The following is a 57,671-nucleotide window of genomic DNA, read 5'->3' on the forward strand; positions in this document are numbered from 1 at the left end:
CGCTGATTTCCTGTGACACCACGTTTTGTTCTTTCGCTGCTTGAGCAATTTGTGAACTAACATCGTACGCTTTGTGTACAGCATCAGAAATGAGCTGCAAGGCTTTGGTTGAGGCTTCGGTTTTCTCAACACAAACGGTTGTTTGCTCTTTGCCTTGGTTCATTACCGCTACAGCTTTTTCAGCGCCCGCTTGAAGCACTTCAATCATCGAGTTAATTTCTTGAGTCGATTTTTGTGTGCGACTGGCAAGAGTACGTACTTCATCTGCTACAACGGCAAAGCCTCTACCATGTTCACCGGCGCGCGCCGCTTCTATGGCCGCGTTCAATGCAAGTAGGTTAGTTTGGTCAGCTACGCCGCGGATAACGTCCAAAATGCCGCCAATACTGGCACTGTCTTGATGAAGCTTGTTAATAACCTCAGCAGCTTCTTCAACGTCACGAGCTAATACTTCAATGGTGCGAATATTCTCTTCCGAGATAGCTTTAACCTTCTCGGCTTCTTCATCAGCATGTTGAATTTGGCGCAGCGTATCTTCAGCGCTTTGACTGACAACCAAGGACGTACTGTGCATTTCTGTTGTTGCGGTAGCAACTTGTGCAATCTGTGATTTTTGCTCTTGAATCGATGTAGTGGTTTGCATGGTCACCGCAGAGGTTTCTTCTGATGCGGCAGCTAACTGAGCAGAGCGAGAGCCTATACCTGAAATTAATGACTTTAAGCTGTTAACCAAGTTATTACAGTTTTTCGCTAAGGTGCCAAATTCATCATCGGAAGAGTCGTCTAAACGTTGAGTAAGATCCCCAGATGAAACAATATTCAGCATCTCATTGACTCTGTTAAGCGGCTTGATAATCGCTCGCACACCAAAGAAGGCAATAACGCTGGCAATTAAGACCGAGATAATAACAATAAATGTGGTTCGTAAGTTGCCAGAGCTAATTGAGCTTTTAACTGATTCATTAGCTATCGATGCTTTATCATCAGCAAGTTTAGACAGGGTATTAAGTTTGGCAATGGCCAGTTCGATATTGGCATCAGAAGCTCTGTAAGCGGCAGTGGCTTCGTTCTGTTTGTTGATCTTCTTCACTTGGTTTTGCAGCACACCCGTTGACGAGCTCACCAAATCTAGGACAGCACCCGTCATTTGATAGATTTCAGACAGAGTACCACTTGGGTCGTTGCCACCCGCAGCGTTTTGAATGCCATTCAAAGATTCACGAATTTGGTTTACAACCAGTTCTACTTCGTTGCCTAGGGTGTCAGCCCTGACCAAATTTTGGGTTTTTATATACTCTGAACTCACTGTGATAAGTGACATTAAATTGGTTTCAAGGCGATTGGCTAATTCTGAAGCCTTGGCAAGTTGGGCACTATTTTGAACTTCGTCAAGGTCAGAGAAATCTAGGATCAAGGAGGAAGTGTCATCGGCGTTATCTTCAATGTCGCTAATTTGACCACGCAATGTATCGCGCATAGCAAGGTCAGCTTTACGGCTATCGAACAGCTTTAATACATTGACTTTGTAGTCTTCGTAAATGCTGTCTACCTCAGCTAAAGAGGCTTTCAAATCGGACTCTTGGCTGACTACCTGCTTGAGGGTATTAAACTCGTTTTCAAAATTACTTTGGCTATTATTAAAAGCCTCGCTTTTTTCATCAAGGCTGTTTAAACCGTCACCGTAGTAGGCTTCTGCCGTCAGGCGCCCCATATTTAAGAACGACACTTTAAGTTGACTACTGCCACTGACCGTTGGAAAAGCGAGGTTACTCACTTCTTCGGTAGCGTCATCAATATCATCTAAGGTGGCGAGTGAAAATATTCCCATGACGATAAGCAGCGAAGTAATAATGGCGAACCCGCCTACAACGCGCATTGCTACAGTCAATTTCATGTGTGCTCTCCGAATAAATCTATTTATTATAGGTGTTAGGGCGATTATTTTACCGTTAACTGAATGCGCACTGTCATGTTGCCGCGCCGCATACGTTAATCTTTCGCTTGGCAGTGTTACACAGTACTGAAGGTGATTACACCTATGTTACTTATGTCTCTAGCACAATGCTTATCGAATTCGATAACCACCACAACCTGCCTAGACTTACCCTACTAAAGTAGTATCGACTTAAAAGTGGTTAACATTAGCTAACTTTTTAATTTTACTTAAGACAAAAACGAAATGCTTCGCATTCAGCATTAGTTAATATAATACAAAACCGAAGACGTTTTATGACAATATGCGCAAATTATGAATAGGGAAGTGATTGACTATGGTTTAGTTTTAGCTTTGCACTTGTAACCCGTCATCTGCACGAAGCAAGGTCATGTGGCCTCCCCAGACAAACCCTGTATCCAAGGCAATAAAATTACTGCTTTTGGTTTCACCGTTTAGAGCCGCCCAATGCCCAAAAACGACTTTTTGCTGGGGTGTTAACTCTAAGTTCTCGATGCAAAACCAGGGGGTGAGGGACTTAGGCGCATCTTGCGGTGGGGTTTTACATTCAAACTCAAGGCGTTGGTCTTTTTCCAAAAAACGCATTCTAGTAAACGCATTAATGATAAAACGCTGCCTTGCCTCGCCTGCCAAGTCATCGGCCCAGCGATTGGGTTTGTCACCGTACATGATTTGCACTAATTGTTGCCAGTGAGGACCTTGTAGGGCCGTGCTGATTTCACAGCTTAAAGCTAATGCTTTCTCGAAGCCCCACTTTGGGTATAAGCCCGCATGGGTCAACAACGTATTTTCTCCGAGGCATAGAGCAAGTGGCTTTTGGCGTAGCCAATGGCAATATTTTGCAAAGTTGGTAGAAGCAATGACGCTATCAAGCTTGTCACCTTTTTTTGCACGCCTGACACCGCAGAATATCGCTAACAAATTTAAGTCATGGTTGCCTAACACGGTGTGAAAACTATCACCTAATCCGTGCAAATAAGCGAGGGTATCTAAAGATTCAGGGCCACGACCAATAAGATCGCCTACCGCATAGAGCGTGTCTTTGCCTGGCGAAAAGTCCACTTTGTTTAAAACGACTTTAAGGCCACTCAAGCAGCCCTGTATATCACCCACGATATAATCAGCCATGTGTAAACTCTGAACTAGTTGATTTGATGAGGAACGGCTAGGCGGAAAATATCAATGGGTACGCGAAAGAGTGCGCCATCTTTATCCTGCATTTCGTAATAACCTTGCATTGAGCCTACGGGGGTATCAAGTACCGCGCCACTAGTATATTGAAAGCTATCGCCACTTTCGATGTGCGGTTGCTGACCAACAACACCAGCGCCTTCTACTTCAGATTGTTTACCATTGCCGTCAATGATGAGCCAATAACGGTTGATGAGCTGTACGCTTTCGTCACTGTTATTGGCTATGTTAATTTCATAAGCAAAAGCGTATTTGTCCGCCTCATTGGCGGTATGCTCTGGTAAATGTTGGGTATGCACATCAACCTTAATTTTATCACTTAATTCGTGACCAGTACTTAACGAACTTGTCATTTAATCCTCCTGAGTACTAAACGCAAGATCGGCAATCTGTCCAAATTGAGCCAGTGATAAGTTTTCCGCTCTTAATTCAGGATTAATGTCCAGCGAGATAAGTTGCGCTTCGCTAAGGCTTTCTTTCAAACTATTTCGAATGGTTTTACGGCGTTGATTAAACGCTTGAGCACATACTCGATTGAGCGACTCTTCGCTTTTAACTACCACGGGTCTCACTTTGTGCGGAATAAGACGGACTATCGCTGAATCTACTTTAGGTGGTGGGTTAAACGCTTCAGGTGGTACGTGAATGACCGGTGTAATATGGCAATGGTATTGAGCCATCACTGATAAACGGCCATAGTTTTTATTGCCAGGAGATGCGGCAAGCCTGTTTACCACTTCTTTTTGCAGCATAAAATGCATGTCTTGCACTTTGTGCGCGAATGAAAACAAATGGAACATCAGAGGTGTAGAAATATTGTACGGTAAGTTACCGAATACTCTTAACGGGTGTTCTTCACTAAACAATTCAGAAAAATCGAATTTTAGAGCGTCCTTTTCCACAATGTTTAGTTTGCTAGCAATAAACGGATGCGTGCGCAAACGCTGGGCAAGGTCGCGATCTAATTCAACCACGGTTAGTTTATCAATAAGTTCGCAAACCGGTTCGGTAAGTGCACCTAAACCCGGGCCTATTTCTACCACATTTTCTCCCACTTGGGGATTAATGGCAGATACGATCTGATCGATAATATAAGGGTCGTGAAGAAAGTTCTGACCGAAACGTTTTCTGGCTGTGTGGCCTAAATGTTGTTTGCTCATTGTGTACTTTTTGCCAATGAAATGGCTTCCTTGATAGCGATGCTAAAACTGCCAACATCGGCTTGGCCGGTAGCGGCTAAATCGAGCGCGGTTCCGTGGTCCACGGAGGTGCGAATAAAGGGTAATCCCAACGTGATGTTTACCGCTTGACCAAAGCCCTTGTATTTTAACACAGGTAACCCTTGATCGTGATACATAGCAAGCACGGTATCGGCTTGTTGCAAATACTTTGGGTTAAAAATGGTGTCAGCCGGTAATGGCCCAGTAAGCTTGATGCCGTCTTGGCGCAAAGCATTAAGGGCTGGAATGATCGTGTCTATCTCTTCACGGCCAATATGCCCGTCTTCACCTGCATGAGGGTTGAGCCCACATACAAAGATATGCGGCTGAGCAATTCCGAACTTGGTTCTTAGGTCATGATCTATGATTCGGACCACTTTATCCAGTTTAGGCTGCGTAATGGCAGCAGATACCGCTGTTACCGGAATGTGTGTCGTAGCGAGTGTTACGCGCAAGCCTTCGGTGGCCAGCATCATTACAACTTCAGGGGTGTGCGACTGCTGGGCAAAAAATTCAGTGTGGCCGCTAAAAGGAATGCCTGCCTCGTTGATCACGCCTTTATGTACCGGGCCTGTCACAAGTGCCTGAAATTCGCCATTTAGGTTCATTTGGCAAGCTTGGTGCAGTGTATCTAATACGTATTGGCTGTTCGTTGGATTTAGCTGCCCAGCAATGACTTCATCCTGCAACGGTATATCAACAATATACAGCGACCCAGCAGGTTGAATGTCCGTGCAGCTTGCATCGTATGGTAATAACGTCAGTGGGATATTCAGTGCATTTGCGCGGGTACGCATTAGCGCAGCATTGGCAAATACCACTAACATGGCCTGCCATTGCTGCTGCGCTAAGGTGATAATTAAATCTGGGCCAACCCCAGCAGGTTCACCCGGTGTTATGGCAAGCTTAATGGTCATGAATTAGCTATTATCTTTTTTATCAAGCAATTCAACATAAGCGCTATCACGCATTTCTTTCAACCATGCTTCGGTTTCTTCAGCAAACTTACGCTGGAACAACAACTGATACGCTTTGTCTTCTTTACGTTTTTCAGTAGCGTCTTGTACTCGTTTGTCCATCAACTGCATTAAATGCCAGCCGTGGGTAGAGCGCACAGGTTGGCTGATTTCGCCTACTTCTAATTTCTGCAACGTATCTCTAAAAGCAGGCACATAAACGTTAGGGTCAGCCCAACCTAAGTCACCACCGCGTAACGCTGAACCAGGATCGGCTGAGTGCTCTTTGGCTAATTCAGCAAAGTCTGCTTCACCTGCCAAAAGTTCTTTTCTAAATTCGGTTAGCATCTTTTCTGCTTTCTCATCGCTTAAAATAACCGATGGTTTGATCAAAATATGACGAGACTTGAGCTCTGCAACTTCGACTTTTTCAATGCCGCGAATATCAAGAATTTTCAATACGTGAAAACCAGCACCACTGCGAATAGGGCCGATTAAGTCGTCTTTACTGGTGCCTTGTACGGCCTCTGCAAAGAGTGTTGGCATAGAGTTAATGTTCATCCAACCTAAATCACCGCCTTCAAGGGCTTTTGAACCTGAAGAAGAAGCCGTGGCTATTTTGGCAAATTCAGAGCCGTTGTTCAGTAATTCTAGTACTTTCTCTGCCGTGTCTTTGGCTTTGCTGACGTCTTCGTCGGTTGGCTCAGGAGGGAAACCAATCAGAATATGTCCTAAATGATACTCAGCTTGTTGTCCGCCTTGTTCATCGATAAGCGTCACTAAGTTGCTTATTTCTTGAGGCGTAATGTATATACGGCGACGCACGTTCGCGCGGCGCACTTCACCAGTGACCAATTCTTTGCGCACTTGCTCACGATATACCTCAAAGCTAACCCCTTCAGAGGCAAGGTTTTTCCGCAGGTCTTCTACTGTCGTGCCGTCTTCTCTGGCGATGTTGTCTATGGTTTGGTCTAATTGAGGATCGCTGATTTGTATGCCCATACGCTCAGCCATCTGGTTTTGCAGACTATCCACAATCAAGCGTTCAATCGCTTGGGTGCGCAGCACGCGATCTGAGGGCAAGGTTTGATCGTTGGTTAATGCGTTACGTTTTACGGTATTTACTAATTCTTCAATTTGGCTTTCAAGAACCACGCCTTGATCGACAATGACTGCTACGTTGTCCAAGCGGACTTGCTTGGCGAACGTGTTAAACGAGATAAATGCCAAAAGGGCAAAAGTGACTACAGTTAATTTCATATTTTTGGTTACTTATTAATTAAAATTTACACCTGAGTGTATGGGTTATTTTTTATTGTACTTGGAGCTAATCTAACAGATAAGGCTGTCGATAGCCGAACAATCCATCTCTTAACATATCGCGCCCGGAGCTATCACCGCCAATCCCTTTAAATAGGAATTGAATCGCGATACCTGAATCAAATTCATCTGTACTTTGTAGCCCGTTATCATCAAAACGACTGGTTAACTGACGTTGGGCTACGATGCGCAATGCCCAGCAACATGATTCGTATTGTAATCCTGTGTAGCTTTCGATGGTACGGTGACGATCGATATCTCGATACCAACGCCCAACCCAATACCAGTCTTGGGCGATGGGCCAACTGGCGGTTAAGCCTAGTTGACTTATCTGTTCGCCAGATAAATCACGCACAAATCGATGGTTGATTTGCAGCATTTTGTCTCTAGCAAGTCGATACTCGAGGCCAATACTACTTCGTTCAACTTTGTCAGTTTGGGTTGATACTTGCACTTCACTATGGGCTAACCACTTGCTGCCGATGCGCCAGTCCAACTCTGCTGCTAAGGCTGAGCGGTCATCTTCTTTACTCGCTGCGGTGACCTTGTTGTCTTCAAGATAGAAAATCTGACCTAAGCTAAGTTTAAATTGTTCCCTATTATCTTCATCAATTATGCGAGAGGTTATTCCAAGGGTAACTTGATTCTTATCGCTGATGCGATCTAGGCCAGTAAATTCCTGGCCTCGGAACAATCCGGCGAAATCGTTAAATAATCGTGTTGTGTCATACAAACCAATATCAGATTGGTCTTCATAGCTGGTGTAAAGGTACTGGGCTCTGGGTTCTAGCGTCTGGGTGACGTTCCCCCCAAACCAATTTGCCTGACGCTCAAAGACTAAAGCACCGTATAGCTTTGCTTGGCCTAAGGTGCGTGACACGTCACGAGACAAGTCAGTGCCCTCGATATCCTCTTGGCGATACACCGTATGCATAACTGAGGTCTCCGCTAAGAATTCCCCCCAGCTATTTTCTAAAGGCAAGCTAAGAGTCGGGGCAATATGGGCTCGGGTGGCCTTAGGGCTAGTACCATTAGCATTGTCGAACCGGGCTAACTCCGAGTGGATATCAAATTTAAAGCCAGCGGGTAAATCGGTAACATAATCGAGTTTTAATTCGGGCAATGCGCGGTAGGTATCATCGTGATCACCTAAAATTTCAAAATCTCTAAGTTGCAAACTGACATTCAGTGCATCGGAGTAATAATGCAAACCTAGGGTTCTAAACAGGTGAGTATCCGCAGAGTTGTAATAATCAGAGCCCAAATCGACAATATAGTTGTCATCACTTAAACCATTAAAATCAACATTCACTTCCCAATCTTCTGATAACGCACCCTTATGGGTGAAGCGATAAAAGTAGCGATCCTCATTGGTTGTTGAATCAGAATCGTTAGGCAAGTATTCAATATCAATCTGGCCGCTGTTGTTCTCAGTCAAATATCGAAATTCCGTCTTTAACTGCAAACCACGCTTAGTCATGTATCTAGGGGTAATCGTCGCATCGTACTGGGGGTCTAAATTCAAATAATAAGGCTGTTCGTAAGCAAAACCCGTACTACTACTGCTGCCGATTTGGGGGAACAATAAACCAGTTTCACGAGCATCGGTCACAGGAAAGGAATAGTAAGGCAAGTAGAAAATCGGAATATCTTGCACATAAAAGAATGCATTGCGCGCGACACCGCGGGTTTCATCCGGTTTCACTGTGATACTATCCGCGTGTACCAACCAATCTTCTTGACCGGTGGGGCAAGTGGAAAACGTGACGCCGTTTAACTCCAAGCCTTGGGATTGGTCCACCACTAACAACTCTGCTTGACCACGAGCATTGAGGGTGGTCAATTCATATTGCGTATCGGCAATTTCCATGCGGTTGTTCTGGGTATTGAGAAGCACCTTTTGGCTGGTCACGCTCAATTGAGGGTTTTGATAACTCACATCCCCAGTGGCAATTAATTGCTGAGTAGTACGATTAATTTGCGCCTTATTGGCAATAATTTGCGAATCTTTGTTGGTTATTTCTACGTCTCCCTCAAATTCTGCGAAATTATCTTGCTGAATAGAGGTCATATTAGATATAACTTGAATTTGTCCGTTTGGCAGACGCTTCTCTACCACGAAAGTATTTGCAGGTGCTGGACAGGTTTCTTGGGCTACAGCGCTAAGCGAGCACACAGAGAAACAGAGCACGTGAAGAGGTTGCTTGATTTTCATACGGTAGGGTAAAAAGGCAGCCTGATAATGGTTAAAGTCACGGGGGTTAAGCTCCAATTTTAAGGGTTTCACGCAGATTTGCTAGTAAACTTGCAAAAAAAGCGATATTTCGCCATTCTTCGCTGTCAATTTTTACCCCAACAAGAGGTCCTAAGTGAGCCCATTGGCACAAAGACAAGCACAACTGATGGATTGGATTAATCATTCCACACCTTATTTGTGTCAACAATTACACATGGTTTACGGTGATGCCAGCTTTAGGCGTTATTTTCGCTTCACCTTTGATGGTCGCAGCATTATTGCTGTTGATGCCCCACCTAAATTTGAAGATAGTCGTAAATTTGCATTAGTCGCTGAGCTCTTTGCTGCTAACGGATTGTGCGTGCCCGATATATTGGCCGCCGACCATGACTTAGGTTTCTATTGTCTCAATGATTTTGGTGATGAGCAATTGGCGCATCAATTAAACGATCAAAGTTGCCATCAACTATATCCCAAGGCGTTAGCGCTGCTGCCAAAGGTACAGCAATGTATAACGACTACTCAAGCATCTTTACCTGCCTATGATCACAAACTTTTTTCTCGTGAGTTTGAAATATTCACCCAGTGGTTATTAGATGTGCATTTGGGTTACCAAACCACGACCGAGCAACAGACTATGTTGAACGATACGTTCAACGTGTTAGCGGATAGTTTTTTTGAGCAACCAAAAGTTGGCGTACATCGAGACTTCCATTCGCGCAACCTGATGATGCTTGAAAGCGGTGACATCGGCGTGATTGATTTTCAAGATGCAGTGATTGGCCCCATTACTTATGACGCGGTGTCGTTGCTGCGTGACTGTTACCGGCGCTGGCCGGATGAATGGGTCAGCAATTGGTTAGGTGCATTTCAGCAGCAGTTTTATCCGCAATACTCCCTTGCTAAATTTACCCGTTGGTTTGATTTAACGGGTATGCAACGTCACGTAAAAGCCAGCGGTATATTCGCACGCCTTCACCACAGAGATGGCAAAAGTGATTATTTAGGGGATATACCCCGTACCTTGGGCTACTTAGTTGATATCGGAAAAGGTTATCCAGAGCTTCACGGGTTTGCTAAGTTTGTGGAAGATGAAGTATTACCCAGTGTTTTGGCAATAAAAGACGCAGGGAAAGGTAAAGTGGTCTCACTCGCTCGCAGTAAAGGCTAAGTAAAGTCGAACGTTAAAAAGCTTGAATAAGATAACGCGTGGTTATGACGAACAGTGGTTGTCACTAATAAATGAATAAAAAGATAAATACCGCGATGATTTTGGCGGCAGGGCGCGGTGAACGCATGCGTCCATTAACAGATACCCTCCCAAAACCCTTGTTAGAAGTGCACGGCAAACCCTTGATTGAATACCATCTTGAACGTTTAGCCACAGCGGGTATCAAGCGTGTTGTGATCAATCACGCTTGGTTGGGTGACAAAATAGTACAACGGCTAGGTGACGGCTCGCGCTTTAATGTAGAAATAGTGTATTCAAAAGAAGAGACGGCACTTGAAACAGCAGGTGGCATAAAGCAAGCATTGCCATTGCTTAGTCAAGGTGATGCATCAGATGCTTTTTTAGTGGTAAATGGTGACGTTTTCACTGACTTTTCTTTTGTGAACATGCTTAATAAATTTTCGGAAAAATCTGCACTGGTTGACAATGAGTTGCCATTGGCGCACTTGATATTAGTACCAAACCCCCCACACAATCCAGATGGCGATTTTTACTTACAGGGTAGTCGCGTGAGCAAAGTGCTATCGCAAGGTTCGGTAGATGAAACACCAAACAGCGACGGCCATTGGGGTAAATACACTTTTAGCGGTATTGGAGTATACCGCAAGGCGTTGTTTGACAGCCTCACGCCAACGAGTTTGCGTTTAGCGCCGGTTTTGGTCGATGCGATGGCCAATGAGCTAGTCAGCGGGACCTTGTTTGATGGCCTGTGGATTGATATAGGCACGCCTGAGCGTTTGGCACAATTAAATGCACAAGATTGAACGACTGAGTTCAAGAAAATAATTTTATGACAGGGTAAATGATGATTGGCAAGATTTTAGGTACCATTTTTGGTTTTATGTTTGGGCGGATCCCCGGTGCCATATTGGGTTTTATTGTCGGGCATATGTTTGACAAAGGCTATAGCCAAGACTTCAATCAAATGGGCGGCTTCAGTGGCTTTTTTACTAGTCAAGATGACTTTAAAAAGCAGGCAATCTTCTTTCATGCCTTATTTTCAGTCATGGGACACATTGCTAAAGCGGACGGTAAAGTCAGCGATGTAGAGATTAAAATGGCTAGCGCCTTAATGGATCAAATGGGGCTAGAGGGAGATACCCGTAAAGAAGCTCAGCAGGCATTTCGTGAAGGTAAAGAAGCAGACTTTGCACTAAAAGACATCATTGTCGAATTAAAAGAGTCTTGCCATGGGCGCAGAGACATACTGCAGGTCTTTTTAGAGATTTTGATTCAAGCAGCCTATGTTGACGGTAAGTTAGACAAAGCAGAACAAAAAGTCCTTGAAACTGCAGCTCTGCATCTTGGGTTTAAACAAAACGAGCTACTGTATTTACTCTCTGTTTACGAAGCGGAAATACGTTTTCGTCAGCGCGGTGGTCAGCGAAATGGGCAATCGTCACACAGAACACACCAGGGCAGCCAGTCTACTTATTCAACCCAGCAATCATTGAATGATGCTTATCAAATACTGGGCGTGAGTGAGTCAGATGATGATAAAGCGGTCAAAAAAGCGTATCGCAAACTCATGAGTGAGCACCACCCCGATAAGTTGGTTTCCAAAGGCTTGCCGAAGCAGGCGCTAGAGCTGGCTAAAAACAAAGCGCAAGATATTCAAGCTGCTTATGAAATGATCAAAGAAAAGCGCGGCATGCGCTGATCATCAACTTTACCCTCAACTCCTTATGACTCATGGGCGGCTATTATCCTGTTGTCAAAGCCGCCGTTTTTGCCTATCGCATATTATTCTAAATGTATTGTTTTTAATATGTTCGAGAATTTCAATAAACCCCACGCTCTACGCTAAGCGGCATGAAGCGCCTCAAATGTAACAAATGTAAAAGTGCTAGGTTTTTGCAATAAACTTAATGAGAATGCTTCTTATTTGAAATAACAACAATCAATAGGGAGCTTTTCTTGAAAAAACGAGTATTTATCGGTGCATTATGCTCATTAACCAGTGCGAGTGCATTAACGAGTGCACAAGCATATGCAGACACAACCGAAACTGAAAGTGCGTCGGCTGTTGAGAAAATATCAGTTGTAGGGGCCGCCACTAATCTAAGCATTACCGCTGAAGATATAGAGCAATATCAAGCGAGTGATCTCGCGGATATCTTTCGTTATTCACCTTCTGTCAGTGTGGGTGGCTCAGTGGGGGTCGCACAAAAAATCTATGTTCGCGGCTTAGAAGATGCGTTTTTGAATGTCACGGTAGACGGGGCACAACAGACGTCTACCTTATTTCATCATATTGGTCGTGTGACAATTGACCCAGACCTTTTACAACAAATTGATGTGCAAGCCGGGGCAGGCGAAGCAACAAGTGGCCCTGGGGCGATTGGCGGCTCAATTCGCTTTAAAACAAAAGATGCACAAGACATGCTCAAACCCGATGAGCGGTTCGGCGGTCGCCTAAAAGCAAACTATTTTTCAAACGATGGGACTCGCTACAGCGGTAGCCTTTACGGCAAACTAAGCGATTCTTGGGGTGTGCTCGGCTATTACAGCTCGATCGACCGAGACAACATGGAAGATGGGAATGGCGATGAAATATACGGCACCGCAGCCGACCAAGACATGGCATTTTTAAAGATCAGTGGTGATATCTCAGAAAATCAATTCCTGTCATTCAGTGTTGAGCAACGTGACGAAGAAGGTGAGTTCTCAGCACGCCCGAATTGGGCGGTACAAGAAGGTGATGCGCTTTACTCAAGTGAGGCCGAACGTGATACCTATGTGGCGAACTATCGCTTTACTCATAGTGCCTTAGTTAATATTGAAGCAACAGCCTATCAAACCGACTCTTCTTTTCGCGGTGGTCGCTTTGATTGGCTAGCTGAAATCGATACCTATGGCTTTGATCTGCGCAATACCAGTGAAACAGGGCTGCATAAATTCGTTTACGGTGTTGACTATCGTAACGATGAAGTGACTAGTGGGCCTGCTCAAGGTGCTGTTGAAAACGCGGAAGAAGGGAGCGTGCTCGGTATTTATGTGCAAGGTTACAGTGACTTAACCCCTGAACTACTCCTCAGTTATGGTGTTCGCTATGATGACTATGACTTTCAGCAAAACATCTTGGTAGATGAATATTATGGCGAACCGGTAACGGACGTCGCGGCGTCAATTGATGACTCAGAGCTTAGTTTTAATGTAGGTCTAGCATATGAACTCAGCCGAAATTGGACACTCGGATTAGGCTTTGCACAGGCAGCTAGAGGTAAGCAAATTGGTGATGGGTTTACCATTGACGGTTATTTGTATGATGGCTCAGATATACCCGTTGTGGCAGAGGATCTAGTGTCTGAAACCGTAGAAAATATCGAAGCGTCTGTTGAATACAATACTAATAATCTGAACGCTAAGCTTAGTGTTTATCGCTCGTCTTTGGATGACGTTATTTTAGAAGGGTACGAAGGAAATGCGGTATTCAATAATATCGGCACACTCGATACAAGTGGTGTTGAGTTTGATGTGGCATATCATTTAAATGGAATCGATTTATTCCTTGGATTCTCCAGTGCTGATACTGAATTAAAGCCACGAGACGACTTATATAATGTCAGTTACTCATCAATTGATATTAACGGCTATGAATTTGTCGGTTTAGGGAACAGCCGAGGAAATACTTGGGTCGCCGGTGCAGATTACGACATCAACCCAGATATGAGCGTTGGAGTGAGTGTGGCTAAAGTTGATTCCATTGATATTGACACCCTGCATCAAGCCGTCGACCTAGGTTGGACGGACACATTATATCGACTCAACAAACCGAGTTACACCACTGTGGATATTTACGGTAAATGGTATGTCACGAATAATCTGATGCTCAATCTAGCGGTCAGCAATTTATTTGATAAGTTGTATATCGATCACTCAAGCGTTGGCGACTATAGCGAGGTGTTTGCCACGGTTATTGGCCCGTATGAAGCAGGACGTGATATTCGTTTGTCTGTGTCGTACGACTTTTAGCCTTAAGTAATTTATGGCGATGAACGTCAAGATAATAAAGAGGTGGGTCTTTTGGGCTCACCTAGTGACGGGGCTGGTGACAGGTCTGTTTGTCTTTTGTATGTCATTTACTGGTGTGTTATTGACCTACGAGCGGCAAATTATTGAACTCAGCGAAATGCAATATGCCGTAGAGCCTAATGCATCAGCTAGGCGTATTAGCACCGATGAGGTTGTTGATATCCTGCACCAACTCCATCCCAATGAGCACCATATATTTATACGCTGGGTGAACAAAGAGGGTGCCGCTATACCTGCCTGGTCGGGAAAAAATAATTATTTGCTTCACCCGTATTCGGGGGAGGTTAGGCGACAGGGTGAGGGCGCGGCGGCTGCGTTTTTCCATCAAGTGACTAATTTGCATCGCTATTTATTGCTTGCGGGCGATTCACGGGCCATCGGCAAAAACATCACCGCTTATGCAAACCTAGTCTTTTTATTTCTGCTGCTAAGCGGTCTGTACTTATGGCTACCAAAACGCTTCAATCGCACCGCACTCAAACACGCGTTTCGGTTACCTAAGCGCTATCAAAACCCCCAGCATCGTCATCGACAATGGCACCTAGTCTTTGGCATTTGGTGCTTACTGCCATTGTTTATTATTGCGCTAACAGCCACCCTTTTTCATTTCACATGGGCAAATGAAGCGCTCTATGGTGCGTTTGGTGAGAGTGTGCCGCAAAGGGAAACACACCAAGCACCCGCAGATTTGCAAGCAGATATTGTACCTTACGAGTCGCTATTTCAATCCGCAATAGATCATGCGAATAGCAATAATTACGCTGATTGGTATTCCATGTGGTTAGAGGTCAAAGAGGATGAAAACGAAGCACGTTTTTACATCGACAAAAGCATTGGTCACAGGCAAGAGCTGGCGTATTCGTTGTACTTTGATACCCGCAGCGGCGACATCAGCAAGATGCTGCGAAAATCAGATTGGTCCCGCGCGGGGCAAGCGTGGGGCACAGCTCGATTTTTACACACAGGAGAATACTTCGGGGTGATTGGGCAAACTATTGCTGGCGCGGTGTCTTTGGTGGCCTGCATTTTAGTTTACACAGGTGTTTTATTGGCTTGGCGACGATTGATTATTGTCCCTCGACAAAGAAATACACCCACATAGATCAAAATGACCCGTTAGAAGGGCATGAGCGAGGAAGCTCAACGTTTATTTCTAAACCCTGTGGCGAGCTCTGGTCGTTACCGTCCTTTTTACTGAAATAGTTTAAGGCTTTTATGCTACCGCCTACCGCTGCAATTTGCCTGTGGGCTAACGCCAGTCCTAGGCCAAAGCCACTAGGACTGGCGGTTCTATCCAAAGAGGTATCAGCTGCTCTCGCTTTGTCTACCCGGAAAAAGGGTTTAAATATATCTGACAACATGCTTTGGGGTACACCTGGGCCTTGATCCCTAACGACCAAGATATAGCCGCTACCCCGCTCGGTTAACGACACCTTTACCTCGCTGCCTTTTGGCGTGTAGCGCAAAGCATTGCGTATTATGTTTTCTAGCGCTTGGCCTAAGGCCGTTTGGCTACTTTGGGTTATTCCAGCATTTGCCGGTAAGACTGTTGTTAACAGGCGATCTGGATACTCAAAGCGAGCATCTTCGCAAATAACATCGAGTAACTCGACCAAGTCGAAGTCGTCGGTATTCAGCCGAGGTGATTCATTATTAAGCCAAGCTAATGTGAGTGTGTCTTCAACCAAATTGCGCATAGTGGCGGCTTCATATCTTAAGCGTTCTAGGGCTTGTTTGGGGTTTATGTTTTGCTCTACAAAATCTACAGCCATATCAATTCGAGTTAGCGGCGTGCGCAATTCATGGGATAAGTCAGCGAGCAGCTGCCTTTGATTATAAATAAGCTTACTTATTCGCTCAGCCATATGATCGAACGTGGCCGCTAGGCGCGCTAACTCGTCGTTTCTTTCAGGCAAATACGGCGCAACTCTCACATCTAATTTGCCTTCACTAAATGCCTTAGTAGCATTTTCTAATTTTCGTAGCGGCGACATGACATGTTGATAAAGCACAAAGCTTAAAATACTCAGCAGTATTAATGGTAAAGCTATTTGTAAAATAACTTTTGCGTACATCAGAAATTCCCCAGGGCGCATGCGCTGTGGGAGACGGATCAAAAAATGGCTCGTCGCATCTGAAAAGGGGATTTCCATGGTGGGGTTATCTTCAAAATACAGGTGGATTTTCCACTCAACGCTTCTCCCCATTTGAAATCGTTCTAGGTACTGGTTTTCTATGGTTGAACCTGCAAAAGGAGTTATATTTGTTCGCACTACCGCAGCCCAGGTATGCTCTTTTTGCTGCAGCGCTTGTAGCCAACTTGCAAGGGCTGCTTCACCTTCGCGGTGTAAAATATCTTCAGCCTGTTTACCATATTTAAGCAGCTGTTGTTGATGCTCAGGTGCGATGTAACTCATGCTCGTTTCAGTGTGATTTGTTAGCCAGCTCAATGCCCAAAAAAGTAACACTGTGCCCAAAGCGATAAATGCGCAAAGACGCCAAAAAAGGGTGTTCTTCATGTAAATCGATAACCCTTACCGTGCATCGTTAGTAAGCGTTCAGGCGACATGCCTGCTTCAACCAACTTTTTACGCACTCGGCTTAAGTGCATGTCCAAACTCCTGTCGTAACGACTAAAGGGCCTATCTAACACACTGTGATAGAGAAATGCCTTGCTCATGATTTCATTTCTGTTTTCGATTAGCACCCACAGTAATCGAAATTGGATCGGTGTCAGTTCAACCTCGCAATCTGCAAAGAAAACCTGCTGTTTTGCCCGATTAAGGAGAAGTTTATCGACTTTCAGTTCAGAGGTTTTTGTAACAGGCTCTATTCTTTGTTGGCTTCGGCGCAGCAGGGCTTCAATGCGCAGCATCATTTCGGTAAAATTAAATGGCTTGGGTAAGTAATCATCGGCACCTTTACGGTAGCCCTCAATCCGCTCTTGTTCTGCACCGCAGGCGGTGATCATCATGATGGGAGTCTGCTTAACGCGTCTTATTTGATTTAACACAGAGAAGCCATTGAGGGAAGGTAGCAGTACGTCCAACAAAATCAGGTCGAAGCTTTCTTGGAGGGCACAAAGCAACCCCTTTTGTCCGTCAAGACATTGCTGGATGCTAAATCCCTTTTCTTCAAGCAACCGTGCAACTTGGCTACTCAAGGTGGTGTCGTCTTCAATGATTAAAATACGTGGGCAGGACATAGCAGTTTACAAAGTAATGGCTGATTTAATAGATGTTATTGATAATCATTCTTGTTTTCAAGTTTAATCATGCTATAGCTTTGCCTGCTTAGGCAAAAATACCCTCCAAGTTGACCAATAACCAATCTTATGTACGACTTGTCGCCAGCGCTTTATAGCCAAATTTACGCGGCTTTTTCTGAGTAAAATTAAGTAATTCAGTGGGTTGACCCGTCACAATATCGTCATATTTTTGCACTCAAATTGTAACGAGAAGCGGTCACATTGTTGCGGTCTTTATAATCCTAAGAGAATACACACACATGAAAACGACCGCTAAAACACACTTAGCACTTTGCGTTGCTATGGCCATAGGTAGCCAATCTCTAATCAGTTCAGCCGTTGCTCAAGAGGCGCCAGACGATGCCGCAATTGAAGAAATCACAGTGGTGGGTAAAAGCGTTTCTTACGCAAACAACCAAACGTCTGATGAGATGGCGAAACAGCAAAGTTCATTAACCAGTGCATTGGCTGTTATCGATAATTTACCCGGCGTATTGATCAATGAAGGGGATACGTTTGGCTCTGATGATTGGTCAACAACTGTGTCTATTCGTGGCTTTCAATTAAGCCTAGATGAGCAGCAAATCGGTATCACTATTGATGGCATTGCCAACGGTAACTCAAATTATGGCGGCGGTGCGAAGGCTAACCGTTACATCGACACTGAAAATTTAGGCCGTGTTGAGGTATCTCAAGGAACGGGTGACATTGCATCGCGTTCAAACGAGGCCTTAGGCGGTACTCTTAACTTTACTACCATCGACCCAGGCATGGAAGAGTCCATGGTGGTGAGTATTTCTGGTGGTAGTTTTGATGCTCAGAAGTACTTCGTGCGCTACGAAACAGGTGAAATCGCACCTGATACCTATGCATGGTTTAGTGCGTCTACCAGTGAAAACACTGACTGGGTAACCCAGACTGCTGAAAACAAGCGCGATCATTTAGCGGCTAAGTTTATGACAGTGGTGAGCGACGTAGATATCAAAGGGTATTTCTCTTGGGATGACGTGCATGAAGATAACTACCAGCGCGTTAGTGTAGCCCAGTTTGAACAAAACCCAGAGTCAGATGGTTTGTCAGGCGAGTGGGTGGGTATCCCTTATGTGGATCAGGTTTTTCGTCAAGCATGGTCAAGCTTACGTGAAAACATGTTTGCCTATTTAAGTGCTGATTACAAAGCTGATAACTTTGAAGTATCAGGCAATGTTTATTATCACGACAACGAAGGCCGAGGTGATTGGGTTCCTCAGTACATTGTTGATGTAAAAGCGGACGGTGACGGTGTGGCGCATTCAGAGCTCTCATCGGGGAATACCGTCTACGGTGGTAGTGCACTTGGTCAACTTTTGTTTGTTAATGCCAGCGGTTTAGCCGTTAGCCCGATTGCCGGGTGTGAAAGCACGATCACGGCGCCGTATGGCGGTGCAGGCCCAGAGTATGACCCAGGATGTTATGCGCAAGGTGCAATTCCTGTTGGTTCATACCGCCACACCCATTACGAGAAAGAGCGTTTCGGTTTTGACGCAGATTTTGCGTGGTATACGCAAATAAATGACATGGATAACACCTTGCGTGGTGGTATTTGGTACGAAGATTACAATCGTAAAGAATCACGTGATTGGCACAAAATTCTAGATTCGCGCTCTGGCTTTGAATTTGACCACACGCCATACTGGGTACAGTACGAACGTGAATTCCCAGTAGAAACCTTAATGGTTTATGCTGAAGATGAGTTAGACATGGGCTGGGCCAGTATTCGCTTAGGCATGAAGCGTTTCTTCGTTGATCTTGAGCGCCAAGATAATTTTGATGCCGCTAACAAAGCTGAGTTAAATTCTGACTCAGATACGCTATTTTCTGGTGGTATTGTGGCGCAAACGCCGATTGATGGCTTAGAAGTCTTCGCCGGTTACGCTGAGAATTTTGCCGCGATTAAAGACACAGTACTTGAGCGCGATGCTTCTACCTTGACTCAAGTTGAACCTGAAACCGCTGAAAATGTGGATGTGGGGTTACGTTACGTATCGCAAAATATCAACGCGAGCTTAACCTACTACAGCATCAAGTTTGATAACCGCTTAACCTTTATCGCCCCTGATTCGCCAGATGGTATCGATTACTTAATAGGTACTAACGGTAGCTACGTTAACGTTGGGGGCATCGAGTCTTCAGGTTTTGAAGCGTCATTGTCATTCAACGTGACCGATGAATTGTCAGTTTATAGTTCATATACTTTCAACGATTCAGAGTACACAGATGGTTCAATCGACTTCCCTGAAGGTAACACTGTGTTTGGCTCGCCTGAAAACATGGCGGTTGTATCACTTGACTGGACACGGGGAAATTACTTCATTGGCTCGTCAACTAAATGGGTTGATGACCGTTTCATAGATGCCGCCAATACCCAAGTAGCAGAAGCGTATTTAGTCACTGACTTTTATGTTGGTGTGAGCCTTGATGCACCTGTTCAAGGTATCGACTCAATTGATTTACGTTTTACTGTGAACAACATGTTTGACGAAAGTTACTTGGGCGGTATTGCAGGTCAATCAGCTTGGATCGGCGCACCGCGCACCGCAGCATTTAACGCACAAGCGCGTTTCTAAGTGCACAAGTAGGTTGTATTGGTATAACCAATAGAAAATGGCGAGCTTCGGCTCGCCTTTTTCGTATTTTGAAATGAACTCGCAGAAACAAACAACGAGTATACAGTGCTTTAGCACTGCTTTAAGGAGCCCCTATGTTATCCATTACACCTGCTAAGTCCGTCATGAAAATAGCATTTTTATGCCAGGCTTTGTTTATGTTAACGATTAGCGCACCTGTTCGGGCTGCTGATAATCTGCTTATCATCAGCATTGACGGTTTGCGTTGGCAAGAAGTTTTTCGCGGTTATGATGCTAACGTGTTAGCCGAGCCTGAATTCGAAAAGCACCAGAAGTCTATTCTCCATGATTTAGGTGCAAAAACAGTAGAGGAGAAACGACACAAGTTAATGCCTTTTTTATGGCGAGTTATGGCAAAGCAAGGTGTGATGATAGGTAATAGGGATAATCAATCGGCTATGGAGGTGAGTAACACGTGGTGGTTTTCGTACCCAGGTTACAATGAAATACTGACCGGCAAAGCGGATGAGCGGGTTGATTCAAATAAACCTGTAGCGAACCCAAATGTCACTATTCTAGAGTGGCTTAATCAGCAAAAAAACTACCAAAACAATGTGGCTGCATTTGGCAGTTGGGATGTATTTCCAGCCATTATTAACCAAGAACGTAGCACACTGCCAATGAATGCCGGATTTATGCCAGCCGACTGGAGCGGGCTAACAGCCAAAGCGAAATGGTTGAATGCGCTACAAAAAGACATTCCCAGTCCTTGGCATAATGTGCGCCTTGATGCATTCACTGTGGGCTTTGCCCAAGAGTATATTCAGGCCAAACAGCCTAAGGTGATTTACATTGCTCTGGGTGAAACAGACGACTTCGCCCACGATGGAGATTACCCTGCGTATTTGCGCTCGGCACATCAAAGCGATGGGTTTATTGAACGATTATGGGATACGTTGCAAGCCATGCCTAATTACAGAGGTAACACCAATTTGCTGATCACCGTTGATCACGGCCGTGGGAATAGCATCGAAACGTGGCAGCACCATGCAAGCCCGAAAGCAACTCGGGGGTATTTGAGCGATTTAGCCAAGCATAAAAATGGCATAGAAGGTTCGAATCAAGTGTGGATGGCCGCTTTGGGGCCTGATATCCAGCCAGCGGGGGAGGTGAGCAACAGTGAAACCTACGGGCTAAATCAAATCGCGGCGACGGCGTTAATATTGTTAGGCCAAAACCCTGATGAATATGCCAAGATCAACGGCAAACCAATAGGTAAAGCCTTACCTATTTTGAAACCAAAGCAAGCTCACAATGAAACGATTAAAAATTGATGATAAATATATGAAAAGCCGAATTCAGATGATACCTCTTATGTCACTTATTGCTACGCTCGCCCTAGTCAGCCTAAGTGCGGCAGCTGAGCAACAAATGTCAACGCAAATGGACCTTAGTCCTCAGAGGTTTAAAGTGGTCGTTGGCTCATGCTTGCATCAAGACAAAGCTCAGCCAATTTGGCAACCCATGCTACAAGAACATGCTGACCTATTTATGCTCCTCGGTGACAATATTTACGGTGATACCGAAGATATGGGTGAGCTTGAGCAGAAATACCACAAACAGTGGTCAACTCCCGGCATGCAAAAAATGCTGGCGAGCACACCAACCATTGGTATATGGGATGATCATGATTTTGGTGAGAATGATGCTGGTAAGGCATATCCGCAAAAAGAAGCCTCTCGTCAGATTATGCTAGATTACTTTAATGAGCCAAAAGACAGTATTAGGCGCCGCCGAGATGATGGTATTTACACCAGTTATTTTTATGGTGAATCACCCCATCGTGTTCAAATCATCCTGCCGGATTTACGCTGGAATCGAGACGATTTAAAGCACGTGACTCGTTTGGAATATGCGCTGAAAAAGAAACCAAACAATCAAGGCCCATATGTGCCGCATACTGAACCTAGCCACAAAATGCTCGGTGATAAACAATGGGCATGGCTAGAGAAGGAATTACAAAAGCCAGCTGATGTACGCATTTTAGCTTCAAGCTTGCAGCTTTTACCCGAATTTAGTGGCTGGGAGTCCTGGGCTAACTTCCCCCAAGAGCGCCAGCGCTTACTCGATGTAATCGACTCACTTAACATTACCAACTTGGTCATTGTCAGTGGGGATACTCACTGGAGCGAACTGAGCCAAGTTAAGCGAAAAAATGGCGCATCGTTATGGGAGATGACCTCGTCAGGCTTAACTGAAGAGTGGAAACAAGTTAGTCCGAATAAACACCGCGTGGGTAACAGCTTTTCAAAAGCAAACTACGGCGTATTGGACATCCAATTTGAGGAAAAGGGAGTGCGCGTCACCATGATTGTAAAAGACGACACTGGCGAAGTGAAAATGCAGCAGGCGCTGTCACTGCATTAGCCAAAGGCCACATTTGATTTTGTTAGCTCGATGGCTCTTTGGGATAACTGAGCCAGTGGAAATTGCTGTGTTAATGGAATTGGTCAGCCTAATATGTTGGCTAAAATACTAAGCTAGAAACCAGTCATACATCATTCTGCCGGGGGTAAAGGTAAATCCCCCAGCAATCAAAATTGCACCCACATAAAGCAGGATCATACTGCGTTTATGCTTCGCAATATTCCCTTTTCGCACAGCGAAATAGGCACTGGGTACGACGTAAAGTACTAGCAGGCTAAACAGGTGTACGTATCCAAAGTGGCCAATCAGCACGGGGCCCACCACGGCGGCCATAAAAAGCGTGATAATGGCAGTAATGAGCATCAGGCTCATATATATTTTACCCAACAGGCGATGCGTTGGTGTCCCCTTGCGATTGGCCAATAAGTATGTGCCGATTAAAAAAGCCGGTACCACAGTGGCGAGGTGAAAGTAGGCAAGTTGTAAATATGTCATGTTGTTCCTATTCCTTGGATAATGAGTGTGCTTTCTAGGTGGGCTAATTAGAAGCAGGATCATAATGACATCTACTTGAAAACAAAAGCCTAAATACAAAAAGCCCACTGTTTTATGATTAAAAACAATGGGCTAGTGCTTAAATAGTTGGCGTTAAACCGCGTCGAACGCCTGCTTTAAGTCTGCTTGAATATCATCAATATGCTCAATGCCGATACACAGACGCAGCATTTCTGGGCTCACGCCGGCGCTTTTCAGCTCACCTTCATTTAATTGACGATGAGTGGTTGAGGCAGGGTGACAAGCCAGTGTTTTTGTGTCGCCGATATTCACTAAACGCTTAATTAATTTAAGGGCATCATAAAATTTAACGCCAGCTTCGAAGCCGCCTTTAATACCAAAGGTCATTAACGATGAAGGACGGCCGTTAAAATACTTTTGTGCCATCGGATAATACTTATCACCTTCAAGGCCTGCATAACTAACCCATTCTACTTTTGGGTGTGCTTTTAAGTACTCGGCAACTGCCATTGCGTTGTCGCAGTGTCGCTCCATACGAAGGGGCAGTGTTTCCATACCTTGCATTAACATAAATGCATTCATCGGAGATAGAGCCGCGCCTGTATTGCGAAGGGGCACAGTACGCGCGCGCGCCACAAATGCCGCAGCACCAAATTCGCGGGTATACACTACGCCATGATATGCAGGCTCAGGCTCATTAAGCATAGGAAAGCGCTCTTTGTGCTCAGCCCATGGAAATTTACCTGAGTCAACAATGATCCCGCCCAGCGAATTGCCGTGGCCGCCCATATATTTCGTCAAAGAATGCAACACAATATCAGCGCCATATTCAATGGGGTTAAGCAAAGCTGGGGTGGCGACGGTGTTATCCACCATCAAAGGAACGCCGTGCTCATGTGCCATCTTGGCAATAGGTTCGATATCGACAATATTGCCCGCTGGGTTACCTATGGTTTCGCAAAATACCGCTTTGGTTTTGTCGTCCATTAATTTAGCTAAATCTTCGGCTTTATCAGATTCAGCAAAACGCACTTCAATGCCTTGCTTGGGCAGTAAATGAGCGAATAACGTATATGTACCACCGTAAAGCTGCGGCGTGGCAACTATGTTGTCGCCTGCTTCGGCGATGGTTAAAATAGCGTAGTTAATGGCAGCGCTGCCTGCTGAAACGACCAGCGCTGCAACGCCACCTTCGAGCGCAGCAACGCGTTTTTCAAGCACGTCCCATGTGGGGTTCATAATGCGCGTATAGATATTGCCAGGCACGGCCAAATCGAATAAGTCTGCGCCGTGTTGGGCATTATCAAACTCATAGGCAACGGTTTGATAAATGGGTACCGCACAGGCTTTTGTGGTGGGATCGGTTTCGTACCCTTCGTGGATACAGATAGTTTCCTTTTTCATGCTCAATCTCCTCTTCTAAAGTCGCTTGCTGAATTACGTTATCAATTCATTCACATTACCAAATGTTTCTCCAAAAATGACACCTTTATCAGAATTTTCTGCGCTAAATTAGAACCGCGATAGTGATTGTTGTTCCTAACGTCATCGAATGATGTAAAACTGGGTTATTGTTCGGGATAAGAAGTACCCCATACGTCTATCCCTAAAGTCCTAACTCAAGAGCAACGCTAAATAACAAGCGTCAACACGAGGTGAAATTTGAAGTTTATTATTAGTTTAATCCTGTTTCTTAGTGTGAGCTGCACTCAAGCGCAGGCTTATACGCATGAGTTTACCGAGGCTGAGCTGCAAGAGATGGTCAGCTCTATTATGCCGATGACCAGAACTAAGTTTTTCGTCACTATGACCTTATCAGAGCCGCGCCTGAACTTGCTTGAGGAGACCAATGAAATTGGTCTTGGGGCGAATATTAAAGCCAGTGCCTTGGGCACGTATAGCGGCTCAGGCAGCTCATATATTACCGGTAGTCTGGCGTATAATCAGGAGCAAGGCGCACTGTATTTTACCAACGCCAAATTGGTGGAGCTAAACCTAAACAAAGTGTCAGACAAGCAGCAAAACGACATTAGAAAATTACTGCAATCTGTGGTCGGTACCATCTTAGAATCTCGGCCCATTTATGTGCTGGATGACGGCGATTTAAAACAGAAACTAGCCAAAGCGACGTTAGAGTCACTAGAGGTGAAGGACAAAAAGCTGATTATCACTCTAAGCGCTTTTTAATGCACAGCGGCAGTGTTGTCATCATTCGAACACATGCATAGTCAGTTTACCTATGCGCATAGCGTTGGCTGTTAAGCGTACAACGAATGTTAAAATCTACTGGAGAATCATCAATGTCATTGGCATTTTTACCTGTTTCTAGCTTATCTAAGCAAAGCTTGCGCTGCGTTTTTGTGTGCGCTCTTGCTTTGGGATTGTGCGCGCCTGTTTCTGCGCAAACTCCCCCAAGCGAGCGCACTGGTCTACAACCAGAATCCTCTGCGTCTGAATGGGGGATAGGGATCGGCGCGATAAGCCAACAATTGGGCATAAAAGACATCGACAGAAACACCAATGTTTTTCCATTTATCAGCTATGAAAATCGCTATATCCGTTGGTTTGGCCCGAACCTCGACGTAAAGCTACCTAGCCTGCAAATAAATAATGCGCAACGCATCGCTTTTACCTTATCAGTTGGGTATGACTTTAGCGGATATGATGATGACGATATTAAAGATACGCCAGTCTTGCTGGGCATGAACGAACGTGACGGTGGTTTTGTTATCGGTGCCAGAGCCCAGTGGCAAACCCCAGTTGTTAATGTTAGCGCCAAATGGACAGGTGACATTTCAGGTGATCGAGACGGTAGCACCTTTAGCTTGGGGCTGGATAAAAGATGGATGCTCGGCCAGCAAGTCATGTTATCACCGAGAATTGTTGCCACCTGGCTAGATGAAAGCTACGTGGATTACCAGTACGGTGTTCTTGCCAACGAAGCGACAGCAGACCGGCAAGCGTATAGTGGCGATTCAACGATAAACATTGAACTGGGCCTACGCACGGCATACTTGTTTAACAGACAAAGTTCGATTTTCATCGATGCCAGTATTATCAGTCTTGGTGATGAAATTAAAGACAGCCCGTTAGTGGACAGCTCCACTGAAAATAGAGTGATGTTCGCTTATCTATATAAGTTCTGAGCAGCCGTGTCTCAAAGGTTGAACACCGTAAACGTATAGCTTACCCCACTGTGTAGGGGGTACTATCGCAGGGATAGCTCCCGGCATGTCCCAACGAATAGCGCCAGCTCAAGTGACTTTGCAGTGGAAGCTTTGTTAAGTGCAGCCCTTAAATCTTGCCAAAAAAAGGTGGTCGTGTGTTTTTGAGCGGCGAGTCAAAGCTGTTAATCCGAGTACTCAGCACCTGAGGATTAATCGCCTTTGACTAAGCGACGATATGAAACTTAGCCAATGTCTCTTTACTGATGCCTCTCAACTGATTTCACTAACTTGTTTCTTTCTAACACTCGATTTCTGTCACAAACATCTACCTTTCCCATGACGATACACAGGCAATTATCACAAAAGTATGTGGCTTATCACTATTGATTAACAATGGCTGTCATGCCCTTTTGTTTGAAAAATAACCTGTTTAGACTGACTTTATCCATTACTAAACAGGCGACTAACTTCTATGAAAGCATTACTCATAATCCCTATTTCCGCGTTTGTATTGTCTGGTTGTGCTTCAGCAGTTAAGCGCCATGAATTGGCTGCAGAGCATTTAAATAAAGCAGTAGATTGCGAGGAAGCACACGGGCATATCGCCTCACTTGAATCCCATAAAACAACCGCTAGTGAAAAACTAGTCAATGGGGTGGCGTCTGTACTGCCAACCTCCATTTTACTAAACGTGATTTTGGGGGAGTTCACCAGTCGCGCAGCCATTGCTACCGGTGCGTTTGACTCAAAAGTCGAGGACAAAATCAGTGACATACGAGATGGCTGTAGGTTAAAAATTGAAAGTGACGAGAGCGCAGAAGTGATGTTGGTGAAGCAATAATAGGGGTTAGCCCGAGAATGATAGATGTTGAGAGCTATTCATGCTCTTGAACCGATACTCATGAGTTTAAGTGACTCAAATTTATATGTCTTATCCACATTTGTCTTTATATCGGTTTTATCTACTGGTTTTGTTATTGGATTTTACAGTAGGATAAAGCGAACAATAAAAATAAAAGGCAAACGGCATGAAAAAATCACTTAGTTGGGCAAATTCTTTAGATTGGTTTTTGGCGCTATTGGCTTTATTAGCGGGGTTGGCGGTACTGCAAACATTTGTGATTGGAAAGCATTACATCATCCCTAGCGTGTTATTGGTGGTCACTGTACTTCTAGGTAACTTGGCTTTTTATGGGTTAACGCAAACGAATTGGGCTAAAAGAGTAAACTTTTGGTGTGGCTTTTTGCTTACGTCTCACGGTTTATTCGCTTTGTTCTGGTCGAAAAAATATCGCGAAGTATTGGGTGATCAGTTTGAGTTAGTGTGTGGCGCAGTCACCTTAGTATTTCTCGTGTTAACTTGGATGTATGCCAAGCGCAATAGGTTGTTTATTAAAGACTAAGCAGCGTTTATTTTACTTTTCGCCGGGGTTAATCATTTCAGCTTTTGCTACCACAAATGCGTTAGCTTCTTCTGATAAGGCTCTGGCGGAAAGATAATTTTTGCCACCTTTGTGGTGCAGCAACCAACCGCTGCCGGTGGCTTCAATTTTGGTGATATCAGCCCACAGTAGCGTGCTTTTAATATGTATTGATTCGCTACTGATGCCTTCTTCGTTTACCGTTAGTGTAAGCTCGGTGTTGGCGGCTTTACTGATGAGTTGCCTTCCCAGCCACCAAGCTTTTTTATAGCGCACACTGAATGCTTCAAGGCCGCCTAAGGCGACAATAAACCAAGCGACGAATGGGTCTATCGGAGTAAGCATAAGCAGCATTAGCCCTGCTAAGCCTAATAAAACCGCGATGGTGTAGGCTTTTTTTGAGGAGACCGACGGGGCTGATGCATCGTAAGTTTCTATGTAGTGGCTTTTGTCTAATACGTAGCTTGTTGAGTAACTAAAGGGCGCAGTCATTGGCTTTTATAAATCAATCTAAAAAAGTAGTGTATCGGGATGTGACTTACCTTGATACTTGTTTTCATTGGCTTTCACACTGAAAGGCAAACGAATACATATATGCGCTCTATACAGGATCCAATATGCAACCCTTCAGTCTATTTACCGATGGTAGTGTGAATACCCAAACTGGGGTGGGTTATGGTGCATATCTTCTTATCTCACTTGATCATTCCCCCCTAAAAGAATTACAAAAGCAGATAAAGCTTCGGCGTTTCGAGCAGACCAGTTCGACTCAACTAGAGTTACAAACCTTATTATGGGCGCTCGGTGAAATCACTGAACTTGGTTGCACCAAAGACATAGAGTTAACTGTGTATACGGATTCACAGAACATCATAGGTTTACCTAAACGTCGCACGCGCCTTGAAAAGAACGATTATTATTCGAGTAAAAATAAACGTTTATCTCACTACCCACTCTACCAAGCGTTATATCGGCTCACGGACAACATTAAATGTGATTTCGTAAAAGTGGCTGGACATCAGCCTTCTCGTGATAAAGACGAAATCGCTCAGCGTTTTACCTTAGTCGATAAGGCCGCTAGGCGTTCACTGCGAGAAGCGCTTCGTTAGTGGTGGATTATTCATCCTCAGGGACGTCTACGACATCTTTGATTTCGGCCAATTTCTGTTTAAGTTGGTCAATGCTCTTTTCTATCGCTTGACGCTGGTCTTTCTCGGCATGAGTGAGTTGCTCTTCTAAACTCTTTATTTGCGCTAATGTCTCAATTTTATCATTGGCTTGTTGCTGAGCTTGCTCGGCTTTATCGAATGCGATGTCTTCTGCGGTGGACTCTGTATGAACTTGGTTAAATGCGGGTGAGTGGGCGATTTTTCGCTGAACATCTGGGCCCGCATGTTGGCTAACAAAGTTTGGCGACATAATTTCAATGTCATTATCGTGAAGGCAATCTAGTACATGGCGGTGTAAGTTTGAGCGAGCCGTCAGTAGGTTTTTCACTTCTACTAATAGGCCGCTGACACGATAACTGACCGAGAAATCACCCAATTGAGTGACATGCACAAATGGGTCTTCTAGTCCGGCTTGTTTTGCGGCTTGCAATAGTAGCTCATCAATTTTGCTGTGATGCAGATCGTAACCCAATGACAATTCAACACTTATGATGGTGCCTGAGCGACGGATCACGCTAACGGGTTTATTGATCAGCAAGCTGTTTGGAATCGATACCAACTCTCGGTTTTGCGTTTGAATCTCGCAATCAAACAAACCCAGCTCAGTCACTCGGCCAAAATTACTGTCAAAACTGATAAAATCCCCAGTGCGAAACGGTTGAGTGAAGCGCAATAACGCCCCCGCCATTAAATTGCTGAACAAGGTGGTAGAGGAAAAGGCGAGCAAACCAGAAAGCAATAAGCCGATTAAGCTTAAAATCTGTAGTTCTAAGCTTTCAGATATGGGAAGCATAATCACGACGGTGACTAGGCCAATCAACATCAGCATTAACATACCAAGCTGACGGGCGAAAATATTTTCGTCTCCAGTGTGTTTGAGTTTATTGAACAGGAATACTTGAGCGAGCCAGGTCAGCAAACCAAAGAAAATTAAGGTCAATACAACTGGAAGCCAATCGCTGATGAAAGTGTCACTTAAAGGCATGGCGAGTCCGAAATAATCTGAGTTATCTAAAGTTCGTATCTTGTTATACCTTGATTTTACAGCTGATTTCCAGTGGATTCACTTTTAACGTGCTATCAAGTTATCACCAACTTACGCAGACGCCCCGAATCACTTCAATATTGCCGTGGCTTTTTTTGGGTTAAATCAAAGAATAGCTGATTGACATTCGAAAAAACATATATATGATTTGTCGAATATTAAAAAGCGGAGCGTTTTTATGTCTACCCCTATTTTGTCACCTCTTTCGTTTTACAAATGTTTGTCAGATGACACGCGCCTAAAAGCATTGATGTTGATTTATCTTGAAAAAGAATTGTGTGTCTGTGACCTGATAACCGCGCTAGAGTTGAGCCAACCTAAAGTATCTCGGCATTTAGCTGATTTACGCAAGTGTCATATCTTGCTGGATGAACGTCGAGGGAAGTGGGTGTACTACTCGGTTAACCCTAAATTGCCAGAATGGGCGATGAAAGTACTCGAACTGACCGCGCACAACACAGAAGCCTATTTGAATGACAATATCACCAATTTGAATATGGCCAAGCAAAGCGAGTGCTGTCCATAACGAATGTTGTTCATAAAAAGAACGGCGGTGCTTAAAAAATAGCAGTGCCGACCACAGCATTTTATTTGTTTGCACTATGTGCATCACCTTAAAAGCAAAGCGAGGATCACCTTGAAAGTCTTATTTATATGTACCCACAACCGTTGTCGTAGCATTTTATCCGAAGCGATTACGAATCATGTTGGTCAAGGCAAGATTGAGGCGCAAAGCGCTGGCAGCCAACCTGTTGGCGAAGTACATCCACTGTCGATTAAATATTTGCAAGAAGCCGGTATTAGCACCGACGGTTTAATTAGCCAATCGTGGAACGAGTTTGAAGATTTCGCCCCCGATGTAGTGATCACAGTATGCGACAGTGCGGCCGGAGAGAGCTGCCCACTTTGGTTTGGTCAAAGTGTCAAAGTGCACTGGGGCTTAGCTGACCCTTCAAAATTAACCGGTAGTGAAGAGGAAATAGCGCAGGCATTTCGCACCACTATTGATGAAATTACCCAGCGCGTTAATGCCATGCTGAGCATAAATGTAAACACCCAAGACCAACAAGCATTGCGCGAGGCATTTCAAGCGTTAGGAGCTCAGTAATGACTGATATTAAAATAGTAAACTCAGATACCTTACCTGAAAACGTGCAAGCCGAGGCATTCAGTGCCCCGAATTTTGCACTATTTAATACAGAGGCGTCTGCCCACAAGCCACGCATTTTGTTGTTGTACGGTTCATTACGCGAGCGTTCATTTAGCCGATTAGTGGTGGAAGAAAGCGCAAGGATTTTGCAAGCAATGGGCGCAGAAACGCGCATTTTTAACCCACAAGGATTGCCTCTACCAGATGGGGATGACGCATCAAACCCTAAAGTGGCGGAATTGCGCGAGTTGATGATGTGGTCAGAAGGTCAGGTATGGTGCTCTCCTGAGCGTCACGGTTCGATGACAGGTATTTTAAAAAGCCAAATTGATTGGGTTCCACTGTCGGTGGGCGCAGTTCGGCCAACTCAAGGGAAAACCTTAGCGGTTATGCAAGTGAGCGGCGGCTCTCAATCATTTAATGCAGTGAATCAAATGCGGGTATTAGGTCGCTGGATGCGCATGCTGACCATACCGAATCAATCTTCTGTGGCAAAAGCGTTCATGGAATTTGATGATGACAACCGCATGAAGCCTTCTTCTTACTACAACCGTATTGTTGACGTGCTTGAAGAGCTAATGAAGTTCACTTTGCTGACGCGCGACAATAAAGATTACTTGGTTGATCGTTATTCTGAGCGTGTTGAATCTGCTGAGCAGTTAAGCCAACGCGTTAATCAACGCTCTATTTAAGGAGGTCAATCTAATGGGTTTATTTGAGCGTTATTTATCGGTTTGGGTAGCGGTGAGTATTGCTGCTGGTGTTATTTTAGGCAGCTTTTTCCCGGATGTATTTGCCTTAGTTGCTGGATTTGAGTATGCACACGTTAACTTAGTAGTGGCGGTCCTTATTTGGTTGATGATCTACCCCATGATGATTCAAATCGATTTTTCTTCGATTAAAGATGTAGGGCGCAAACCCAAAGGGCTAGCGTTAACTCTGGTGATCAATTGGTTGGTTAAGCCATTCACCATGGCCGCGTTAGGTTGGCTATTTTTTAAAGGTTTGTTTGCCGATTGGGTTGACCCTCAAACCGCAAATGAATACATAGCTGGCATGATTTTACTGGGCGTTGCGCCGTGCACTGCCATGGTATTTGTGTGGAGCCAATTGACTAAAGGGGATGCAAACTACACCTTGGTTCAGGTGTCGGTGAACGATATTATTATGATTTTCGCGTTTGCCCCAATCAGCGCATTGCTGTTAGGCATGAGCGATATTCAAGTGCCATGGGAAACCCTGATCATATCGGTCGTTTTGTATGTATTACTACCGCTAGTGGCTGGTGCGATGACGCGTTCTTGGCTGAATAAGCGCCATGACAATACAGCGAATAATCTAGACAGCAGCGCTGACAATGGGGAAGTGAGAATAGCGCGTTTTGTTGCTGCGCTTAAGCCTTGGTCTATCATTGGTTTGTTAGCGACTGTGGTATTGCTGTTTGGTTTTCAAGCGCAAACCATATTAGATAAGCCGCAAATGATCGTTTTGATTGCTATCCCGTTATTGCTACAAACCTATGGCATTTTTGCCATTACCTATTACGTAGCAAAGCGTATGCGTTTACCTCACAACGTGGCTGCACCAGCGAGTATGATTGGCTCGTCTAACTTTTTTGAATTGGCAGTGGCGGTGGCAATATCGCTATTTGGCTTACATTCAGGGGCGGCGTTAGCGACTGTGGTAGGGGTACTGGTAGAAGTGCCGGTCATGCTTTCGTTAGTATATTTTGCAAACCGCACAAAGGCGTGGTTTCCAGCTCAACAGGCATAACACGTAATAAGCATGGCCATAGAAATGCACCTTGGCCATGCGCTTTTTGAACGCTAGTAATTAGTCGTTGCTGTGCAAGCTGGCGTTTAAGCCGCCCCATTTAGACGAATCAGCAACAATGGCTTCAACAGCGCCACTTTGGCTGTTACGACGGAATAATAAACTGTTCATACCGGATAACTCACGAGCTGCCACGACTTCGCCATCAGGTGTAGTGACCTTCGTGCCAGCAGTAATATATAAGCCAGCTTCAACGATACAGTCATCACCTAGTGAAATACCGATACCAGCGTTCGCCCCAACCATGCTGTTTTTACCAATTGCATTGATAGTTTTACCGCCGCCTGAAAGTGTACCCATAGTCGATGCGCCGCCGCCGATGTCAGAGCCATCGCCGACCACCACGCCTTGTGAAATACGCCCTTCAACCATAGAGCTGCCCAAGGTACCAGCGTTGAAGTTAACAAACCCTTCATGCATGACCGTTGAGCCAGACGCTAAATGTGCTCCTAAACGAACACGATCAGCATCACCAATACGCACACCTTCAGGAATGACGTAGTCGGTCATACGTGGGAATTTATCAATAGAGCTGACGGTTAAATGATGATGTTCACTGGCAATAGCGGCACGTAACTCGTCTACCTTGGTTGGCAGAACAGGGCCTGCAGACGTCCAAGCGACATTGGTAAGTAAACCAAAAATGCCTTCAAGATTAATGTTGTTAGGCGTCACCGCACCTTCAGACAATAAGTGCAAACGCAGGTAAGCGTCTTCGATGTTCTGTGGTGCGCCGTCGATTTCAAGCTCAACTTCAACAAAATCGCTGTTGATCACGCCCACTTTCTGCGCAAGACAGCTACGCGCAATTTGGGTGTTCGCGCGGGGAAACCACACATCTAACGTTTTACCACTGGTGGCATCAATGTAGCGATGACCAATACGTTTTACAGTCATTTATCTTTCCTAGTGTCGATAGTTTAAAAAATTGAGGGCGAATTATGGCGTGAAACGACGTAATTGACAGCCCCCTTTTGCTTATAAATTATAATTTACAGGAAATTTTGCCCAGCGTAGACCAGTCATAGCTTACAAACTAAGTGATAGTTCGTTTTTGATTTTCTCTGTTGCGGCAATTTTTTTCTGCACGGCAAAATCGACCAATTGTAATTCAACCCCTCGGTTGGCCGAGTTGGCCGCATTAGGTGGGAAGAAACACAAAGTAAGTACTTCGTTGTAGCTGTCTTTTTGCCACACGTAACAACGATTAAAACCCGTGTGCAATAGTGCGCGGCCAGCGTCGTCAGCCACAAATTTGGCACTGCGTGATACCCGTAATTCTTCAAAGAATGCGATGACGTCGTTTTTTACGTCTTCCCTAGGGGAGAGAGTCTTAATAAAGCTGCTAAGCGGCACATCATCTTGGGTCAGGTTGGTTTGCTTGAGTGCATCGGCAATGCTAATAGGCTCACCATACTTAGCAACCGCTGAGACCAACACGTCTTTGAGTACGTCTTTAATACCCACATAAGCACTTTCAACGGTATACACGCTATTAATTTGAGTAACAAAGCCATTGAATTTATTAAAATGCAACGCCAGGCGCTGTTCTAAACGGGAGTTTTGATAGGGCTGGTAAAAACTTAAACGTACTTTGTCACTGCGGCTACTGCCGGCGATGTGATGTAATTTAGCGCCCTGGTCGTAAAGAGATATTGCGCTGGCAAGAGCGTTGTCACCTATATGCATCTGTTTTATATCAACAGTGCTGCGGCTATCCGCTCCAGATAGACGGTGCGACGCGTCGAAGCGCTTAAGACCTGTGGTGTGTTCTAATACATGAGGGGAGGGGACTTGTGCCAAACTAAAACAAGCAAATGACACACTACTGACAAACATAAAACGACGTAACCAGGGTAATTTCATTGGGTTCCTAATGGCGTAAACAACTGAGCCGAGTATGCAGCATAGCACTTAGTGCTTGCTGGCAACAATCACTGGCGTAGGTGCTAAAAGATTGTTCAATGCCAAACCCTAACCTTGTGTAATAAGTCTAATGTGTTAACAAAAACAGGTTGTTAATCAGCTGCCCCGCATTTTATCAAGCAGATTACTTAAGCACTTGAATTTGCAACATTAGCAGATTAATCTATCCGTCGTAAGTTGTGTTTTATGTTGCTTTCACGCGCAGATTGCGATGAAAAAAGCGCGGTAAAACTCAGTGTTGAGCGTCGTCGAACATCCGTTCGCAACCCATATCAAATTTCTTCTAAGGTGTTTCATTGAGTAAATGTATGTCAAATTTTTGCTGCTATTCCATGCAAGCCTTAACTGCTGTATAACGGCGCCATGAAAATACCTAAAAGAATACAACCTCTGGTTGATGACGGCCTCGTTGATGAGGTGCTTTATCAGCTAATGAGCGGCAAAGAAGCTACAGTCTATGCGGTGCGCTGTGGTAACGAAATCCGCTGCGCCAAAGTGTATAAAGAAGCTATGAAGCGCAGTTTTAAAAAAGCGGCGCAATATCAAGAAGGTCGTAAAGTTCGCAACACCCGCCGTGCGCGCGCCATGGAAAAGGGTTCGAAATTCGGTCGTAAGCAGCAAGAAGATGCATGGCAGAACACCGAGGTAGATGCCTTGTTTACGTTGGCAAAAGCCGGGGTTCGTGTGCCCGAGCCTTATGGCTGTTATGACGGTGTATTGCTGATGGAGTTGATCACCGATGATGAAGGTGACGTGGCACCGCGTTTAAACGATGTGACCATGCCTGCTGAACAAGCTATTGAAGATCACGCCATTGTGATGGTGTATGTGATGCGTATGTTATTAGCCGGTTTGGTGCACGGTGATTTGTCAGAATTCAACGTTTTGGTCGATGCATATGGTCCCGTGATCATCGATTTGCCCCAAGTGGTTGATGCAGCTGCCAATAACAATGCGTTTAGCATGCTGCAACGGGATGTGCGCAATATGACCGAGTACTACGCACAATTCGCCCCCGAGCTTAAAAATAGCCATTACGCTGAAGAAATGTGGGCCTTGTTCGAATCTGGTGAGCTTGAAGCGGATACCCAACTCACTGGGCATTTTGATTTCCCTGATGACGAAGCGGATGTAGATACTGTTTTAGAAGAAATCAAAGCGGCTTTTGAAGAAGAACAAGAACGAAAAGCACGTATTGCAGGCCCTAGTGACGAAGACTAGGGCTGAACATGACAAATGCTAGGTTGCTTTTACTGCAAGTTACTTAGCGTTTAAACTAAATCGAATCAGTCCAGCTAGACACAAACTACACGCCTACTGCAGATGTAATAAAGCATTTTGTTGATCAATTCTAAAATCAAACTCTCGTAAAAAATTCATCCCGAGTAAGCCATCGCTGTGCCCTAGCTCATCTAAGGGTAATACCATCACGTTGATGTTTTTTACTTTCGCCTTTGCAATTTCTAGGCTAGCAAACTGGTACATGGGGGAGCGCACGGTGCCATTGGCTGTTTGCACGTTAAATTGACCAACAAATTTAGTGTCGACTGATTTGAACAGTACTTTGAATTTCTGTCTTGAAATCGCGGTGGTGGACGCACCAGTATCAATTAAAAAATAGACTTGATTGCCGCTTAAGCTACTTTCAACCACGTACTGATCGCCATATTTTTGTAATCCGATGGACGTGACACCAGTGGAGACATTCTTGCGTAGATTGTCGTTAGTTGTTTTGGTGGCTCTATCGCTTTGCGCGTTCACCTCGTCATCGTATTGCTGAATAATCCCGCGTATTTTCATTGCTTGTGGATCGTCATAGCGAATTGAGGCCAAGGTGTTTTCCATTAATCCCGCTTGCTGCTGGCGAGCATATGCAGTGGCTAACGCTAAAATCAACTCGCGGCTGGTGGGGCTCACTTGTAATAGGGGTTCAACGAATTGCGCCAAAATGTCCCAAGAATTCGCTTGTTTTAGCTGGGTAATGGTTCTACTGGTTAAGCGCGCAATGGTATTTTGCACTTGGTCTTGCTGTGCATTGTTCAATGGTAAACTGAGCATGCTGTGATAATGAATAATGGCGTCACTGAGCAGATGCGTATGCGCAATATATTCGGCTTCTAGAAGCAAAAACTCAACATCTTGCGGGTATTGGCGTAGATATAGTGGGAAAAAGGCATCCAATTTGGCGTATTCCTGCGCTGCAAGCCAGCGCCGAGTTTGGGCCAAATAGGCTGCTCGCCTATCAGGTTTGAAGCGTGTCGTGTTTGGGACTCCTCGTTGCGTGTCTGTGCTCGCTTGTGTGTTTAATTTCTCTGCTACTTCTGAGTCTGTTTCAACGGCTGGTTCATGTACGTCGGGAGTCTGGGGAAAGTTAGGTTGGGTCTCTTGATTTAGCTGCTGAGTGTCTTTACTTTGCTGTTGAGCTAGCCCATCAGTTCGGCGTGATTCAATTTGACTCTGTTCTGACTGAGGCACGGATACTTGTTTATGGCCATTGAGATACTGATATACGTTAGCAAAAATTGAAGCCAATAAAGCCAAGATCAGTACGCTATTGAATTTAGTCATGACATTGATGCCTTTACTTTGTTAAAGGCGTCAGCAAGGCGTTAAAATAACTATCACAGAATACCTTGGGCATGCGCTTTGGCTTACCGGAGCTTAGCGCGATACACACAAATTCGGTGCGTGCTTTGAGCATAGTTAAACCGTCACTTAGGCGAATAAACTGAAATTGCCTAGCGAGTTTTAACTTGTTATCACAAGCAACAATCCATGTGGCGCAACCCAGCGTATCGCCCAACACGGCTGCCGCCAAATAATCAATTTCATGGCGGCTAATAGCCATGCCTCTGTCTAGTTCTTGGTATTGCTCAATGCTTAATCCTAAGGCATTTGAATGGGCCCATGCGGTGCGCTCTAATTGACCAACGTAGGCCACATTATTGACATGGTTGTAATGGTCAATTTGTTCAGGGGTTATCTGCCACTGGCAAACGAAAGGCTTTGGGTATTGCCATGGAAGCAGCTCTAGGGAGTCTGGCATTATTGATTAGCTCTCAAGTAAAATTTCAACACTGGGAATACAAGGTAATGGGTTAGTACCTTGTTGGGAAAACACCTGCTCGGTAAACAACGACGCAACAAGATGCGCTTCTCTGCTGACGATTTCGCTCATAAAGGACTGGCTGTTAGGGATCTTTTTAAACGCTTTGTAGCCGTCTTGCAAAAATAAATGCAAGGTTTGTAAGCCTTTCATACGAGCAGGGTGCTTTGACAGTGCCAGCATCATTGCGACGCCTTTGATCGCTACCGCGTCACTGAGGTTGTTGCCAAGCTCTTGGAGCAAACTGATTTGCTCTTGGCGTAAATGCCCATTGTGGCCGCTGACAAAAGCTGCCGCATACGTTTGCTGATTAATAATGACGCGCTTATTGGCGTCAGTTCGATGGGATATAGATAACTGCTGATTCGCGGTTGTTGCATGCTTTTTGAGTTCCAACGCTAAGACGTAATCCAGCTCATAAGATAACGCGTGTAAACGCAATGCGCTTTCCAATGAGAGCAACGCTTTGCTGGGCAAGTATCTGTGCATTTTCGGTACTACGCGTTTTATCTGAGCATCGCGCTGACTGAAATCTTTTGGGCCATATATTTGCTCAGTAAAAAAAACCATTGCAGGCGCCGTATACGAGTTGTTCATTTGCGCTTGATGAGTGCTTTGCATGCGCAGAGTTTGCCATGCCTGTACCCCTTGAATTAGGGGTAACAACTTCGCGTCTAACGCCATTTCCTGCAGTGTTTGCACTGCGCGCAAATGACGAGAAACCTGAGCCACTAAATCAGACATTCGATGACACCATCACTGAGGCAAAGTTGACGCGCCTCTTATCAAGATGCACTGTATTGCAAGAAGACATTATTTTTTCAATGTAATTTTACCGAAGACGTCAGCGGTGATAAAACCCAAGTTTTTGCTGCCGTTTTGTGCAGCAAAATCATGAGACCCCATGAAGTGTTCACGTACCTCGCTGCCATCATTGTCACAATAGGCCAACATAAAGCCCATGACATCACCGCTTTTCAGGGGGATCGCCGCCTTAGGGTTGGCGTCAGTGTAGTTGTTGGGATAACGTTTGATGGCGACTTCCCACAGTATCGTATTGGGCGCATCTAGTTGGCGCTTCCAGTTGCTGTTTACATGCTCGTTATACAAATGCGCTTTTTCATCATCGCCAATATCTGCTGCTTGGTTATCAAGACCGATGTGATACGCCAATGCGCTGTGATTAAACTGGTGAATACCGCCAGATGCGTCACCATCAACGAAAATTTCCAATGCGTCATCATCCCAATATCGCACCAGGGGATCAGCATGGGTATCAATCAGCAGGTCATCGGTAATTTCGGCTTGTAGGTACAAGTAATTTTCATCCCATAGCAAACGATAGCGGCCGGAAAAATCTGCTTTTTCTGGCAAGGTTCCGTCCATTAAATAAGGCATGTCGTGCCATTGTGCTTGTTGCCAAACATTCTCTGAATAACCATCAATAATAGGCGCTTGTGCGGTGTACTTTACGTCGAATGCGTGGGCTGAAAGCGATAGTCCACTGATTGTTGAGACCATCAGCAGCGATTTTGCTAGGCGTGAAAACATGGTAAGTCCTTGTTAGAGAGATGAAAAAAAAGAAAATAGAAAACATTAAACATATGCTTAGGTTAGCTTGACGCAAAGTCCGAGTTAACACAATAGGGCGTTTCGCAGCTTGAGTTTATAGGTCTGGGTTAGGTAGAATGCGCCCCCTATGAATATCGCTAACGCCTCTATACATTCGAACGACTTCAGTGAGCAGGGTCGTCGTCACACCAGCGCAGAAATACATCAATACCAAGATGTGATTGCGCTATTTGATGCTGCCTTCAATCAAAGCGAGAATACCCGCTTGATTAAAGGCGCTGGCGAGCCTGAATATATCCCAGCCAATGAGCTGTGTGATTTCCATCAAGTGATTTTCGCCCATGGGTATTTCGCCAGCGCACTGCACGAAATTGCCCATTGGTGTATTGCCGGAAAAAGGCGTCGTATGTTAAACGATTATGGTTACTGGTATTGCCCAGATGGGAGAACAGAAGCCGAGCAGAAAAAATTCGAGCAAGTAGAAATTAAACCTCAAGCAATCGAATGGGCGTTTTCTGTGGCAGCTAATAAAGCGTTTCGTGTTAGTACTGATAACCTAAATGGTACCGAGCCCGATACCAAAGCATTTACCTTAAATGTGCATCAACAAGTATTAAACTATTTACGAGATGGATTCCCCCCGCGGGCGGCCTTGTTTATTGATGCGCTTGCAGCATTCTATGCCACAGAGGCATTATCGCCAGCTAAGTTTAGTTTGCCCGAAGAATGGCGTGTCGCTATGACTAAGGCTGGGGTGTAATGACAATGACGCATTTTATACTTGGCTTAGTGATTAACCCCTTTGCTGGCATTGGCGGCAGCGTCGCATTAAAAGGTAGCGACGGTAGGCAAACTCGAGATAAAGCACTCGCCCTAGGTGCGACCAAATTGGCAAATAGCCGCACTCGATTGGCACTACAAGAATTGCTGGGGGTTAAAGATAGTGTGCATATCTATACCGCCGGCGGTGAAATGGGCGAAGCGCTCGTGGCCGAAATGGGGTTTGAGCACACAGTGGTGTATCAACAAGAAGCTGTTCAAAGCGAACCGGAAGATACTGAGCGCTGCGTACACATACTACAGCAACAGGGAGTAGACTTGCTCCTCTTTGCGGGAGGCGATGGCACAGCGCGCAATGTTTGCCGTATTGTCGGTGAATCATTACCTGTGTTGGGTGTGCCTGCAGGCTGCAAAATTCACTCAGGGGTATACGCTGTTACGCCGCAGGCGGCGGGGCGCGTGGTGGCTATGATGGTCAACGGCGAAATTGTCACCTTGCAAGAAGCTGATGTCATGGACATAGACGAAACCCTCTTTCGCCAAGGCAGAGTCAATGCCCGTCAGTATGGTGAAATGCGTGTGCCCAGTGAACTTCGCTATATCCAAGCGGTGAAAATGGGCGGCAAGGAATCTGAGGAGTTGGTACTGAGTGATATCGCCGCGCATGTGATTGAATTCATGGACGAGCACCCTGAGCGTCTATTTGTGATGGGCTCAGGCTCAACCGTAGGCTTCATTATGCAGGAGCTAGGTTTAGAGAACACCTTACTTGGCGTAGATATTGTGCAAAACCGGCAGGTTGTTGCCCATGATGTGATGGCCAGTTCCTTGCTCGAATACGTTTCAAATGTACCCGTTACTTTAGTTATCACCTTAATTGGTGGCCAAGGGCATATCTTCGGCCGAGGCAATCAGCAGATTAGCCCTGAGGTGCTCAAAAAAATTGGTCGTGACAACCTGTTGCTTGTGGCTACCAAAAGCAAATTACAAGGCTTAAAGGGTAAGCCTTTAATCGCAGACACTGGGGATATTGCGCTTGATGCTCATCTAGCGGGAATGATCTGCGTAACCACAGGGTACAAAGATCAGGTGTTGTACCCCATCGCTAAATTTTAATGACTAGCTAACGACAGGACTTGAACAGATTATATGAGTGGATCAGTAAACAGCGATGAAGCAAAACAAAGATTCGATGAATTTGTCGACTCAACGCAAATGTACCTTGATGGTGTGGTCGTTGATGGCAGCGACCAAGAATTGTTTATAGCCAGTTACTTAACGGGGCACTTTTCCCTAGTAACGAGTAATGCATTGGCATTAGATGATTATTCGCTAAAAGCGATTGATACCTATATGCAAACTAGTTTAGAAAAAGCCTATGCCAACAATGAAGTCGAAGGCCAAGACCAAACCCAAGTTTCGGCGCTATGGAACACACTTTTTGCTAAGGCAACGCCTTAGTCGTGGTGATTCAAGGGATGGTAAAGGCTAACTCGTGGCCACTACTACCTCCTGAAACGACGGGATTACACTTCCCGGCGGATCAACTGACGGATTAAAAAACGATTTGGGTTTAGGGTATTCAATAAATCATTTGCCATAGGCAGTGGTTGCCCGCTGATTTGACTGGCGAGTACTTCAGCCATTAACGGTGCCGTAGTCAACCCACGTGAGCCAAGCCCTGTGAGCATAAACACATTAGTAATATCACTTCCTTTTGGGTAATAGCCTAAGGGCAGGGCTTTGTACAAATCGCTTAATTCCTCCTTTTGCTTGTCAATATCTGCCAATGCACCCATCAAAGGCAAGTGGTCCGGAGAGCTGCAACGCACTGCTGCTCGGCCTTGTGCGTTACCCACTACTTCTTGTGCCCAATGACAGTCTGACAGCGATTGATAATGGGTGGCTAAATTTTTGACTTGCTCGCTTAGGCGGTAATCAGTGCTCAAATCATTTTTCACATAGGTTGAGCCTAGTGCATGCTGGCCGTTATACTCAGGGGTTAAATAACCTTTATGACATAGCACGGTTTTCAATTTACTTAGAGCCGCTTGAGCCGGAACCGCTTCAACTTGGCCACGAACCATGCGCAAAGGGAAATTAGCGAGCTCTGATATACCATGACTTTGTGCACCAGTGGCATAAATCACAATGTCAGCTAGCGCTAAGCTAGTATTTTCATTCTTTTTAGATGTGCCCATTGAATCGTCAAAATGTAATTGCCAACGTGTGTTCTCTTGCGCGGTATTGGAGACATTTTTTTGCTCTATGCGTTTGAGTGCATGATGGCTATATAACCTCACCTGACTCAATTTCGCTGCTGCAGCGAATAAGGCATCGACCAATTGTGCAGGATCTATCCAACCGCCCAGCGGCATAAACAAACCACCGTATGGCATGTCACAATTGGCTAACTGTGCTGCTTCGCTGGGCTCAACATAACGTACTAGCTCGAAAGGCCACAATTGGCTTTCAGTCAGTTTTGCATAACGTTCTGCCAGCGCAGGCTTGAAACCCAATTGCAACACGCCGCACCACTGGTGGGCGAATTGGAAACCTTGAGACTGGAGCTGTCGATACTGGTTGGCGGCATACACAAAGCTGTGGGCGTTAATCTGGCTGGCATGACTTGCATCCACATTGAGTTGCGGATAGAACCCGGCTTGGGGATTACCCGACGCACCTTGTGCAGGGGTCGCATCGTTAAAATAAATATCGCAGTCATAGCCTTTTTTCGCCATGGCATAGGCCATGCTGGCCCCTGCAATTCCAGCCCCGATAATCGCGACTTTGGGTTTACTCGCTAACGCCGTTTGCGCGTGACTTTCTGCATTACTAGTAATTACAGTAGCAAGATTCACATAAGCGGCGCGCTGATAATATCTGGCTTGTTGGCGATTAATTTGAATCTCAGACTCACTGGCTATGCATCCGGCAAGCATTTCACGCTTGCGGCCGTGCCCTTTGCGTTTCTCTACTACAAAGCCTGCATCACGTAATCCGCGCTTTACAAAACCAGCCGCGGTAAAGGTAGCGAACGTGCAGTCTTTACTGGCTAAGCGTGCCATTTGTTCAAATAACTGGGGTGACCACATTTGTGGGTTTTTACTGGGGGCAAACCCATCTAAATACCACGCGTTTACTAAGCCGTCTTCATTGGTATGCCATTGGGGTAATGAGTCATGGATATCACCTAGCCATAAATCGACAATAACGCGGTTATTTACAAAAGACATACGATGGCAACCATCGAGTGGCATAGGGTATTGGTCAATTAATGCCTTAGCGTCATCTTCAAATTGAACAAAAGCACCGAGAGCTTGGACTAGGTCTGTATGGGTAAGGGGGAATTTTTCCGTGCTGATAAAGTGCAAGCTAATTTTACTGGCAGGGTTTTGGGCTAAATGTTGTTTAAACGCAGCTAGTGTCACTAACAGGTTAAGCCCAGTTCCGAAGCCTGTTTCAGCAATAACAAAGCTAGGTTTTGACCATTGCTGCCAACGCTGAGGCAACAGATTATTGTGTAAAAAGACATATTCGGTTTCTGAGGCGCCGTCGCAGGATGAAAAATACACGTCATCAAAATTCGTGGCGATTGGAGTGCCATCAGCGTTAAACTGAATATCTGCTGTTTTAATGGTCAATCGTTTGGGTCTCCGAGTATGCTTGGGCTAGTCTTCAAAAGCACGATAGTTTAAGGTAACTGCTTGGACAATCCAAACGGTCTATACAAACCAAGCAGTGTTAAGTAAATAGGCCAAACAGTGTTAAGTAAATAGGGATGCTATTTATAACCGGTAATGATTTGTAGTACGCAGGCTGGGATGCGTGATTTATATACGCTAAAGAGCAGACCAGTTGCATCGCGAAAATCGTTACCATATGCGGCAATTTTAAAAGCAGCAATTTTTTGCTTGAAGGGTTTATCATGAGAAGAGCGGTTATCACCGGATTAGGCATTGTTTCTAGTATTGGTAACAACAAAACTGAAGTCACGAAATCTCTTAGAGAAGGGCGTTCTGGCATCACTTATTCTGAACAATTTGCCGAAAATGGCATGCGCAGTCATGTTTGGGGCAAAGTTGATATTAACTTAGCTGATCACATTGACCGTAAAACGTTGCGTTTTATGGGGGATGCCGCAGGTTACGCCTATATTGCGATGCAACAAGCTGTTGAAGATTCAGGTTTGACCCCAGAGATGGTATCAAACGTTCGCACAGGTATTATTGCGGGATCTGGCGGTGCGTCTTCTCAACATCAAGTGGAAGCGGTAGACATATTGCGCGAAAAAGGCTTACGCCGCGTAGGGCCATACATGGTAACGCGCTGCATGGGCAGTACCGTATCAGCCTGCTTGGCTACTCCCTTTAAAATTAAAGGTGTTAACTATTCGATTAGCTCAGCATGTTCAACCAGTGCGCACTGTATTGGTAACGCTTTAGAGCAAATTCAGTTAGGCAAGCAAGATATTATTTTTGCTGGTGGTGGTGAAGAGCTGCACTGGACGCTATCAATGGAATTTGACGCCATGGGCGCACTTTCTACTAAATATAACGATGAGCCAAGCAAGGCGTCACGTACCTATGACGCGAACCGTGATGGTTTTGTTGGTGCTGGTGGCGGCGGTATGGTTGTAGTTGAAGAGCTAGAGCACGCACTGGCGCGCGGCGCTAAAATCTATGGCGAAATCGTGGGTTACGGTGCCACATCAGACGGTGCAGACATGGTAGCGCCATCAGGCGAAGGTGCTATTCGCTGCATGCAGCAAGCGATGAACGGTATTGATGAGCCAATTGATTATATTAATACTCATGGTACCTCTACCCCAGTGGGCGATGTTAAAGAGCTATGGGCTATCGGTGAAGTGTTCGGCGATAACGTTCCACCGCTGAGCGCCACAAAAGCAATGACCGGTCATGCGCTTGGTGCGGCAGGTGTAAACGAAGCGATTTATAGTCTATTGATGATGGAAAATGACTTTATTGCGCCTTCTATCAACATTGAAACATTAGATGAAGCGGCGAAAGGGATGGATGTAGTCACTCAAACCCGTGACGCTAAGCTAAACACGGTGATGTCAAATAGCTTCGGTTTTGGCGGTACAAACTGTACTTTGGTGATGCAGCGCTACAAAGGCTAGTAGTCCAGCGCATCAATGATGAAAAAGCCCGCTATTTAGCGGGCTTTTTTATGTTTTAAAATTTAGTGTTTCAATAACAATTCCAATAAATTTTCGCTGAGTGGCTAATTATTTAATGACGTTGGTACAACGTTTTAAATGGTTACCACTTAAAAGTAGGTTTCTTCGAGTTTAACAAACACCTGATTTATGCCAAGCTGCACGTCGTCGATAAATTGATGCAGTTTGTCTTGAATCAAAGATTGAGGATTCGCGCTCATCAACAGTTTCTCTACTTGCTCTATTTCAGATTTAGTTGCATCGAAGTGTGGCAGTGTTTGCACACATTTATCGACTTCTTGCAGTGTGTGCAGCAATGAACGAGGGAAGCGCTCTTCAAGCAGTAAAAACTTTAATACATCAGGCCTGCGGATTCTAAGGCGCATTTCTCTTCGATACATTTGATAGGCAGTAAGAGATTTAAGCACACTCATCCATTGCAAGTTTTCAAACGCTGACTGTTCGGTTTCTGTTTCTTGTAACAAGGATGCAGAGCGAACATCAATGATCCGTGTGGTCATGTCAGCGCGCTCCAAATTGCGGCCAATTTTTAAAAAGTGATAGCCTTCATCGTGCGTCATGGTGCCAGCCAATATACCTGTGATCTTTTGTACTGACTCAATGACCTCAGTCAAAAATTCATAGCGAGATCGTCGGATAAGCGCTTTTGAATAATTTTCATGGCCATAAATATACAACTCATTGATTTGTTCCCATACTTCTCTCGGTATGATTTCACGGATTGTTCTGGCATTTTCTCGTGCAAATTCCAAAGAGCTAACAATAGAAGAGGGATCGTTAGGCCCGAATAGTAAAAAGCTTAATACACTTTGTTCATCTGCAACATCATAGGCGGTATAAAAAGCAGTTCTGTCGGAGACGATATCCACGAGTGGTTCCCAGCCAAGGACGATGCTCTTAGGCAAATCGAGCAATAAATTGGAATTGACGTTTATTAGCCTGGCGGTATTTTCTGCGCGCTCTAAATAGCGGCCTAACCAACACAGATTATTAGCAACTCTAGATAACATATTAATTACCCTCCATATCAACAATCCAGGTATCTTTACTACCACCACCTTGCGAAGAATTAACCACTGTTGAGCCTTTGGTCATCGCCACGCGAGTAAGGCCTCCCATTGTTACGCACACGTCTTGGCTACTGAGAATAAATGGCCGTAAATCAAGGTGCCGCCCCTCTACTGTATTGCCCACCATAGTGGGTGCTGTAGAGAGCAATAGCATGGGTTGAGCCACATAATTTCGTGGGTCATCTTTGATCAATTGGCGAAACTCATCGTGCTCTTTGGTACTTGCATGGGGACCAATTAGCATGCCGTAACCGCCAGATTCGTTAGCTGGTTTAACCACCATTTTCTCAATGTTTGCTAGGACATATTCTTTTTCATCTGGGTTGACGCAGCGATAAGTCGGCACGTTTGATAAAAGTGGCTCCTCCTTCAAATAATACTCAATAATTTGCGGTACGTAGCTGTATACCACTTTGTCGTCAGCCACTCCTGAGCCTGGTGCATTGGCGAGGGCGACATTACCCGCTTTCCAAGCGCGCATGAGACCAGGCACCCCTAAAGTTGATTCAGGGTTGAATACCTCCGGGTCGATAAAGTCGTCATCGATGCGCCGATAAATAACATCCACACGACTCAGTCCATTAATGGTTCGCATGTAAACGCAGTTATCGTCTTCGACCACTAAATCATCGCCCACTACCAACTCTGCACCCATTTGTTGGGCTAAATAAGCATGTTCAAAATACGCCGAATTATAGATTCCTGGCGTAAGCACAACGATTTCTGGTTCAGGAATTTCCCGAGGAGAAAGCGCCGCCAGCATGTCGTACAAATCTGAGGGGTAATTGTCGACAGGTAAAATGTCATACTGTCTAAACATCTCTGGGAATACTCGCTTCATCACTTGTCGGTTTTCAAGCATATAAGACACCCCTGAAGGAACACGCAAATTGTCCTCTAAAACATAAACAGTGCCATGCTGGTCGCGGACTAAATCAGAGCCACAGATATGCGCCCAAATTCCCATTGGAGGAGTAACGCCTTTGCACTGGGGTAGAAAGTTTTTCGAGTGGGTTAATAGCTCTTTGGGAAAGATGCCATCTTTAATAATGTTTTGCTCGTTATACAGATCGTTGATGAACAGGTTTAATGCTTTGACTCGCTGCTTCAACCCTTTTTCTATTTGTTGCCACTCTTTGAGTTCAATTAAACGCGGAACAATGTCAAACGGCCATGCTCTGTCTATGGAGCCTTCTTCATCATTGTAAACGCGAAACGTGATCCCCATGACTTTTATAGCGGAATCTGCACCAGCTTTGTATTCTTGTAGTTCTACATCAGATAGGTTTTGAATGAATTCACATAATCCTTTGGCGTAAGCCCTTGGTTTTCCGGGGCTTTTTACTAACTCGTCGTGAAACGGACCCGTGTCGTATTTATTCCAATTAATCGGCATACTGAGCTCTCCATCTTGTTAGCTGCTTGTTTAGTATACGACTTTAGGATGGATTTGATACAAAAACGTCTTGACGTTTATATTGGCTTCATTTCAAATCGAGAGCCATAATACGGTGGATTTTCTGTGGCTACGTTAGCGAATAGTTTAGGTAAATAAATATGACATATTGTTTAGCGATAAGTGTGGATGACGGCCTAGTTTTCGCGTCTGATTCTCGTACCAATGCAGGGGTAGATTACGTCGCGACGTACAGTAAAATGAGTCGCTTTGTATTTGATGATAATCGCGTGTTGGTTTTACTTACCTCCGGTAGCTTGGCCACTTCTCAAGCCGTTGTTAATGCAATTAAACGAGACTTGGACGATCCTGAGTCTGAGTTTGATATTAGCCAAGGAAAATATTTGCATGAGGTCGCTCAGTACATTGGAAAATTGAGCCAGCATGAACAGCAAATACATGGTGAGGCGTTTGAAAAATCAAATAGCAGTAACGAATCTAGCTTCATACTAGGCGGTCAAATAAAGGGACAGCCTTGCGAGATTTACCTTATTTACCCGCAAGGAAATTTTATTTCTGCGTCCGCTGAAACGCCGTATCTTCAAATTGGTGAGAGCAAATATGGTAAGCCGATTTTGGATAGGATCATCAGTGCAGATATCTCTTTATCAGATGCTGCGCGCTGTGCGGTCATATCCCTTGATTCGACCATGCGCAGCAACGTGTCAGTGGGGCCGCCAATAGAACTTACATTGCACAAGCGAGATATATTTCAACCACCTGAACATTTGGTTTTAAGTGCTACCAGCGATGATTATCAATCGATTCAAGCCCAGTGGAACAACGGTATAAAATCAGCCTTTAATCAGTTACCAAAGCTGGATTGGGACAAATATAATCGCTATTAAGCTTACTGGATATAACCTCATGCACGAAGCGAAGTTTGTCCAGCGCTGTAATAGAAATGACAAACGGGTAAGCATCATCTAAACCCATGCTGCGATTGAGCCCGTTTAACGCTTTCGTTAGCTGGCACCAGTTATCAAATAAATGGGTGAAGCTCGAAGCGATGAAAACCTGATCGTGAATTTCATTTGAAGGGATGGGATTAGCAATTTTAATTCCGGCAAGCGAAAAATCAAAATCGTTGGCGGTTTCTAGTGTGTCTATCATGTGTAAATAATGCGCCCAAGTCTCAGCCCAATCTTCCCATGGGTGCATACTCGCATAAGCGCTGACCCACACATTTTGCCAATTGCTGGATGGTCCGTGCTTGTAATATTTTTGCATCGAATCGACATAACTTGAACGTTCGTCACCGAACAGGCGGCGGAATTCAGTTATCTTGTCACTGTGCGCAATTAACCTGTCCCAATAGTAGTGACCTGATTCATGCCTGAAATGCCCGACGAGCGTGCGATATCGCTCACCCATTTTCTCACGCATATCAATACGTGTGCTATGGTCGGCCTCGTTGATATTGATGGTGATCAGTCCACTGGCGTGTCCAGTGGTGACAAAATTTTTGACCGTAAGCTCATTACCGTATTGGTCTTCAATTTCATCTTGTAAAAACGCAAACCCTAACCCAGTTGGGTTACTTGAGCTCTTACCTTCAATGGGTAAACCCAGCCTGATGACATTATATAATAGGCGTCGCTTAGCTTGCTCCAAGCGAAACCAAAGCGTCAAATTTTCAGGCTCAGCCAAATTCGGGATCACTTCATTCAATCGGCAAGAGATGCAATACTCGTTGTCATCGTCAAAGCTAACCATCCAGTTACACACATTATGGTCTGCGTAATTTTTGCACTTACGATAAAGCTTGCCGTTACATGAAGCTTGTAAGTTGCCATATTGATTGGTGGTAAAGGCGCTCAGTTTTGCTTCATCTGCTATAAAGCCGAGCATTAATCCACAGGAGACGCATTGAGAGTTGGCAAAATGCAAGGTATTGGTGCACTGGCAAGTAAAGGTTTTCAAGCAAACACTCCTGATAATTCACTGCAGATGTGCGGTGATATTCGATTGTAGCAAGCTAGTGTGTTTATCCGAATAACTTACGCACTGAATTTAGCCGTTTATTTTGCAACACGGTGTTAACCCGGTGATAACCGACATATAAAGTCATTGCAGCTTTGTGATGCTGTTAGCTAATTGGGGTATTTGTAGGTATGTCGTTAATGGTGTTTTATAAACTTTCGCAAATAGCGTAAATCCGCGAAATTATGAGAAATTAGCATTGCATGTAACGGCATAAGTTGGTTACCTTGCGCACAAATAGAGCACCTTGAACGCCGATTCGAGGGATAGTTCATCTTCATTTTTGTTATTCATCAGCTTTAAACTGGAGTATTTATGGATCGCCGCGCGGCTACATCAGTCATCTTTGCTGGATTTTTCTTTCTTGGCATGGTGTTCATTCTATGGGGCGTATTGCTACCGGACTTAGCTGAAAGCCTCGCTATGAGCGAAGTCATCAGTGGTGCGTTTTTTACATTGATATCAATTGGTATGATCCTCGGTGCCATTTTAGGCGGTAAGTATGCACAAAAGTTCGACTTTATGTCGTTATTTGCGGTGCTGCTAGTGTGTGTGTTGACGTTGTTGATTGCAATTTCGTTTGTTCAACATTGGATCTGGTTACTCGCGGGGGCCCTTGTGCTGGGTATGTTTGCCTCTAGTTTATTTACCATAGGTCACACTGTAATCGCCCGCCTACATGCTGAGCGCCGCTCGGCAATGATGGGTTTTATGGATTTTATGTTTAGTTTAGGCACGTTGGCAGCGCCATTTTATGTCTCAGGTCTGTACTTGATAGAACATGATTGGCGTTGGCCATTGCGTATTTTAGCCATCGGTTTACTCGTACTAGCGGTTTATACATGGCGCGTGGCACATCAGGGCAAAAAATTAATTGCGCCCGAAGAAGCGAAAAAGAATCGAAAAAGTCTATCTTATGGGGATATTATTCGTCGCCCAGTCTTTATTTTTCTGGCCCTCGCTGCATTTGGCTATGGCATGGTTGAGTTTGGTAACGCCAACTGGTTTGTGAGTTATGCCCAAAATGGTCACGGATTTAGCGGTGAGCAATCTCGGTTAGTATTCGCCTTTTTTACCGCGGGTATGGTGGTAAGTCGCCTTGTATTTGCGCTGTTACTGAAGTGGTTAACCTCACACAGATTGATGCTGATTTTGGCTACAATCATGGTTGCTGGTAGTTTTATGATTAAACTCGCAGTCGATCCTGTTGTGATGTCGTGGGGCAATTTCATGCTGGGACTAGGTTTAGGCGGTTTATTTCCGCTAATGCTCTCAGCGGCGATGGATGTGGACAGCGACAAAGGGCCGATTATCTCTGGGTTGTGCGTTATTGGTTCATCTATTGGCGTGCAGGTAGCGTCTTTCAGCACAGGCTTGTGGGCCCATTTCGCCCCGTTAACCACTGCTTTTTGGGTCATACCCATCGGAGGTGCTTGGCTTTGGTTCATGACGTGGGCTTATAGCCGCTTTGTTAAACAGCATATTGCCAGTCAGTAGCGTTGAAGCTACACCTATATATGCACCTGCAAAGACATAATCAAGCGCACCTATAAACTCGCTTGGAAGTGAGCACATAGGGTGCCTAAATGTGCATTTATGAGGCGATATTTTTTTGTTGCTTTAACGGTTACGACAGATTTAATTGGCCTGAGCCCCTTACTACAAAGCGGACGGTAATTAATTACCCCATCAATTTTGATAGTGGATGGAATTAGAACCATCAGTCGAGACTGAATTTGCATGATAAGCTAATAAATCCCCTGACCGACAGTTTGCTGCCGCTTTTTTATTGCCTCTCTATTGCTTCTCTATTGTTAGCTGGGTGAGCAGTTGTGATGTTGCGCTGCCCCGAATACCTCCCGACACTGGCATGGTATTTTCAGCGATGGCACTAGAGGCAACCGAAAAATGCGTGTTTCCTGTTAACATTCCATGACTCGGGTCAAAACCTAGCCATCCCGTGCCAGGAATAAACACTTCTACCCAGGCATGTAACTCATATATGGGTTTTTCCATATCAAAATAGAAGTAACCGCTGACAAAACGTGCGGCAATACCGTGATTTCGCAGAATATTGATTTGCATCCAAGTCAAATCGCGGCAAGAGCCTCTCTTCAGTTTAAAGGTTTGATTAGGTGACATTGGTGGACCACTTTCCCGATACTCAACGATAAAGTCTTGATGTATTTGGGTGGTAAGGTTGGTCACAAAGGCGACAGTATTACATTGCGCCGCGTCGAGTATCGTGTTGGCATAATCTAGCAGTTCTTGATTTAGCGCTTGCTTCTGTAATGAAGCAAATAGTATCTGATACTGATGTTCAGAATAGGTAAAAGGTAAGGTATTAAATGAATCTGGGTGGATAATGAAATTGAATGGATTATGGTCTTTTGTTTCAAGATAACTTTCCACATGGATTGTCAGGCGGTTTGTGAGTGTTTCAAACCAGCAGAAGTCTATCGTATTATGTTCTTCGTCTTCAATAATGCTGTGCCCTTGAGGTGCTGATTTTAGGGATATAGAAAAATGGGTAACGTCGATAAATGGGGTTTGTTTCGGGCGAAACCTCAGGTAATGGGGCTCTAAAAATACGTCGCCATCAAATAAATAGGTGGTCTCATGGATTATCTTATAATTCATGTTGCTCTCCCTCGTAATATTAACCACTGGGCGATTTGTTGCCAGATAATAGCATGTATACGAAGTGGTCACGCGTCAATACATTAAACGTCTATTCCTTATTCTTTGGTCAACTGACGATATTTATAAAACGTTGTAGGGTTAAAGCAAACCTAAACAAAACTCTGCTACACTGCGTTTTTTTCATTATCCGGGAATCGTCATGTGGACTTGCCCTGCCTGTCAGTCGCCTTTACTTTCATCTGAACGCACCTATAAGTGCGCTGCTGGGCACACTTATGATGTGGCAAAAGAAGGTTACGTTAATTTACTGCTCGCTCATCATAAGAACAGTAAAGAGCCTGGTGACAACAAACAGATGGTCAATGCTAGACGCTCCTTTTTGGAGCAAGGGTATTACCAACCACTGGCCACTAGAATGGCTGAATTGTTAAGTGAGTATGTTCGTTCACAGCAGCATAATGACGAAGCCGCGGCAAGCTCAAATGTATTCGATGCAGGCTGTGGTGAAGGTTACTATTTGCATCGTATTCTAACGTCAATCAATGAGCAGTCCCAGAGCTCTAAAGTCATTGGCGCTGGTTTAGACATTTCAAAAATTGCAGTGCAAAAGGCTGCTAAAAAGTACCCTGAGAGCGAATTTTGCGTTGCTAGCAGCTTTGCTATTCCTGTACCCAATGCAAGTCAGCAAGGCGTTATCCAAGTGTTTGCGCCGAGTAGCGAGCAAGAAATTTTGCGTATTTTGGATAAAGCCGGGATCTGGTTACAAGTGAACCCGGCCCCTGAACACTTAGCTGAGCTAAAAGCCTGTGTATATGCGGCACCTGCTGAACATAAACCGTCACCTCCCGTACCACTGGGATTCGAATTGGCGCATGAGGAAACATTGGCGTTTGATTTTGAGCTAGCAGAGCCTGAGATGCGAATGAACTTGCTAATGATGACACCCTATTATTGGTCTACATCGGTGGAAAACACGCAGCGAATCAAAGAGCTACTGACTCACGTCAGTGCGCATTTCTCATTACGATTGTTGCGTAAAGTTGATTAGCGGGCACAAAAAAGCCTGCAGAAGCAGGCTTTTCGATCCTTCGATATTCAAATTTAACGTGGCGCGGCAAAACTGCTGAGACGTTTAATTGCTTGGCTGAGTAAGCGTGTATCAGCATCATCCGGTAATTCTTTAGCAGTCAATAAGTTATACACCTTACTGTTACCGTTACTAGAGACTTCGATACGCTTATCATCTTGCATCACGATAACCATACGCTCTTGGGTGGTTACTAACCAGTCACGCCCTGGCTTGCTTAAGTCCCGCCCGGTGCTGTAATTTTGCGTTGGGGCGTTACAACCTAACAAATTCAGTATGGTAGGCGCTAAATCCTCACTGCTGGCAAAGTTGGCGAAAAGCGTGTTAGTGCTATACAGAGCATACTCACCAGCTTCGGTTTTGTTCACAACTAATACTTGGTAATCCTGCATAACTTGCGAGGTAGCGAGTATGTCACTGAGTTGCTCATTGCTTACAAAACCTATGGCAAGGTTCGTCTTGGCGGAGGTAACGCCTTGCTCAAAATCAGACCACTGCTGGCTGAATTTCTGTGCTTGTTTACCAGCTTCAAGTTTATTCGCAAAAATACCGACCTGTAATCCTAAAGCGGCAGGTAACTCCAGCAAAATAGGCGTTTTATTGCTAAGCGCTGAATGATATAGCTCAGGTAGGCCAAAGAGGTAACTGCGCTGGCTGTCGCTTGCTGATGATTGGTCAGCGTATAGTGGAATGCTATGGGCTATGGTTGTTTCAAGCGTGCGCGCCTGTGTTTCCGAATTGACTAATAATAACACTTTCTTCTGTGCAGACACGGAGCAATACAAAGGCGATAAAGGGTAACTAATCTGGCTGATCCGATCATCGAATTGTAGCTCAAGACGTTGCTCGTAATTGTCTCTGTCCAGCAGGTCATAACGAGACATCAAGGTTTTCGCTGTCGCAGGGTAAGACAACGGAAATAAATCATCTTGCTGCACAATAGGGTGATACAAGTTCGCGTCCGCCCAAATATGAAGAGCATGGCTAGATACAAAACAAACCACAAAAAAGCTGCTGATTGGCAAGGCCAGTTTACGTTTTTGCAGGCGCGCAACACGCTTCCAAAGCGCATTCGCGATGACTAATTGAGCAGACAACCAGAATATAAAGATGAGAAAGAAAAATGCCCACCTCTGCCAACCAAACAACGACATACTGGTGTTGGCCTCACTTCTTAGCATTTCAGCGGTTGAAAAACTCAGATGCACACCGTATTTGTTATACAGCAATGCATCGAACCCGAGCATGGCTAGGGCCACGGCGGCTAAAACAGCGCTAACGACTTTGACCGTTCGCGCGTTAGGTACTAGATAGCACAAGGGTAATATCAGAATGATGAAGCCGAAGAAAGTCAGAAAGCCTATGTGACTGACCCAGTTAGTCAGTAAATAGGTGATCCCCAATGGCGTTTCAGGGGCGGGTGAGCTAAAAATATAAACACTGGCAATCGCGATGGCCAGGATCATATTTGAAAGCGCAAACCAATGGCCCCAAGTAACTAACTGCGTGACTAATTTACGTCTAGGCGTTTCTGTTAAAATCATGAATTTATCTATTTAGCATTGATACTTTTTAAAAGTACTTGTGTAAACTTATCAGCCATTTCACTTCGCTGACTTTCGTTGACCTGTTGCATAAAAATATTAGTGATGACATTACCCAACGCCATCAATGATAAATCTCGACTGGCTTGATGCTTTTCCAGTGCGATGATGATGTCGTGCATAACGTTTTCGAATTGGGTATCCGAATATTTAGAATTTTGAGGCATGTTTTTTCTCTCAATAGTGATGGCGAGATAGTAACAATGGTCTGCTCAAAATGCGAGTAATGCGCACTGTAGGCAGATAAATAGTCGGCGAAAAGGGCGTTAGTTGTCTAGTTATTCGTCCAACAAGATCCATTTTAGGTTTGTGCTGTAACAGCGCAAACCGTTAACACAAGTAAAGGAGCCAACGTGAGCGCACTCATTCGTCACTTTGTAGTACATCAATTAGCGATAAATGATCAGCAACAACTGACACTTGTTCCACGCAACAGCTGTTTTTCAGTTACCCCCGAGATTAAAGATCTCGCCCAGCAGATTAACCATGCGTTTAATACAAAGCCGGGTAAAGGGGTGGGCGGGTTCGTTGAGCAAGGCGCAGAGTCAGCCCAAGATGAAGATGGTGAAGAGCTACCGGTGAGTCAGTTCCAAGACAAACTGACTGCCATGCTTAGCGATCCTGAACAGTTTGTTGATTTCAGTATTCAGAGCAGCGAGATGCTGAAAAAGACCATGGCAGACATGGCAAGCATTGAAACGGGATTTGTGGTGTTCAGCCATTATGAATTTTTGGCCACTGAATATTTGATGATCGCGATATTGAACACCAAGCAGCACGTGGAAATTAACCGTGAGTTAGAACTAAGCAGCAGCGATCACTTAGATTTAGCCAAAATGCAACTTGCGGTACGTATTGATATTACTCAGCTTTCAACTACGCCTGAGCAGAATCGCTATATCAGCTTTATTAAAGGCAGAATGGGTCGCAAGGTATCTGACTTCTTCATGCACTTTTTGGGCTGCGAAGAATTGGTCGATATCAAGCAGCAGAATAAGCAATTACTCAGCTCAGTTGATGATTATTTGGCGTCAGAACAAATGGATGCCAGTGAGAAACAAGCAACCCGTAAAACTGTTTCTGAGTATTACAAAGAAAAGCTCGATGCAGGCGAGGATATTCAGCTAAAAGAGTTGGCGGATAAACTACCTAAAGAGCCTGAAGGCGAAGACTTCTATCAATTCGTAGCGAATAGTGAAACGCCTATTGAAGAAAACTTTCAAGCAGACCGTAGCGCTTTGAAAACCTTGGCAAAATTTAGTGGTCAAGGTGGTGGGATAAGCTTGAGTTTTGAGCGTAATTTGTACGGTGAACGGGTGCATTATGACGCAGGGTCTGACACGCTGATGATCAAGGGCATTCCGCCGAATTTGAAAGATCAGTTGCTCAAGGCTCAAAAGTAACGGTGATATAGCGAAAAAAGCGCACCAGTCTGTTGATTCAGGCTGGTGTAAACACATGATAAAGTTTCATACCCGCGATATACTGCGCTCGTAATATACTAACCATTGCCCCAAAAATTATGCTCTCAACAAAGGTATTCAGTCTGTTTTATGCAATTATTCGTTAACGATTTAACCGTTATGGATTTCTCGTATTTGTGCCCCAAGCGCGGCATGGTGGGAGAAAGTTGGATAGTCGACGTCGTATTAGACGGCGATTTGAATGAAGAGAGCATGGTGCTCGACTTCTCTAAGGTTAAAAAGCAGCTCAAGCATTTGATCGATGAGTATGTCGACCATAAATTGCTGATCCCCGTTGAACATGAATACAGCCATATATGGCGGGATGAAAAGAACGACAGAGTAAGCGTGGACTTTATGCGCCCAGAAGGTCGCTCTATCCATCTTAATTGCCCCTCTGAGGCGTATGCTTTCGTGTACTCTAAGCATGTGACCATGTCATCGGTTAGCCAGTATTTAAAGCAGGTGATCGCAACGCATTTACCTGACAATGTGGCAGGACTAGAGCTAAACCTGCGCGCTGAAGTGATCAATACCCCCTACTACCACTACACCCATGGTTTAAAAAAGCACGACGGCAACTGTCAGCGTATCGCCCATGGGCATCGCTCGAAAATTACCATTGTTGAAAACCAACATGAAAGCCTAGAGTGGCAGCAGTATTGGGCCGAGCGCTGGTGCGATATTTATGTGGGCTCTAACGAAGATCTAGTGAGCGCTGATAAGGTGAACTTCGTAAAAAACCAAACGGATTTCACGGGACATTATTTGTTTGGCTACGAATCGTCACAGGGGTGGTTTGAATTGGCCATTCCCAAGGCTGAAACAGAAATGGTTGACACAGATACCACAGTAGAGTGCCTAGCGCAGTACATCGCTGACGAACAAAAGCGCTTAGTACCTGAGAGCGAATTTAAAATATTTGCTTTTGAAGGTGTCGGCAAAGGTGCTATCGCTTATGCATAAACTTATTTTTGGGGCGTTTATCAATTTACTGTTTATGGTTGGAGCCCACGCTGAGATGCTCGAGCTGCGAGGAGAGCTAACCCAAGGC

54 protein-coding genes (2 of these 54 cut by a window edge) are annotated in these 57,671 nt (G+C 44.9%); 28 read left to right on the forward strand and 26 right to left on the reverse strand.

Going from position 1 to position 57,671, the window contains the following annotated elements:
- From GMES_RS18805 to GMES_RS18835, 7 genes are all read right to left on the reverse strand, one after another.
- Window positions 1–1,894: the 5' portion of a methyl-accepting chemotaxis protein gene (locus GMES_RS18805; protein ID WP_006994382.1), read on the reverse strand. 131 nt of this gene lie to the left of the window's left edge; the window shows 1,894 of its 2,025 coding nt (coding positions 1–1,894); its start codon is at window positions 1,892–1,894; its stop codon lies beyond the left edge, outside the window.
- Window positions 1,895–2,281: 387 nt separating this feature from the next.
- Window positions 2,282–3,082, reverse strand: a complete 801-nt coding sequence (locus GMES_RS18810) for a symmetrical bis(5'-nucleosyl)-tetraphosphatase (RefSeq protein WP_006994383.1) — start codon at window positions 3,080–3,082, stop codon at window positions 2,282–2,284.
- Between the two features lie 14 nt (window positions 3,083–3,096).
- Window positions 3,097–3,498 carry a Co2+/Mg2+ efflux facilitator ApaG/CorD gene (gene apaG / locus GMES_RS18815; RefSeq protein ID WP_006994384.1) on the reverse strand — a complete coding sequence of 134 codons (402 nt, stop codon included), beginning with the start codon at window positions 3,496–3,498 and terminating at the stop codon, window positions 3,097–3,099.
- Complete coding sequence (gene rsmA, locus GMES_RS18820) at window positions 3,499–4,305, reverse strand: 16S rRNA (adenine(1518)-N(6)/adenine(1519)-N(6))-dimethyltransferase RsmA (protein WP_006994385.1); 807 nt, start codon at window positions 4,303–4,305, stop codon at window positions 3,499–3,501.
- Window positions 4,302–5,282, reverse strand: coding sequence for a 4-hydroxythreonine-4-phosphate dehydrogenase PdxA (gene pdxA, locus GMES_RS18825; RefSeq protein WP_006994386.1), 981 nt, complete (start codon window positions 5,280–5,282; stop codon window positions 4,302–4,304). Before pdxA ends, rsmA begins: the two co-directional genes overlap by 4 nt.
- A gap of 3 nt (window positions 5,283–5,285) precedes the next feature.
- Window positions 5,286–6,581 carry a peptidylprolyl isomerase SurA gene (gene surA / locus GMES_RS18830; RefSeq protein ID WP_006994387.1) on the reverse strand — a complete coding sequence of 432 codons (1,296 nt, stop codon included), beginning with the start codon at window positions 6,579–6,581 and terminating at the stop codon, window positions 5,286–5,288.
- A gap of 67 nt (window positions 6,582–6,648) precedes the next feature.
- Window positions 6,649–8,913: an LPS-assembly protein LptD gene (locus tag GMES_RS18835; protein ID WP_006994388.1), complete on the reverse strand. Its 2,265-nt coding sequence runs from the start codon at window positions 8,911–8,913 to the stop codon at window positions 6,649–6,651.
- Between the two features lie 97 nt (window positions 8,914–9,010).
- Here GMES_RS18835 and GMES_RS18840 point away from each other — a divergent pair, with 97 nt between their 5' ends.
- From GMES_RS18840 to GMES_RS18860, 5 genes are all read left to right on the forward strand, one after another.
- A complete protein-coding gene (locus GMES_RS18840; protein WP_033185848.1) occupies window positions 9,011–10,048 on the forward strand; it encodes an aminoglycoside phosphotransferase family protein in 1,038 nt (345 codons plus the stop codon).
- 71 nt (window positions 10,049–10,119) lie between these two features.
- A complete protein-coding gene (murU, locus tag GMES_RS18845) occupies window positions 10,120–10,872 on the forward strand; it encodes an N-acetylmuramate alpha-1-phosphate uridylyltransferase MurU (RefSeq protein ID WP_006994391.1) in 753 nt (250 codons plus the stop codon).
- A 41-nt stretch (window positions 10,873–10,913) separates the two neighbouring features.
- The gene (djlA, locus tag GMES_RS18850) at window positions 10,914–11,768 is read left to right on the forward strand and encodes a co-chaperone DjlA (protein WP_006994392.1); all 855 of its coding nucleotides are present in this window, start codon (window positions 10,914–10,916) and stop codon (window positions 11,766–11,768) included.
- A gap of 257 nt (window positions 11,769–12,025) precedes the next feature.
- Window positions 12,026–14,083, forward strand: coding sequence for a TonB-dependent receptor (locus tag GMES_RS18855; RefSeq protein WP_006994393.1), 2,058 nt, complete (start codon window positions 12,026–12,028; stop codon window positions 14,081–14,083).
- Between the two features lie 19 nt (window positions 14,084–14,102).
- Window positions 14,103–15,245 (forward strand): PepSY-associated TM helix domain-containing protein, encoded by a 1,143-nt coding sequence (locus GMES_RS18860; RefSeq protein ID WP_039987835.1) that lies wholly within the window; start codon window positions 14,103–14,105, stop codon window positions 15,243–15,245.
- A 1-nt stretch (window position 15,246) separates the two neighbouring features.
- On the opposite strand, the gene GMES_RS18865 is transcribed toward GMES_RS18860, so the two are convergent.
- On the reverse strand, window positions 15,247–16,662 hold the full coding sequence (locus GMES_RS18865; protein ID WP_006994395.1) for a sensor histidine kinase: 1,416 nt from the start codon (window positions 16,660–16,662) through the stop codon (window positions 15,247–15,249).
- A complete protein-coding gene (locus GMES_RS18870; protein WP_006994396.1) occupies window positions 16,659–17,348 on the reverse strand; it encodes a response regulator transcription factor in 690 nt (229 codons plus the stop codon). Before GMES_RS18870 ends, GMES_RS18865 begins: the two co-directional genes overlap by 4 nt.
- Window positions 17,349–17,650: 302 nt before the next feature.
- Here GMES_RS18870 and GMES_RS18875 point away from each other — a divergent pair, with 302 nt between their 5' ends.
- The 3 genes from GMES_RS18875 to GMES_RS18885 all read left to right on the forward strand — a co-directional run bounded on the left by GMES_RS18875 (window position 17,651) and on the right by GMES_RS18885 (window position 22,423).
- Complete coding sequence (locus tag GMES_RS18875) at window positions 17,651–19,996, forward strand: TonB-dependent receptor domain-containing protein (RefSeq protein ID WP_006994397.1); 2,346 nt, start codon at window positions 17,651–17,653, stop codon at window positions 19,994–19,996.
- Between the two features lie 134 nt (window positions 19,997–20,130).
- A complete protein-coding gene (locus GMES_RS18880; protein WP_006994398.1) occupies window positions 20,131–21,330 on the forward strand; it encodes an alkaline phosphatase family protein in 1,200 nt (399 codons plus the stop codon).
- A 10-nt stretch (window positions 21,331–21,340) separates the two neighbouring features.
- Window positions 21,341–22,423, forward strand: a complete 1,083-nt coding sequence (locus GMES_RS18885; RefSeq protein ID WP_006994399.1) for an alkaline phosphatase D family protein — start codon at window positions 21,341–21,343, stop codon at window positions 22,421–22,423.
- 108 nt (window positions 22,424–22,531) lie between these two features.
- Here GMES_RS18885 and GMES_RS18890 read toward each other — a convergent pair whose 3' ends face one another.
- Window positions 22,532–22,918 carry a DUF2306 domain-containing protein gene (locus GMES_RS18890; RefSeq protein WP_006994400.1) on the reverse strand — a complete coding sequence of 129 codons (387 nt, stop codon included), beginning with the start codon at window positions 22,916–22,918 and terminating at the stop codon, window positions 22,532–22,534.
- 153 nt (window positions 22,919–23,071) lie between these two features.
- A complete protein-coding gene (locus GMES_RS18895) occupies window positions 23,072–24,343 on the reverse strand; it encodes an O-acetylhomoserine aminocarboxypropyltransferase/cysteine synthase family protein (RefSeq protein WP_006994401.1) in 1,272 nt (423 codons plus the stop codon).
- Between the two features lie 258 nt (window positions 24,344–24,601).
- On the opposite strand from GMES_RS18895, the gene GMES_RS18900 reads away from it, so the two are divergent.
- The 4 genes from GMES_RS18900 to GMES_RS18915 all read left to right on the forward strand — a co-directional run bounded on the left by GMES_RS18900 (window position 24,602) and on the right by GMES_RS18915 (window position 27,509).
- Window positions 24,602–25,126, forward strand: a complete 525-nt coding sequence (locus tag GMES_RS18900) for a DUF1439 domain-containing protein (RefSeq protein ID WP_006994402.1) — start codon at window positions 24,602–24,604, stop codon at window positions 25,124–25,126.
- Between the two features lie 86 nt (window positions 25,127–25,212).
- The gene (locus GMES_RS18905) at window positions 25,213–26,085 is read left to right on the forward strand and encodes a MipA/OmpV family protein (protein ID WP_226990341.1); all 873 of its coding nucleotides are present in this window, start codon (window positions 25,213–25,215) and stop codon (window positions 26,083–26,085) included.
- A gap of 493 nt (window positions 26,086–26,578) precedes the next feature.
- Entirely contained in the window at window positions 26,579–26,947 is a 369-nt protein-coding gene (locus tag GMES_RS18910) for a hypothetical protein (protein ID WP_006994404.1), read from the forward strand.
- Between the two features lie 187 nt (window positions 26,948–27,134).
- The gene (locus GMES_RS18915) at window positions 27,135–27,509 is read left to right on the forward strand and encodes a hypothetical protein (protein WP_006994405.1); all 375 of its coding nucleotides are present in this window, start codon (window positions 27,135–27,137) and stop codon (window positions 27,507–27,509) included.
- A gap of 12 nt (window positions 27,510–27,521) precedes the next feature.
- Here GMES_RS18915 and GMES_RS18920 read toward each other — a convergent pair whose 3' ends face one another.
- Complete coding sequence (locus GMES_RS18920; protein ID WP_006994406.1) at window positions 27,522–28,019, reverse strand: YcxB family protein; 498 nt, start codon at window positions 28,017–28,019, stop codon at window positions 27,522–27,524.
- A gap of 125 nt (window positions 28,020–28,144) precedes the next feature.
- On the opposite strand from GMES_RS18920, the gene GMES_RS18925 reads away from it, so the two are divergent.
- Window positions 28,145–28,636, forward strand: coding sequence for a ribonuclease HI (locus GMES_RS18925; RefSeq protein WP_006994407.1), 492 nt, complete (start codon window positions 28,145–28,147; stop codon window positions 28,634–28,636).
- 7 nt (window positions 28,637–28,643) lie between these two features.
- On the opposite strand, the gene GMES_RS18930 is transcribed toward GMES_RS18925, so the two are convergent.
- Entirely contained in the window at window positions 28,644–29,681 is a 1,038-nt protein-coding gene (locus tag GMES_RS18930; protein ID WP_006994408.1) for a mechanosensitive ion channel family protein, read from the reverse strand.
- Between the two features lie 238 nt (window positions 29,682–29,919).
- On the opposite strand from GMES_RS18930, the gene GMES_RS18935 reads away from it, so the two are divergent.
- The 4 genes from GMES_RS18935 (at window position 29,920) to arsB (ending at window position 32,664) form a co-directional block, all read left to right on the forward strand.
- Window positions 29,920–30,267: a metalloregulator ArsR/SmtB family transcription factor gene (locus GMES_RS18935; protein ID WP_006994409.1), complete on the forward strand. Its 348-nt coding sequence runs from the start codon at window positions 29,920–29,922 to the stop codon at window positions 30,265–30,267.
- A gap of 111 nt (window positions 30,268–30,378) precedes the next feature.
- Window positions 30,379–30,849: an arsenate reductase ArsC gene (locus GMES_RS18940; protein ID WP_006994410.1), complete on the forward strand. Its 471-nt coding sequence runs from the start codon at window positions 30,379–30,381 to the stop codon at window positions 30,847–30,849.
- Entirely contained in the window at window positions 30,849–31,583 is a 735-nt protein-coding gene (gene arsH, locus GMES_RS18945) for an arsenical resistance protein ArsH (protein ID WP_006994411.1), read from the forward strand. Before GMES_RS18940 ends, arsH begins: the two co-directional genes overlap by 1 nt.
- 13 nt (window positions 31,584–31,596) lie before the next feature.
- A complete protein-coding gene (gene arsB / locus GMES_RS18950) occupies window positions 31,597–32,664 on the forward strand; it encodes an ACR3 family arsenite efflux transporter (protein ID WP_006994412.1) in 1,068 nt (355 codons plus the stop codon).
- A 60-nt stretch (window positions 32,665–32,724) separates the two neighbouring features.
- Here arsB and GMES_RS18955 read toward each other — a convergent pair whose 3' ends face one another.
- Both GMES_RS18955 and GMES_RS18960 read right to left on the reverse strand, forming a co-directional pair.
- A complete protein-coding gene (locus tag GMES_RS18955; RefSeq protein WP_006994413.1) occupies window positions 32,725–33,621 on the reverse strand; it encodes a DapH/DapD/GlmU-related protein in 897 nt (298 codons plus the stop codon).
- A 132-nt stretch (window positions 33,622–33,753) separates the two neighbouring features.
- Window positions 33,754–34,590 (reverse strand): hypothetical protein, encoded by an 837-nt coding sequence (locus GMES_RS18960; RefSeq protein WP_006994414.1) that lies wholly within the window; start codon window positions 34,588–34,590, stop codon window positions 33,754–33,756.
- Window positions 34,591–35,013: 423 nt separating this feature from the next.
- Here GMES_RS18960 and GMES_RS18965 point away from each other — a divergent pair, with 423 nt between their 5' ends.
- The gene (locus GMES_RS18965) at window positions 35,014–35,871 is read left to right on the forward strand and encodes a PA4780 family RIO1-like protein kinase (protein WP_006994416.1); all 858 of its coding nucleotides are present in this window, start codon (window positions 35,014–35,016) and stop codon (window positions 35,869–35,871) included.
- A gap of 93 nt (window positions 35,872–35,964) precedes the next feature.
- Here the strand turns inward: GMES_RS18965 and GMES_RS18970 are convergent, their stop codons facing one another.
- From GMES_RS18970 to GMES_RS18985, 4 genes are all read right to left on the reverse strand, one after another.
- A complete protein-coding gene (locus GMES_RS18970) occupies window positions 35,965–37,218 on the reverse strand; it encodes a retropepsin-like aspartic protease (protein WP_006994417.1) in 1,254 nt (417 codons plus the stop codon).
- A 13-nt stretch (window positions 37,219–37,231) separates the two neighbouring features.
- Window positions 37,232–37,696, reverse strand: a complete 465-nt coding sequence (locus GMES_RS18975) for an acyl-CoA thioesterase (RefSeq protein ID WP_006994418.1) — start codon at window positions 37,694–37,696, stop codon at window positions 37,232–37,234.
- A gap of 6 nt (window positions 37,697–37,702) precedes the next feature.
- Complete coding sequence (locus tag GMES_RS18980; RefSeq protein ID WP_006994419.1) at window positions 37,703–38,500, reverse strand: DUF8198 family protein; 798 nt, start codon at window positions 38,498–38,500, stop codon at window positions 37,703–37,705.
- 69 nt (window positions 38,501–38,569) lie between these two features.
- Complete coding sequence (locus tag GMES_RS18985; RefSeq protein WP_006994420.1) at window positions 38,570–39,307, reverse strand: CBM9 family sugar-binding protein; 738 nt, start codon at window positions 39,305–39,307, stop codon at window positions 38,570–38,572.
- Between the two features lie 148 nt (window positions 39,308–39,455).
- Between GMES_RS18985 and GMES_RS18990 the strand changes: the two genes are divergently transcribed.
- From GMES_RS18990 to GMES_RS19000, 3 genes are read left to right on the forward strand one after another with little or no spacing between them, the layout of a single operon-like run.
- Window positions 39,456–40,088: an elongation factor P hydroxylase gene (locus GMES_RS18990; protein WP_006994421.1), complete on the forward strand. Its 633-nt coding sequence runs from the start codon at window positions 39,456–39,458 to the stop codon at window positions 40,086–40,088.
- The gene (locus GMES_RS18995) at window positions 40,088–41,224 is read left to right on the forward strand and encodes an ATP-NAD kinase family protein (protein ID WP_006994422.1); all 1,137 of its coding nucleotides are present in this window, start codon (window positions 40,088–40,090) and stop codon (window positions 41,222–41,224) included. Before GMES_RS18990 ends, GMES_RS18995 begins: the two co-directional genes overlap by 1 nt.
- A gap of 33 nt (window positions 41,225–41,257) precedes the next feature.
- Window positions 41,258–41,569 (forward strand): YfcL family protein, encoded by a 312-nt coding sequence (locus GMES_RS19000; protein ID WP_006994423.1) that lies wholly within the window; start codon window positions 41,258–41,260, stop codon window positions 41,567–41,569.
- 65 nt (window positions 41,570–41,634) lie between these two features.
- Here the strand turns inward: GMES_RS19000 and mnmC are convergent, their stop codons facing one another.
- Entirely contained in the window at window positions 41,635–43,752 is a 2,118-nt protein-coding gene (gene mnmC, locus GMES_RS19005; RefSeq protein WP_006994424.1) for a bifunctional tRNA (5-methylaminomethyl-2-thiouridine)(34)-methyltransferase MnmC2/FAD-dependent 5-carboxymethylaminomethyl-2-thiouridine(34) oxidoreductase MnmC1, read from the reverse strand.
- A 284-nt stretch (window positions 43,753–44,036) separates the two neighbouring features.
- On the opposite strand from mnmC, the gene fabB reads away from it, so the two are divergent.
- On the forward strand, window positions 44,037–45,251 hold the full coding sequence (fabB, locus tag GMES_RS19010; protein WP_006994425.1) for a beta-ketoacyl-ACP synthase I: 1,215 nt from the start codon (window positions 44,037–44,039) through the stop codon (window positions 45,249–45,251).
- A 149-nt stretch (window positions 45,252–45,400) separates the two neighbouring features.
- Here fabB and GMES_RS19015 read toward each other — a convergent pair whose 3' ends face one another.
- Together GMES_RS19015 and GMES_RS19020 are read right to left on the reverse strand one after the other, a co-directional pair.
- Window positions 45,401–46,321 (reverse strand): alpha-E domain-containing protein, encoded by a 921-nt coding sequence (locus GMES_RS19015; protein ID WP_006994426.1) that lies wholly within the window; start codon window positions 46,319–46,321, stop codon window positions 45,401–45,403.
- 1 nt (window position 46,322) lies between these two features.
- A complete protein-coding gene (locus GMES_RS19020) occupies window positions 46,323–47,777 on the reverse strand; it encodes a circularly permuted type 2 ATP-grasp protein (RefSeq protein ID WP_006994427.1) in 1,455 nt (484 codons plus the stop codon).
- A 161-nt stretch (window positions 47,778–47,938) separates the two neighbouring features.
- Here GMES_RS19020 and GMES_RS19025 point away from each other — a divergent pair, with 161 nt between their 5' ends.
- A complete protein-coding gene (locus GMES_RS19025; RefSeq protein WP_006994428.1) occupies window positions 47,939–48,685 on the forward strand; it encodes a proteasome-type protease in 747 nt (248 codons plus the stop codon).
- Here the strand turns inward: GMES_RS19025 and GMES_RS19030 are convergent.
- Complete coding sequence (locus tag GMES_RS19030; RefSeq protein WP_006994429.1) at window positions 48,639–49,760, reverse strand: zinc-binding metallopeptidase family protein; 1,122 nt, start codon at window positions 49,758–49,760, stop codon at window positions 48,639–48,641. The genes GMES_RS19025 and GMES_RS19030 overlap by 47 nt on opposite strands.
- A gap of 375 nt (window positions 49,761–50,135) precedes the next feature.
- On the opposite strand from GMES_RS19030, the gene GMES_RS19035 reads away from it, so the two are divergent.
- Window positions 50,136–51,317 (forward strand): MFS transporter, encoded by a 1,182-nt coding sequence (locus GMES_RS19035; protein WP_006994430.1) that lies wholly within the window; start codon window positions 50,136–50,138, stop codon window positions 51,315–51,317.
- Window positions 51,318–51,617: 300 nt separating this feature from the next.
- On the opposite strand, the gene GMES_RS19040 is transcribed toward GMES_RS19035, so the two are convergent.
- Entirely contained in the window at window positions 51,618–52,460 is an 843-nt protein-coding gene (locus tag GMES_RS19040; RefSeq protein WP_006994431.1) for a transglutaminase family protein, read from the reverse strand.
- A 202-nt stretch (window positions 52,461–52,662) separates the two neighbouring features.
- Here GMES_RS19040 and GMES_RS19045 point away from each other — a divergent pair, with 202 nt between their 5' ends.
- Window positions 52,663–53,511, forward strand: coding sequence for a putative RNA methyltransferase (locus tag GMES_RS19045; protein ID WP_006994432.1), 849 nt, complete (start codon window positions 52,663–52,665; stop codon window positions 53,509–53,511).
- A 53-nt stretch (window positions 53,512–53,564) separates the two neighbouring features.
- Here GMES_RS19045 and GMES_RS19050 read toward each other — a convergent pair whose 3' ends face one another.
- Both GMES_RS19050 and GMES_RS19055 read right to left on the reverse strand, forming a co-directional pair.
- The gene (locus GMES_RS19050; RefSeq protein ID WP_006994433.1) at window positions 53,565–55,094 is read right to left on the reverse strand and encodes a DUF3413 domain-containing protein; all 1,530 of its coding nucleotides are present in this window, start codon (window positions 55,092–55,094) and stop codon (window positions 53,565–53,567) included.
- 8 nt (window positions 55,095–55,102) lie between these two features.
- Window positions 55,103–55,321 carry a YejL family protein gene (locus GMES_RS19055; protein WP_006994434.1) on the reverse strand — a complete coding sequence of 73 codons (219 nt, stop codon included), beginning with the start codon at window positions 55,319–55,321 and terminating at the stop codon, window positions 55,103–55,105.
- Window positions 55,322–55,507: 186 nt separating this feature from the next.
- Between GMES_RS19055 and yejK the strand changes: the two genes are divergently transcribed.
- The 3 genes from yejK to GMES_RS19070 all read left to right on the forward strand — a co-directional run.
- Window positions 55,508–56,557, forward strand: coding sequence for a nucleoid-associated protein YejK (gene yejK / locus GMES_RS19060; RefSeq protein ID WP_006994435.1), 1,050 nt, complete (start codon window positions 55,508–55,510; stop codon window positions 56,555–56,557).
- 150 nt (window positions 56,558–56,707) lie between these two features.
- Window positions 56,708–57,583: a 6-carboxytetrahydropterin synthase gene (locus GMES_RS19065; protein ID WP_006994436.1), complete on the forward strand. Its 876-nt coding sequence runs from the start codon at window positions 56,708–56,710 to the stop codon at window positions 57,581–57,583.
- On the forward strand, window positions 57,576–57,671 hold the beginning of the coding sequence (locus GMES_RS19070) for a M23 family metallopeptidase (RefSeq protein WP_006994437.1). The gene runs 714 nt beyond the window's last position; the window shows 96 of its 810 coding nt (coding positions 1–96); the start codon lies at window positions 57,576–57,578; its stop codon lies off the right edge, out of view. Before GMES_RS19065 ends, GMES_RS19070 begins: the two co-directional genes overlap by 8 nt.

The sequence above is a fragment of the Paraglaciecola mesophila KMM 241 genome (genome assembly GCF_000315015.1).
Classification (GTDB): Bacteria; Pseudomonadota; Gammaproteobacteria; order Enterobacterales; family Alteromonadaceae; genus Paraglaciecola; species Paraglaciecola mesophila.

Excerpts from the sequence above, each read along its gene's own strand:
- GMES_RS18865 (WP_006994395.1), bottom strand. The coding sequence starts at position 16,662 with ATGAAGAACACCCTTTTTTGGCGTCTTTGCGCATTTATCGCTTTGGGC.
- surA (WP_006994387.1), bottom strand. The coding sequence starts at position 6,581 with ATGAAATTAACTGTAGTCACTTTTGCCCTTTTGGCATTTATCTCGTTT.
- GMES_RS18860 (WP_039987835.1), top strand. The coding sequence starts at position 14,103 with ATGAACGTCAAGATAATAAAGAGGTGGGTCTTTTGGGCTCACCTAGTG.
- GMES_RS18905 (WP_226990341.1), top strand. The coding sequence starts at position 25,213 with ATGTTAAAATCTACTGGAGAATCATCAATGTCATTGGCATTTTTACCT.
- GMES_RS18915 (WP_006994405.1), top strand. The coding sequence starts at position 27,135 with ATGAAAAAATCACTTAGTTGGGCAAATTCTTTAGATTGGTTTTTGGCG.
- GMES_RS18980 (WP_006994419.1), bottom strand. The coding sequence starts at position 38,500 with ATGTCTGATTTAGTGGCTCAGGTTTCTCGTCATTTGCGCGCAGTGCAA.
- djlA (WP_006994392.1), top strand. The coding sequence starts at position 10,914 with ATGATTGGCAAGATTTTAGGTACCATTTTTGGTTTTATGTTTGGGCGG.
- GMES_RS19020 (WP_006994427.1), bottom strand. The coding sequence starts at position 47,777 with ATGCCGATTAATTGGAATAAATACGACACGGGTCCGTTTCACGACGAG.
- GMES_RS18990 (WP_006994421.1), top strand. The coding sequence starts at position 39,456 with ATGAATATCGCTAACGCCTCTATACATTCGAACGACTTCAGTGAGCAG.
- GMES_RS18870 (WP_006994396.1), bottom strand. The coding sequence starts at position 17,348 with ATGTCCTGCCCACGTATTTTAATCATTGAAGACGACACCACCTTGAGT.
- GMES_RS18930 (WP_006994408.1), bottom strand. The coding sequence starts at position 29,681 with ATGCCTTTAAGTGACACTTTCATCAGCGATTGGCTTCCAGTTGTATTG.
- arsH (WP_006994411.1), top strand. The coding sequence starts at position 30,849 with ATGACTGATATTAAAATAGTAAACTCAGATACCTTACCTGAAAACGTG.
- GMES_RS18875 (WP_006994397.1), top strand. The coding sequence starts at position 17,651 with ATGAAAACGACCGCTAAAACACACTTAGCACTTTGCGTTGCTATGGCC.
- GMES_RS19035 (WP_006994430.1), top strand. The coding sequence starts at position 50,136 with ATGGATCGCCGCGCGGCTACATCAGTCATCTTTGCTGGATTTTTCTTT.
- GMES_RS19050 (WP_006994433.1), bottom strand. The coding sequence starts at position 55,094 with ATGATTTTAACAGAAACGCCTAGACGTAAATTAGTCACGCAGTTAGTT.
- GMES_RS18895 (WP_006994401.1), bottom strand. The coding sequence starts at position 24,343 with ATGAAAAAGGAAACTATCTGTATCCACGAAGGGTACGAAACCGATCCC.
- GMES_RS18995 (WP_006994422.1), top strand. The coding sequence starts at position 40,088 with ATGACAATGACGCATTTTATACTTGGCTTAGTGATTAACCCCTTTGCT.
- GMES_RS18925 (WP_006994407.1), top strand. The coding sequence starts at position 28,145 with ATGCAACCCTTCAGTCTATTTACCGATGGTAGTGTGAATACCCAAACT.
- GMES_RS18920 (WP_006994406.1), bottom strand. The coding sequence starts at position 28,019 with ATGACTGCGCCCTTTAGTTACTCAACAAGCTACGTATTAGACAAAAGC.
- GMES_RS19055 (WP_006994434.1), bottom strand. The coding sequence starts at position 55,321 with ATGCCTCAAAATTCTAAATATTCGGATACCCAATTCGAAAACGTTATG.
- GMES_RS18960 (WP_006994414.1), bottom strand. The coding sequence starts at position 34,590 with ATGAAATTACCCTGGTTACGTCGTTTTATGTTTGTCAGTAGTGTGTCA.
- rsmA (WP_006994385.1), bottom strand. The coding sequence starts at position 4,305 with ATGAGCAAACAACATTTAGGCCACACAGCCAGAAAACGTTTCGGTCAG.
- GMES_RS19065 (WP_006994436.1), top strand. The coding sequence starts at position 56,708 with ATGCAATTATTCGTTAACGATTTAACCGTTATGGATTTCTCGTATTTG.
- GMES_RS18910 (WP_006994404.1), top strand. The coding sequence starts at position 26,579 with ATGAAAGCATTACTCATAATCCCTATTTCCGCGTTTGTATTGTCTGGT.
- GMES_RS18955 (WP_006994413.1), bottom strand. The coding sequence starts at position 33,621 with ATGACTGTAAAACGTATTGGTCATCGCTACATTGATGCCACCAGTGGT.
- GMES_RS19000 (WP_006994423.1), top strand. The coding sequence starts at position 41,258 with ATGAGTGGATCAGTAAACAGCGATGAAGCAAAACAAAGATTCGATGAA.
- murU (WP_006994391.1), top strand. The coding sequence starts at position 10,120 with ATGAATAAAAAGATAAATACCGCGATGATTTTGGCGGCAGGGCGCGGT.
- GMES_RS18885 (WP_006994399.1), top strand. The coding sequence starts at position 21,341 with ATGAAAAGCCGAATTCAGATGATACCTCTTATGTCACTTATTGCTACG.
- arsB (WP_006994412.1), top strand. The coding sequence starts at position 31,597 with ATGGGTTTATTTGAGCGTTATTTATCGGTTTGGGTAGCGGTGAGTATT.
- GMES_RS19045 (WP_006994432.1), top strand. The coding sequence starts at position 52,663 with ATGTGGACTTGCCCTGCCTGTCAGTCGCCTTTACTTTCATCTGAACGC.
- GMES_RS18965 (WP_006994416.1), top strand. The coding sequence starts at position 35,014 with ATGAAAATACCTAAAAGAATACAACCTCTGGTTGATGACGGCCTCGTT.
- fabB (WP_006994425.1), top strand. The coding sequence starts at position 44,037 with ATGAGAAGAGCGGTTATCACCGGATTAGGCATTGTTTCTAGTATTGGT.
- GMES_RS18935 (WP_006994409.1), top strand. The coding sequence starts at position 29,920 with ATGTCTACCCCTATTTTGTCACCTCTTTCGTTTTACAAATGTTTGTCA.
- GMES_RS18985 (WP_006994420.1), bottom strand. The coding sequence starts at position 39,307 with ATGTTTTCACGCCTAGCAAAATCGCTGCTGATGGTCTCAACAATCAGT.
- GMES_RS18975 (WP_006994418.1), bottom strand. The coding sequence starts at position 37,696 with ATGCCAGACTCCCTAGAGCTGCTTCCATGGCAATACCCAAAGCCTTTC.
- pdxA (WP_006994386.1), bottom strand. The coding sequence starts at position 5,282 with ATGACCATTAAGCTTGCCATAACACCGGGTGAACCTGCTGGGGTTGGC.
- GMES_RS18810 (WP_006994383.1), bottom strand. The coding sequence starts at position 3,082 with ATGGCTGATTATATCGTGGGTGATATACAGGGCTGCTTGAGTGGCCTT.
- GMES_RS19025 (WP_006994428.1), top strand. The coding sequence starts at position 47,939 with ATGACATATTGTTTAGCGATAAGTGTGGATGACGGCCTAGTTTTCGCG.
- GMES_RS18970 (WP_006994417.1), bottom strand. The coding sequence starts at position 37,218 with ATGACTAAATTCAATAGCGTACTGATCTTGGCTTTATTGGCTTCAATT.
- apaG (WP_006994384.1), bottom strand. The coding sequence starts at position 3,498 with ATGACAAGTTCGTTAAGTACTGGTCACGAATTAAGTGATAAAATTAAG.
- GMES_RS18880 (WP_006994398.1), top strand. The coding sequence starts at position 20,131 with ATGTTATCCATTACACCTGCTAAGTCCGTCATGAAAATAGCATTTTTA.
- GMES_RS19040 (WP_006994431.1), bottom strand. The coding sequence starts at position 52,460 with ATGAATTATAAGATAATCCATGAGACCACCTATTTATTTGATGGCGAC.
- GMES_RS18890 (WP_006994400.1), bottom strand. The coding sequence starts at position 22,918 with ATGACATATTTACAACTTGCCTACTTTCACCTCGCCACTGTGGTACCG.
- GMES_RS19015 (WP_006994426.1), bottom strand. The coding sequence starts at position 46,321 with ATGTTATCTAGAGTTGCTAATAATCTGTGTTGGTTAGGCCGCTATTTA.